Source organism: Sphaerisporangium rufum, from assembly GCF_016863395.1.
Classification (GTDB): Bacteria; Actinomycetota; Actinomycetes; order Streptosporangiales; family Streptosporangiaceae; genus Sphaerisporangium; species Sphaerisporangium rufum.
Genome location: NZ_BOOU01000071.1, coordinates 1 through 57671, shown reverse-complemented (window position 1 = coordinate 57671; position 57671 = coordinate 1). Strand labels below are relative to the sequence as shown.

Below are 57671 nucleotides of genomic sequence, written 5' to 3'. Positions count from 1 at the left end.
GCCCGGAGGAGGCGACCGAGCGGCTGCTGGAGGCGTGCGGGGAGGCCGGCGCCGCCACCCCCCGGATGGACCACGGCACCCTGCTGGCCAGCTACGAGCTGCTCGGCGGGGCGGCCGCCGCGCAGGGCCGGCCCGCCGAGGCCGAGGCCTGGGCCGACCGGGTGGCCGCGCTGGCCGACCCGTTGCTGCCGGCGTTCGCCGGCCTGGTGCCGCTGGCCCGCGCGCACGCGCTGCGCGGCGGCGACCCGGGCGCCGCCGCCGCGCTGGCCGAAGAAGCGGCGGGACTGCTGGCCGCCGCCGAGCGCCGGCTGGACGCCGGCCGGGCGCTGCTGGCCGCCGGGCTGGCGCACGGCGAGGCCGGCGACCGCCGGACGGCCCGCGAGCGGCTGCGCGCGGCGGCCGAGCTGTTCCGGGAGTGCGGGGCGCGGGCGCTGGCCGGCCAGGCCGTCCGCGAGCAGCGCCGGCTCGGCGTGCGGGTCGCCCCTGGCCACGGCGGGCCGGCGGCCGGGCCCGGCACCGGTGCCCACGGGCTGACGCCCCGCGAGGAGGAGATCGCCGCGCTGGTCGCCGCCGGGCTGACCAACGGGCAGATCGCCGACCGGCTGTTCCTGAGCGTGCGCACGGTGGAGACCCATCTTTCGCACGTCTTCGCCAAGCTCGGCGTCTCGTCGCGGGTCGCCGCCGCCACCAAGCTGCACCGGCCCGGCTGAGGCCCGCGGGCCGGAGATGTACGGGTTTTCACTGATGCGAACGGGCCCGGTGACTTGGCATTGTTGGGTCGGGGTTCACGAGCACAGGGACGGTCAGCATGGCGCACCGCATACCGCGTTTCACGCTTGAGGGCGTGTCCGGTGCCGAGGTGTCGGTGCATCCTTTCTCGACCGGGGACGAGCTCGGGCTGACGCTGACGCGCTTCCGCGGAGGGGAGTGCGACGACGTCGTCCTGCTGGTCCACGGGCTGACCTCGTCCAGCGACATGTTCGTCATGCCGGAGCACCGCAACCTGGTGACCCACCTGCTGGAGAACGGTTTCGGCGACGTGTGGGCACTCGATTTCCGGATGAGCAACCGGTTCCCGTACAACATGGAGACCCGGCGGCACACCCTGGACGACATCGCCGCCTTCGATCATCCGGCAGCGGTGGGCGAGCTCCGCCGTCACGTTGGGGCACGGCGGATCCACGTCATCGCGCACTGCCTGGGGTCGGTGTCGTTCCAGATGAGCCTGTTCGGCGGAGCGGTCGGCGGCATCACCAGCATGGTGGCCAACAGCGTCGGGCTGACCCCGCGGGTCCACCCGTGGGCCCGGATGAAGCTCGCCGCCGGCCCGGCGCTGCTGGAGCACGTGCTCGGCCTTTCCTACATCGACCCGCGGTTCGCCGGCGCGCCGCCGCTCACCCGCCGGTGGCTGCTGGCGCGGCTGGTCTCCTTCCTGCATCCGGAGTGCCGCGAGCCGGCCTGCCACATGCAGAGCTTCATGTGGGGCAGCGGCCGCCCGGCGATGTACCGCCACCGCAACCTCGCCCCGGACACGCACGTCCACGAACGGCTCGCCGACCTCAACGGCGCCGCGGACGTCGGCTACTACCGGCACGTGGGCCGGATGGTGCGGGCCGGCCGGGCGGTCAAGTGCGACCCGGGCGAGCCGGCGCACGCCGCGCTGCCGGACGACTACCTGGCCGGCGCGGCCGCGGTGCCCACGCCGGTGCTGTTCCTCACCGGTGACCACAACGACGTGTTCACCGACTCCAACATCGTCTGCCACCGGGAGCTGTCCGCCCGCGCCCCCGGCCGGCACGAGCTGCAGATCCTGCCCGGCTACGGGCACATCGACCCGCTCATCGGCCGCAACGCCCACGTGGACGTCTTCCCCCGCATCCTCGACTTCCTCAAGCGCCACTCGGGCTGAGCGATGTCCTCTCATTACAACGCGGTGGTCGTGGGGTCGGGGTTCGGCGGGGCGGTGGCGGCCTACCGGCTGGCGGAGGCCGGGCTGTCGGTCGTCGTGCTGGAGCGCGGCCGGCCCTACCCGCCGGGCACGTTCCCGCGCAGTCCCGCGGAGATGGGCGGCGCGTTCTGGGATCCGCGGGCCGGCCTCTACGGCCTGTACGACGTGTGGAGCTTCGGCGGCTGCGACTCGGTGGTGAGCAGCGGCCTCGGCGGCGGCTCGCTGATCTACGCCAACGTCCTGCTGCGCAAGGACGAGAAGTGGTTCGTGCACGAGGAGCCGCTGCCCCGCGGCGGGTATGAGACGTGGCCGGTGACGCGAGCCGACCTCGACCCGCACTACGACGCCGTGGAGGAGATGATCGGCGCGACGCCGTACCCGCTGGAGCAGCCGGGCTACGACGCCACGCCGAAGACCCGCGCCATGCAGGACGCCGCCGCCGAGCTGGGCCTTGAGTGGGCGCTGCCGCCGCTCGGCGTCAGCTTCGCCCCCTCGCGCGGGGCGGCGCCGGGCATCGGCCTGCCGCTGGCCGCCGCGCCGTACGGCAACCTGCACGGGGTGCCGCGCCGGACCTGCCGGCTGTGCGGGGAGTGCGACGTGGGGTGTAACGACGGCGCCAAGAACAGCCTGGACCACACCTACCTGTCGGCCGCCCGGCACCACGGCGCCGAGCTGCGCACGCTGCACGAGGCGCGGGCGGTCCGGGCCCGGCCGGCCGGCGGGTACGCCGTCGACTACGTCCGCCACGACCCGGCGGGCGGCTCGCACACCATCACCTGCGACCGGCTGGTGCTGGCGGCCGGCACCTACGGCACGACGTACCTGCTGCTGCGCAGCCGGGCCGGGCTGCCGGGGTTGAGCGGCACGCTCGGCAGCCGGTTCTCCGGCAACGGCGACCTGCTGACCTTCCTGCTGCGGGCCAAGGACCGCAGCCGTACCCGCACCATCGACGCCAGCCGCGGCCCGGTGATCACCAGCACCATCCGGCTGGCCGACGACGCCGACGGCACCCGGGAGAGCGGGCGCGGCGCCTACATCCAGGACGGCGGTTACCCCTCGTTCGTCGACTGGCTGGTCGAGGGGGCGGACGTGCGCCACGAGATCGCCCGCGCGGCGCGGTTCATCGCCGAACGGATCCGGGCGCTGGTCACCCACGACACCAACCTGTCGGCGGAGATCGCCGGCCTGGTCGGGGACGGTGACCTGTCCGGCAGCTCGCTGCCGCTGCTCGGCATGGGGCGCGACGTGCCGGACGGGGTGCTGCGGCTGCGCGACGGCCGGCTGGACGTGCAGTGGAACTCGGCGGCCAGCGAGCCGCACTTCGACCGGCTGCGCGCGACCATGCGCCGGGTCTCCGACGTGCTGGGCGCCGAGCACGCCGGGATGCCCGGCTGGCTCGGCAGGCGCGTCATCACGGTGCACCCGCTCGGCGGGGCACCGATGGGACGGCATCCCGGTGAGGGCGTCTGCGACGCCTTCGGCGAGGTGTTCGACCACCCGGGGCTGTACATCGCCGACGGCGCGGCCCTGCCGGGGCCGGTGGGGGCCAACCCGTCGCTGACGATCGCGGCGCTGGCCGACCGGATGTGCACCCGGCTCCTGGAAAGACCGCCGGCCTGGACCCGGCGTGGGGAAGAAGGACGTGTGCGAATGACGGTAGCGGACGGTGAGGTGGGCCTCGGCCCGGCCACGGCGGCGAGCGGCCCGGTGGCGGAGACGCCCGCCGAGCGGACGTCGCTGTCGTTCACCGAGGAGATGGGCGGGTTCGTCGCGCCGGGGGTCACCGATCCGGCCTCCGGCGACATGACCGGCCGGTCGACCGGTGACCGGCTGTCGTTCCGGCTGACCATCGGCATCGCCGATGTGGACCGGTTCCTGGCCGAGCCGGAGCATCCGGCCCGCGCGGAGGGCTGGCTGGAGTCCGCCCTGGCGGGCGGGCGGCGGCCGGTGGAGCGGGGCTGGTTCAACCTGTTCGCGCCGGGCGGCACGCCGGACCGGCGGGAGATGCGCTACCGCTTGTGGTTCACCGACGCGGCGGGCCGGGCCCGCACGCTGTCGGGCTGGAAGGACGTCCACCACGGGCCGCCCACCCGGCTGTGGCTGGACACCTCGACCCTCTTCGTCACGCTACTGGAGGGTCACGTCCCGGACGGCGGGGACGGCGGGGCGACGGTCGTCGGTGCGGGCACGCTGCACATCCGGCCGACGGATCTCGCCGCGACGTTGAAGAGCCTGCGGACCGAGGGCCCGCACGGCGTCGCGGCGGTCGCCCGGTTCGGCAGGTTCTTCGTCGGACAGCTCTGGGACGTCTACGGACCGGGGTGAGGCGGAACCCCGAGGCGGCCGATCGGTGAGAGGGAGGTGGATCCCCCGCCGATCGGCCGCCGGTCCCGGGGCTCCTCGAAGCGGCGCCGGTCGCGGTCGCCGTGGCACTCGTGAAGCGGTGCCCCGCGCGCCTTTCTCCCCTATTTGGAGGGGTTGGGGGAGGGAGGCGGGGGCGTCGGCAGGGCGGCGTAGTCCACCTTGCCGGTGCTCTCCAGCAGGGTCATGTGCTTCATGACCACGTCGACCGCGACCTGCGCGAAGGCGCGGATCTCGTTGTTCTTGGTGCCGGCCCGCACCAGGGACACGGCGGCGAAGACCTTGCCGTGCGCGGCGCGCAGCCGGTCGGCGAAGGTCTTGTCGTAGTCCTCGCCGGTCTTGGTGGACAGCTCGGCCATCCAGCCCTGCTGGTCGGGGTTGGGGACGTTCGGCAGCCCGACGCCGAGCTTGGCGGCCAGGGCCCGTACCTGCTGGTCGAGCTTGATGTGGTCGGCGACCAGCTGGAGGCCGACCTGCTTGACGCGGGCGCTGCCCGCGCGCTGCTGCGCCTGCCGGCCGCTCGGGATCTCCCACAGGCCGGCCTGGCGCACCTTGACCAGGAAGTCCCGGTCGGCGGGGCCGAGCGGGCCGGACGGGGTCTGGGTGAACTGCCCCGCGTCGCCGCTCGCCGAGGTGATGCCGTTCGGGGCGATGGTCAGGACCGCGATCGTGGCGATCACCAGGAAGGCGAGCGCCGCGAGCACTTCGACCAGACGCATCGGCCTGAGTTGGAGGTTCACCGAATGTCCTCTTCCTTCCGTGTCCCGCAGATCCCCAAGGCGCGCTTGTCAGCAGGGAATACGCCGCCGGTGCGGCAGCGGTTCACCGCACCTGTCGATTTTTCGGTTTTTTACGGAAGTTGCGAGATTTGCTCACGTGACTGGTGATCCGCTGCCACCATGTGCCTGTGCAGCGTCATCGCAGCGTCCGGTCCCTACCGGAGGAGACGCACGAGGACTCCGAAGAGCAGCTCGTAGCGACGCTCTACCGCGAGTACGGCGGACCCCTCCTCCGCAATGTGCGCAGACTGACTGGAGGCGACCAGCAATGGGCAGAAGATGTCGTACAGGAGACGGTGTTCCGCGCCTGGCGGAACGCCGCCAAGCTCAACCGGGAGCCCGGCCTGCTGTGGGCGTGGCTGATGACGGTGGCCCGCCGCATCGTCATCGACACCCACCGGCAGCGTTCGGTGCGCCCGCAGGAGGTAGAGCCTGATCGCCTGGACACCGTCGCCATCCCCGACGGCTCGGAGCCGATGCTGTCGAAGATGGTGGTATCGGAGGCTCTGTACCGCCTCTCGGAGGAACACCGGGAGGCGCTCGTGCAGACCTATCTCCACGACCGTACGATCAATGAGGCGGCCGAGGTGCTGGGAGTACCGCCGGGGACGGTCAAGTCCCGGGTGTACTACGCGCTTCGCGCCCTGAAGAAGACGATGAAGGAGAGGGGGTGACCGGTCTGATGGAAGGATCACCCCCTCACGTCGAGGTGGCGGCGTACATCCTCGGTGTCCTCAACAAGGAGGACTCCGAGGCGTTCGACCGCCATCTGCTCGACTGCCCGAGCTGCCAGCGCGAGCTCATCGAGATGTACGAGCTCCCCGACGAGCTGGACCATCTCAAGCGGGGCGCTGCGGGCACGCCGGGTGCGGTGAACGGAACGGCCCGGGACACGAACGGCTACCGGATGGAGGACGGCCTGTTCGCCGGGCTGTCCGACCGCACCCCGCGGCCGCCTTCCCCGGAGACCAACGGCACCCGCCTCGGTGGCGTGAACGGCGCCCACCTGGGGGACGGCGTGGTGCGCGACCTGTGGTCGGGCGAGCCGATCGGGCCGGCCACGACCGGCCCGCGGCACACGACCGGCCCGCGGCGCGCCACCGGCCCGCGGCCGGGCAGCGGCCACCGGGCGGCCTCGACCGGCCGGCGCCGCGCCGAGCCGGCCACCGGGTCGGAGCAGGTGGTGCGGCTGGACATCGACGAGGTAGCGGTGGCCCGCTACCGCCGCCGGCGCGCCGTGCTGCTTTCGGCCGCCGCGGCGGTGGTCATCGGGGTCACCGGAACGGTCACCGCCCAGCTGTGGCCGCGGACGGCCCAGTCCGCGCCGATCGCCCAGCCCCAGCCGCCCGCGCCGGGCGACATGGACGTGTTCCGCAAGGGCGCCGGCCCGGCGACCGGGGTGAGCGGCTCGGTCGGCCTGGTGAACAAGAGCTGGGGAACCGAGGTGTCCTTCCAGCTCAGCGGGGTGCGCGGGCCGGAGCGCTGCAGCCTGATCGCGGTGTCCAAGAACGGCGCCACCGACGTGGTGTCCGGCTGGCAGGTCGCCGCCGGCAAGGGGTACGGCGTGCCCGGCTTCCCCGAGCCGCTGACGCTGACCGGCGGCACGGCGCTGGTGCTCAAGGACATCAAGCGCTTCGAGGTGCGCCGGGACGACGGCGTCCACCTGCTGGACATCCCCGTGGCCTGAGCGGCGGGCGAGGGGGCGCCGGGCGGCGGGACAGGCCGCCTGGCCGGCGGGTGCGCCCTGGCGTGCCCGCACTCCTTCCCGCCATCGGGCGTCACGGGCCCGGCCGCCGTCGCGGCCGGGCCCGTGGCCCGTCCGGGCTCGGCCCCGCTTCCCGGCAGACCCCGCTTCTCGGGCAGGCTCAGCCCCGTTTCTCGGCCGGGGCCGGCGTCAGGCGCAGGGCCAGGGCCGGGCAGATCTCGATCGCCCGCCGGGCCTCCCCCACCAGGTTGTTCGGCACCGAGGCGGTGCTCACCACCGGGTAGCCGTGCTGGTCGAGGGTGATCAGCTCCGGGACGATGACCGAGCAGAGCCCGTGCCCCTCGCAGCGCGACCAGTCCAGGATGAGCTGGGCCTCGGCGGCCCGGGTCGACGCCTCCACCGGCAGCGGCAGGACGCCCTTGGTGGGCAGCCCGCAGGTGCCGTACGCCGCGTGGGTCATGATGTCCTCGGCGAACACGTCGATCGCCGACAGCACGAACTTCGAGGTGCCGTCCGGGTGCGAGCACGCCCCCCGGCCCTTCATCGTCGCCGCGGCCCGCTGCACCGCCTCGATGTGCCCGTTGCCGTCGGCCAGCGCGCCGAACGCCTGGGCGAGGTCGGGCAGCCCCATGTAGCACGGCCCGCACTGGCCGGCGCTCTGGCCGGCCATGTAGCGGGCCACCCGCGCGGTCTCGCCCAGCGGGCACGACTCCCAGCCGAGCGGCACCACGATGCCCGCGCCGAGCGCGCCGCCGAGCGCCTCGAAGCCGGCCCGGGAGACCTCGGCCCGCTCGACCGCCTCGGCGGACATCCACTTGCCGTGGTAACCGCCGAGCAGCACGCCCTGCCCGATGGTCGCCTCGCACAGGTCGAGCACCTCGCGCAGCCGCACGCCGGTGGGCGTCTCCACCACGGCGGGCCGCTTGGCCGACCCGGTGACGCTCAGCATCACCGTGCCCGGCTCCGACGGCAGCCCCACCGAGGAGTACATGTCCACGCCGAGCATGGCCATCAGCGCGAGCTGGGAGTAGGTCTCGGCGTTGGACAGCATGGTGGGCATGCCGCCCACGCCGCTGTCGCTGGAGCGGACCTTGCGGCCGGGCGGGATGGGCCGCTCGCCGTTGATGCCGCGCACCAGGGCGCCGCCCTCACCGGAGATGAACCGGTCGGGCATCCGGACCACCCGCACGAAGTCGGTCATGCCGCGCTCGTGGATCGCGTTGAGCAGCGAGCGCTCGCCGGGACCGCCGTGCGCGACGCCGACCACGATCTCCCGGGCGTTCAGCGCCCGGGCCACCAGGTCGGCGCCGTCCAGGATCAGGTGCGGCGCCCTGGCGAGGATCATCTTGTCCTTGTGCGCCGCGGGCTCGCCCTCGGTGGCGTTGACCACCACCGTGATGGGCGCGCCGCGGCGGCCGGCCGAGTCGACCACCGCGCGGAGCTTGCGGGCGAACGGGAAGCCCGCGCCGCCGCGTCCGCGCAGGTCGCCGAGCTCGGCCAGCGCGATCAGGTCGTCGATCGGCAGCCGGGGAAGCTGCCCGTGCACCCGGCGGTGGGTGTCGTAGTCCAGCCGCGGGGAGCTGTCCAGGCCCGCCGTGATCCGGCCGGGGCCGATCCGGAAGACCTGCAGCACACCGGCGCTCACCGCCGTACCTCTTTTCGCAACGTGGTCCAGAACTCCTCGTCGAAGACGTCGTCCACCCGGATGGGCTCGGCCTTGCGGCCCAGGTTCACCGCCCGGACGGCCATGCCGGGCGCGCCCTCCTTGGGCGCGACGGTGACGATGAGGCGCATCAGCACGCCGAGGGCCACCACGATCAGCGATGCGATGTAGCTGAGCGTGACCCAGTCGGCGGCGGACCGGCCCGCGGTGAGGCCGTGCACGATGGCCACCGGCCAGGACACGTACGCCGTCACGTGCAGCGCGCGCCACATCCACGGGAACCTGCCGCCGACGAACTTGGCGCGGAAGGCGCCGGTCGCCGCGACCAGGATCATCAGGTCCGCGGCGATCGTGCCGAGGCCCACCGCGAAGCCGGAGCCGGCGAACGGCAGTACGGCGTCCGCGCCGGTCACCCGCTGCCGCATGATCTGCAGCACGACGTGCGTGATGAGGAATCCCACGGCGAAGACCGCCATGGCCCGGTGCAGGGCCTGCATGAAGACGCGGTGGCGTACGGAGAGGATGATGCGATCGGTGGCGGCCAGGCCGATGACCACCACCCCGGTCAGTCCAAGGAGAGCGAACACCCCCGCATAGAAGATCAAAAAGCTTTGTACCGGTATGAGGACCGCCGCTCCGAGGAGAGCGGTCCCGGCGACGAGCGACGTCGTCGTCAGCACTCCGACCACGATCGGTGCACGTGATCGAGAGCGCTTCGGAGCCCGTCGATGTCGCGTTTCTCTCATATCCCGTCCTCCGCCAGATATCGCAGTACCGGGGTGAACCGGTTATCTGCTGCTGGGTGCCTACCGGGATCTATCGGGACATTTGCGCGCGCGATCACACTAGCGCCTCGTCGGCCTCTCTGGTACCAGAACGTTACAGAAATTCGGATCGGTGGAATTGTGCACCAGCAGTGACACTTGGCCAACCGGAGAATCCGACATAGCGCTCATAGCGGGATCAATCTCGCGAAATTCGGTGGCTGATCGCTGACCATCACCCTAACGTTGGGCGGATGGACCCTGTCAGCCGCCGTACGGTGCGGGACGCGGCCGGCCGGCCGGTGCTCAGCTACATCGAGGGCACCCGGTACGGCCGCCCGCTCGCCGAACTCCTCCGCGAGCACTCCCCCGCCGCGGCCGGCACGATCCTGCGCACCATGCCCGGCTGGGCGGTCGTCGTCGATGAGGATCTCGGCCGGCGGCTGCTCCAGGCCGGTGCCCGGCCGCTCCGGCACGCCCATGCCTACAGCCGCGACCTGCGGGCGTCGCCCGCGCCGGCGGAGTGGGCGGAGACGGGGTACGGCGTGGTGTCGTGCGGCGCCGTCCCGGCCGACGAGGTCTTCCCGGCCTGGCGGGCCGCCTACCATCCCGACCATCCCGACTACCACCAGCCGGACGACGGGGCCGCACGGCGCGAGCTGGCCACGCTGCTGGCCGGCGAGTCGGAGGGACCCCTGCTGCCCTGCGGCGGGCTGTTGCTGCGCGACGGCAAGGTGGTGGCCGGCGTGCTGGTCGGCACGGTGCCGGGGGAGCCGCCCAGCGGCGGGCCCTGGGTGATGGACGTCTTCCGCGACCCCGACCCCCGCTACGCCGGCCTCGGCGCCGTGATGCTGCGCCGGGCGCTGGCGCTGGCGACGCTGCACGGGCTGCCCGCGCTCGGCCTGGCGGTCACCGAGGGCAATCCGGCCCGCCGGCTGTACGAGCGCCTGGGGTTCGGCCACGTCCGCTCGGCCGTCACGGTGGGGATACCCGGACCGGACCCCGGCCCGGACGACCCCGGCGCGGACGACCCCGGCCCGGGCGCCGCCGGCCGCGACCAGGCGGATCAGGCGCGCAGGTAGGCCAGCACGGCGCGCACCCGCCGGTGCTGGTCGGCGTCGTCGGCGTACAGGTCGAGCTTGGCGAAGATGCCGCGGATGTGCTTCTCCACCGCGCCGTCGGTGATCACCAGCTGCCGGGCGATCGCCGGGTTCGACCTGCCCTCGGCCATCAGGCCGAGCACCTCGCGCTCGCGCGGCGTCAGCGAGACCAGCGGGTCGTCGCGGCGGCGGCGCACCATGAGCTGGGCCACCACCTGGGGGTCGAACACCGTGCCGCCGCCGGCCACCCGGCGCAGCCCTTCGAAGAACTCGTCGACGTCGGCCACTCGGTCCTTCAGCAGGTAGCCGACCGCGCCGCTGGCGTCGGCCAGCAGGTCGTCGGCGTAGGACACCTCGACGTACTGGGAAAGGATCATCACCGGGGAACCCGGCACCCGCCGCCGGGCCTCGACCGCGGCGCGCAGGCCCTCGTCGGCGAAGCTCGGCGGCATGCGCACGTCGACCACCGACACGTCGGGGCGGTGGGCGGCGATCGCCTCCACCAGCGATCCGCCGTCGCCCACCGCCGCCACGACCTCGTGGCCGAACTCCTCCAGCAGCCGCACCAGGCCTGCCCGGATGAGGACGGCGTCGTCGGCCACGACTACCCGCACGGCACCTCCGCGATGATCAATGTCGGCCCGCCGGCCGGCGACCGGACCAGCAGCTCGCCGTCCACCGCGCGCAGCCGGTCGGCCAGCCCCGCCAGGCCGTGCCCCTTGGCGACGTGGGCGCCGCCGACCCCATCATCCCCGATCGCCAGGGTCAGCGCGTCGCCGACCCGGGTCAGCGAGAGGGTGCACAGCTGGGCCCGGCTGTGTTTGGCGATGTTGGTCAGCGACTCGGCGGCCACGTAGTAGACGGTGTTCTCCACAACGGCCGGGTAGCGCTCGACGGTCTGCACGTCCAGCTCCACCGGGACGGTGCACCGGCCGGCCAGCGCGGCCAGCGCCGGGGCCAGCCCGCGGTCGCTGAGGATGGGCGGCGCGATGCCGCGCGACAGCGCCCGCAGCTCGTCCAGGGTCTCGCGGGTCGCGGTGATCGCCTCGCTCAGCGTGGCGTGCGCGGCCTGCGGGTCGCGCTGGAGCTGGCGCTGCGCCCGGGACAGCTCCATCGCCAGGTGCACCAGCCGCTGCTGCGGGCCGTCGTGGATGTCGCGCTCCAGCCGGCGCAGCGCCCCGGCCTCGGCCGACACCGCGGCGGCCCGGCCCTCGGTCAGGTCCTCGATGCGCTCCTGCAGCGCGGCGACCCCGGTGAGCAGCCCGCGGGCGAGTCCGGCCTGCACCGCGGTCACGCCGGGCACGATCAGCGGGAGGGTCAGCGTGAAGAACAGCCCGATGCCCATGTTGAAGGCGGTGTCCCACAGGTAGCCCTCGCCGACGCCGAGCAGCTCCGGCAGGCCATGATTGCCCGGGATGTTGGACAGGATCCAGCCGTACACCGGGTAGAGCAGGCCCGCCACGGCCACCGACCACCAGGTGACGGTCACCACGAAGCCGATGATGGCGAACGGGAACGTGATGATGCCGTGCAGCAGGTCCAGCCAGGACTGCCCGCCGGTCAGCGGGTTCACCATTCGGCGGAACCGGCCGGCGCCGGCCGGCGGCGGCGCGTACCGGGGTCGGGGCACCGGGTGGCCGGACAGCTCGGCCAGCCGCCGTCGCTCCACGTCGGCGAACCCGCGGGCGACGAGCAGCGTGCCGGCCAGGATGGGCAGGCCCAGGTAGAAGGCCACCGTGGCCAGGCCGGCGGCCAGTCCCGCGATCAGCAGGGCGAAGCTCGGGATCGCCAGGGGGAGCCCGAGGAGCGAGTAGCGGGTGGCGGCGGCCAGACGCCGCAGGACCGAAGGCATGGCCTCAACGTACGGCGCGCACCAGCGGCGGGGCGATCCCGCGCACCGCCCGGCCCGGGGTAGGGCCAGCCCTACCCCGGCGGTCGTCCCGGCGGCGGGCGGGAGGCCCGTCCACCTGACTGTGCCGGGGCGCGCGTCGCGGGAGCCTCGAAGGGCCCCCCAACCCCCGACCTCGCGAGGTGCGCCGTGCCCGCCCTGCTCGACCGACCTTCGCCCTCCCCCCGCGCCGGAGCGGCCGGCGGCGGCCGGCCCCGGCCGGCACCGCCCGCCCCCGGGCGGGACCGGTTCATCGACCTGCTGCGCCTGTTCGGCATCGCCGTGGTGGTGCTGGAGCACTGGAGCATCCCGGTGCTGTCCTACGACGGCGGCCGGATCGCCACCGGGAACGCCTACGCCGCGCCGGGGGCCTTCGCGCTCACCTGGCTCGGCCAGTGCATGCCGCTGGTGTTCTTCGCCGGGGGCGCCGCCAACGCGATCAGCCACCGCGCGCACCTGGAGCGCGGCGGCACCGGGCCGGCGTGGCTGGCGGGCCGGGTGCGCCGGCTGGCCTGGCCGGTGCTGCCGCTGGCCGCGGTCTGGGTGCCGCTCCCCCACCTGCTGCTCGCGCTCGGGCTGCCCGCCCAGCCGGTGCGGACCGCCGCCGGGCTGGCCGGGCAGCTGCTGTGGTTCCTCGCCGTCTACCTGCTCGCGGTCGCGCTCACCCCGTGGCTGCGGCGGCTCGGCGACCGGTACGGCGCCCGGGTGCCGGTGGCGCTGGCGCTGGCCGCGGCGCTCGTCGACGTGGTCCGCTTCACCGGGCCGGAGGCCGCCGGGTACCTCAACGTCGCCTTCGTCTGGCTCGCGGTGCACCAGCTCGGGTTCATGTACGCGGGCGGGCGGCTCGGCGGGCACCGGGCGCTGGCCGCCGGCGGGCTCGGCGCGGCGGTGCTGCTGGTCGCGTTCGGCCCCTACCCGGCCGGCATGATCGGGTTGCCCGGCGAGCCGTCCAACGTGGCGCCGCCCACGCTGGCACTCCTCGCGGTGGCCGCCGGCCAGATCGGCGTGGCGATGCTGCTGCGGCCGCGGCTGGTCCGGCTGGCCGCGACACCGCTCGCCGGCCGGCTGCTGGCCTGGGCCGGTCCGCGGATGATGACGGTGTACCTGTGGCACATGAGCGCGCTGTTCGTGGTGGCCGGGGTGGTGGTCGTCGGCCTGGGCGCCGGCACCCCGGCGCCCGGCTCGGCGGGGTGGCTGGCCGGCTGGCCGCTCTGGCTCGGCGCGCTGGCGCTCGTCGCCCGCCCGCTGGTGCGGTGGTTCGCCCGGTTCGAGGCCCCGCCGCGGGTGGCGCCGGGCGCCGCGCCCGGCCGGGGGCGGGTGCTCGCGGCGACCGGGCTGGCCGGTGCCGGGCTGCTCGCACTGACCGCCTTCGGGTTCGTGCCGGGCGTGGCGCCGGTGCTCGGCGCCGGCGCGGTGCTGGCCGGGACGGCGCTGGCGACCCCGCGGCGCCGGCGCGTCCGGGCAGGGGCTCAGGCGGGGGCTCAGGCGGCGGCTCAGCCGGCCGCCAGCCAGACATAACCGGCGAACCGGCCGGTCAGCCGCTCGCGGCGGTGGGAGTACAGGTCGGGGGTCTCGATCGTGCAGCGCTCGTCGTGGCGGACGTCGCGCACCCCGTGCCGGGCGAGCTGCGCGACGATGCCGGCCCGCAGGTCGAGCGCCGGGTCGCCGGCCGGGGTGGCCGACCAGGCCTCGGGCAGGCCGGCCGCGACCTGCTCGCGCAGCTCGGCCGACACCTGGTAGCAGCGTCCGCAGGCCATCGGGCCGAGCACGGCGACCAGGTCGCCGGCTCCGCGGGCGCGCATGGCCTCGACCAGCGCCGGGACCACGCCGGCCGCGGTGCCGGCCCGGCCGGAGTGCGCGCCGCCGACGATGCCGGCCGCCGGGTCGGCGAGCAGGACCGGCGCGCAGTCGGCGGCCAGTACCGCGATGCCGAGGCCGGGACGGTCGGTGAGGACGCCGTCCAGCGCGGGCGGCTCATCGCCGAAGGGGCCGGTGACGTAGCCGACGTCCCGGCCGTGCACCTGGCGCATGAAGACCACCCGGCCCGGGTCCAGGCCGAGGTCGCGGGCGGTGGCGGCGCGGTTGGCGGCGACGGCCGCCGGATCGTCGCCGACCGAGCCGCCGAGGTTCCTGGTGCCGTAGGGGCCGGCGCTCACCCCGCCGTGCCGGTCGGTGAAGGCCATCCTGACCCGGTCGATCGCGATCACCGTCTCAGCCTACCGACCCGGCCCGGGCGCCCCGGCGGGCCCGCCGACCAAACCGATTCAGATTCGGATTCGGCTCCATGATCGGGCGGGCGGGCGTTACCGTGGCCTTTCCCCCAAGTCCCACAAGCACCACGGACCTGATCGGAGCCCGACCGAAGTGGATGTGCCCCTGCACTTCGCGCTGCTCATCGCCGGCGCGGTCTTCTTCGTCATCTGCCTGATGCTGGGCGTGTTCCAGCGGCACTGACGCCGGGCGGGCCCGCCTTCGATGCGGGCCCGCTCAACCGGTCAGGCTCTGGTAGAGCTTGTGGGTGCGGGCCGCGATGGCCGGCCAGGAGAAGTGCTCGACCGCCCGCCGCCGCCCGGCCCGGCCCAGCTCGGCGGCGGTCGCCGGTTCGGCGAGCAGCGCGCCCACCCGCTCGGCGATGCCGGCCGCGAACCGGTCGGGGTCGCGGGGCTCGCCGTCCGCCGCCTGGTCGATCGGCACCAGCAGGCCGGTCTCCCCGTCGGCGACCACCTCGGGGATGCCGCCGGTCGCGGTGGCCACCACGGCGGTCTCGCAGGCCATCGCCTCCAGGTTCACGATGCCCATCGGCTCGTACACCGACGGGCAGACGAACACGGTCGCGTGGGTGAGGATCTGGATGACCTCCGGCCGCGGCAGCATCGCCGAGATCCACACCACGCCGGACCGGGTGTCGCGCAGCTCGCCGACCAGCGCGGTGACCTCCGCGGCGATCTCCGGGGTGTCCGGCGCGCCCGCGCACAGCACCAGCTGGGCGTCCGGCGGGAACGACCGGGCGGCGCGCAGCAGGTGGGCCAGCCCCTTCTGCCGGGTGATCCGCCCGACGAACACCACATACGGGCGGCCGGGATCGATGCCGTGCCGGGCCAGCACCTCGGTGCCCCGATCGGGGGCGTACTCGTCGGTGTCGATGCCGTTGTGGATCACGCTCACCCGGTCCTCGGGGATCTCGCGGTAGCAGGCCAGCACGTCGCGGCGCATGCCCTCCGAGACGGCGATCACCGCGTCCGCGCCCGCCAGCGCGGTGCGCTCGGCCCAGCTCGACAGGGCGTAGCCGCCGCCGAGCTGCTCGGCCTTCCACGGCCGCAGCGGCTCCAGGCTGTGCGTGGTGACCACGTGCGGCACCCCGTACAGCAGCCCGGCCACGTGACCGGCGAGGTTGGCGTACCAGGTGTGGCTGTGCACCACGTCGGCGCCCGCGCACGCCGCCGCCATCTCCAGGTCGACCCCGAGCACCTGCAGCGCGGCGTTGGCGCCGGCCAGCCCGTCCGGCACGGCGTAGGCGCGCACCCCCGGCTCCGCGCGCGGCGCGCCGAAGCAGCGCACCCGCACGTCGGCCGCGGCGCGCAGCTCCCGGGCGAGGTACTCGACATGGACACCGGCACCGCCGTACACCTCGGGCGGGTACTCGCGGCTGAGCAGATCGACGCGCATGCGGACGACCCTACCGTTCGACCAGGTTCGGGGGGGTTCGCCACGATTCAGCAGGACGAACCCGGGTAACGTGCTGCCTATGACGACCAGAGTCCTCGCGATCGTGCTGGCCGGCGGCGAGGGGAAGCGGCTGATGCCGCTGACGGCCGACCGTGCCAAGCCGGCCGTACCGTTCGGGGGAATCTACCGGCTCATCGACTTCGTCCTGTCCAACCTGGCCAACGGCGGCTATCTGCGGATGGTCGTGCTGACCCAGTACAAGAGCCACAGCCTGGACCGGCACGTCAGCCGGACCTGGCGGATGTCCACCATGCTCGGCAACTACGTGACCCCGGTGCCGGCCCAGCAGCGGCTCGGGCCGCGCTGGTTCTCCGGCTCGGCGGACGCCCTGTTCCAGAACCTCAACCTGATCTACGACGAGATGCCGGAGCACTGCATCGTCTTCGGCGCCGACCACATCTACCGGATGGACCCCGGCCAGATGGTCCGCCAGCACATGGACTCGGGCGCGGACGTGACGGTGGCGGCGATCCGCCAGCCGCTGGAGCTGGCCGACCAGTTCGGGGTGATCGAGACCGACCCGTCCGGCCGCCGCATCTCCGCGTTCCGCGAGAAGCCGACCGACGCGGTCGGCCTGCCGGACGCGCCCGACCAGGTGTACGCCTCGATGGGCAACTACGTCTTCCGTACCCAGGCCATGATCGACGCGCTGCGCGAGGACGCGCTCGACCCGAGCAGCAAGCACGACCTGGGCGGCAACATCATCCCGATGTTCGTCAAGGCCGGCAGCGCGGAGGTCTACGACTTCGCCGACAACGACGTGCCCGGCTCCAGCGAGCGTGACCGCGGCTACTGGCGCGACGTCGGCACGCTGGACGCCTACTACGAGGCCCACATGGACCTGGTGTCGGCGCATCCGGTGTTCAACCTGTACAACTCGCGCTGGCCCATCTACACCGGGCACGACCCGCTGCCGCCCGCCAAGTTCGTGCACAACGACGGCGACCGGGTCGGCCGCGCGCTGGACTCCCTGGTGTCCCCCGGCGTGATCATCTCCGGCGGCACCGCCTGCCGGTCGATCCTGTCCCCCGGCGTGGTGCTGCACTCCCACTCCCAGGTGGAGGACTCGGTGCTGATGGGCAATGTGAAGATCGGCCGGGGCGCGGTGGTCCGCCGGGCCATCATCGACAAGAACGTCGTCATCCCGGACGGGGCCCGGATCGGCCTGGACGTCGAGTACGACCGCTCCCGGTTCGCGGTGACCCGGGAGGGCATCGTGGTGATCGGCAAGAACGAGGTGGTGGAGCACTGAGCCGCCGGCCGGACGGGAGTGCCGGCGAGGTGGCAGAATGTGACCATGCGGCCACCCCGAGCAAGGTACTTCAACACCACCGGTCCCTGCGATCCGCGGCTCCACTACATGCTGCCCCCCACCCCACGGCTTCCCGAGGCGCGGACACTCGTCGAGATGGACCGCTATTTCGTGCTGCACGCCCCCCGGCAGACCGGGAAGACCACCATCCTGGACGCGCTGGCGTCGGAGCTGACCGCCGAGGGCGACATCGCCGCCCTGTCGCTGTCCTGCGAGCGCGCCAAGTCGGCCGTCGATGATGTCGGCTGGGCGGAGGCGCTGCTACTGGATTCCCTCCGCGAGGCCGCCGAGCTGTCCGGATGGCCGGCGGAGTTGCGGCCGCCGGATTCCCCGCCGCAGGTCACCCCGGGCAGCCGGTTCGGTGCGGCGCTGAGCGAGTGGTGCCGCCGCTGCCCGCGCCGGGTGGTGCTGCTCCTCGACGAGATCGACGCACTGCAGGGCAACAGCCTGGTCAGCATCCTCAGCCAGCTCCGCGACGGGCACAACAGGCGATCGAAGGGCTATCCGTTCCCCGCCTCGGTGGTGCTGTGCGGGTTGCGGGACGTGCGCGACTACAAGCTCGCCTCCGGCGGCGACCCCGGCCGGTACAACCCGGCCAGCCCGTTCAACATCATCGCCAGGTCGCTACGCCTGGGCGACTTCACCGCCGACCAGATCGCCGAGCTGTACGGCCAGCACACCCAGGCCACCGGCCAGGAGTTCGCCAAGGACGCGGTGGACCGGGTCTTCGAGCTGACCCAGGGACAGCCCTGGCTGGTCAACGCCCTCGCCGATGAGCTCATCACCCAGATGGGGGTGACCGGCACCATCACCATCGGGCAGGTGGAGGAGGCCAAGGAGCGGCTGATCCGGGCGCGTGCCGTCCACCTGGACTCCCTGGCGGCCCGGCTGCACGAGCCCCGGGTGAAGCGGGTGATGGAACCCATCGTCGCCGGCGGCACTTACATCGACCGCCACAACTCCGGCGACCTGGCCTACGCCCGCGATCTCGGCCTGATCACGCAGAAGCCCCCGCCGCAGGTGGCCAACCCGATCTACCGGGAGGTCATCCTGCGCGTGCTGGGCGAGCTGACCGAGCAGAACATCCACGCCGACCCGCACAGCCTCGTGCTCCCCGACGGCCGGTTCGACCTGCCCCGCCTGCTGGAGGAGTTCGTGGTGTTCTGGCGGGAGCACGGCGAGGTCCTCATCCGGCAGGAGGGCTACCACGAGGCCGCCTGCCAGATCATCCTGATGGCCTTCCTGCACCGCCTGGTCAACGGCGGCGGCTACCTCGACCGGGAGTACGCCGCCGGCACCAAACGCCTGGACGTCCTCGTCCGCTGGCCCTACCCCGGACCCGACGGCGAACGGCTGATGCAACGCGAAGCCATGGAACTGAAGGTGTGGCGAACCGGCGCCGACGACCCGAAACCCGAGGGCCTGGCCCAGCTCGACCGCTACCTCGACCGGCAGACCCTGCCCACCGGCGTCCTGGTCATCTTCGACCGCCGCCCCGAAGCACCACCATGGAAGGAACGCGGCGACTTCGAGCAGGCGACCACCCCGTCCGGCCGCCCGATCACCGTCCTGCGAGCATGACGCTTCCTCGGTCGACCTCGATCTCCACGCCGCCCCCGGCCAAATGCTCGGACGACACCCCTCCCGTACGACTGCCCGGGAGATCTAACCCCGGCATACCGGGCCGGCGTGCCGATATCACCCGAGGCGGGTAAGGGGCGCGTATGAGAGACATGCGGCAGGCCCCGGACGACATGGGGGACGACGAGCAGCAGACCGAGATCGAGGAGTGGACCGACGACCTCGGGCTCGAGCACGAGATCGCCGAGGAACATCCCGAGACGCCCGAGGGCATCTCCCGGCGGGTGTGGCAGGAGGCCCGCGACCGCCGGCACGTGCCCCGGGAGGGGCACCGCCTGGTCGCCCCGGACGAGGGGGCCCACTCCGACGTGGACGCCGAGGAGTACGCGCGGGAGGTCGGCGCGGACGACGGCGACCTGTCGGCCGAGGAGCGGGCGATCCACCTCGAGGAGGACTGACCCGCGACCGGGGCCCGATGCGCGCTAAGGTCCCGGTGTGCGTAGATCACGACCGTTCTGGCGGCTCACTCCGGCGGAGCGCAAGGTCTGGGACGCCTATCCCACCGGTGCCTGGGTCGACCTGCGGACCGGCCGCGACGAGGAGGACGACCCCGCGCGCGGCGCGCGATGGGGGCCGGAGCGGACCGTCCGGGCGCGGGTGCTGACCGCGCTGCTACTGGGCGCCCGGCCGGCCGAGCCGGGGCGGGTGCCGGGCCTGCGGCTGGCCGGCGCCACGGTCGTCGGGACGCTCGACCTGTCCGACGCCACGGTACCCGCCAAGCTGCACCTGCTGAACTGTCACCTCGGCGACCCGGTCACCCTGATCGATTCGGCGACCAAGGGGCTGCGGTTCCGCGGCTGCGACATCCGGCGCATCCGGGCGGCCCGCTGCACGGTGGACGGCCTGTTCGAGCTGGACGGGTGCACGGTGCACGCCGGGTTGCGGCTGGACAACACCCGGATCTCCGGGCAGCTGCGCCTGTCCGGCACGCACCTGGCCGCGCCGGAGCCCACCTCGGCCGCCGACGAGTCCTTCCTGGCCGACCGGCGGCGGCGGTTCGGCGACGTCGAGCGGCAGGAGCGCGGCTGGGACCAGCACCACTGGGCGCTGTGGGCCGGCGGCCTGGCCGTGGCCGGCGGCGCCTTCTGCCGCGGCCTGCGCGCCGAGGGCGGGCTGCGCCTGATCGGCGCCCGGTTCGACAGCGGGCTGTTCATGCAGCAGGCGGTGATCCGGGCCACCGGCCCGCACGCGATCTACGCCGATCACCTGCAGGCGAGCAGCGTGGAGTTCAGCGCGGGATTCACCGCCGAGGGCACCGTGCGGCTGCGCGGCGCCCGGGTGGCCGGCGTGCTGTCCTTCGACCGGGCGGTGCTGGCGGCCGAGGACCGCTGCCTGCACCTGAGCCACATGCAGGTGGACGAGCTGATCCTGCGCCCGGCCTCGGCCCGGGGCGAGGTGAACCTCGGCTACTCGCGGATCGGCGTCCTGCTGGACCATCCGGACGCCTATCCCGGGCACGTCCGGCTGAACGGGCTGCAGTTCGAGTCGCTGCGCGGCCAGCCCCGGACCGCCGACCGGCTGGCCTGGGTGGCCAAGGACCCCGAGGGGTACCGGCCGCAGCCCTACGAGCACCTGGCCGGCTGGTACCGCCGGATCGGGCACGACAAGGACGCCCGCGACGTGCTGCTGGCCAAGCAGCGGGCCCGGCGGGCCACGCTGCGCTGGCCGGGCCGGCTCGCGGGGGTGCTGCTGGACTGGGCCGTCGGCTACGGGTACCGTCCCTGGCTGGCCGCGGTGTGGACGGCGGTGCTGCTGGCCGCCGGGACCGCGGTGTTCGCCACCCACCCGCCGGCCCAGGTGGGCCTGGACGAGCGGCGGACCTTCCACCCGTTCCCCTACACGCTGGACCTGCTGGTCCCGGTGAGCGTGTTCGAGCAGCGCGGCGCCTGGGAGCCGGTGGGCTGGACGCAGTGGCTGGCCAACCTGCTCATCGCGGCGGGCTGGATCCTCGCCACCGCGCTGATCGCCGGCGCCACCCGCGTGCTGCGCCCGCCGAGCAACTGATCCCGCCCGCCGGCCGTCGCCTCCCGGCGCCGCGGCCCGGCCGCGCGGCCGCATCGCGCGGACACGGGGCCGCGGAACCGATGGCCACGAACTCGGCGGACGCGGAGGCGACGGATGCGGGGCGACGGAGCCGGTTCGGTCAGCGCGGGCCGGGCGGCCGGCGGCCGGGCCGGGCGGCGGCGCCGTCGCGGGCGGGTTCGGCACCGTCCCGGCCGGGCAGGCCGCCGGGCTCGCGGCCCGGCTCGGGGTCGGCCACCCGGTCGGGCCGGCCGGTCCGGACGCCGTTGCGGCCGAACGCGCCGCGGCTCTGCGCGTCCTCGACCCGGAAGCGCGGCAGCGCGTCGGGGTGGTTGCGGCGGATGTACCCCACCAGGTGCTCGCGCATATCGCACTTGAGGTCCCACACGCTGGGCGCGTCCGAGGCGCTCATCAGCGCGCGGAGCTGCACCAGGCCGTTGGGCAGCACATCGGTCACCTGCAGGGTCCAGTCCTTCTGGTCCCACAGCGGGTGCTCGCGCAGCGCCCGGTACAGCTCGCCGCGCAGCTCGTCCACCGGCACCGACCAGTCGACGTACAGCATCAGGTGGCCGACGACGCGGCTTTCGTAGCGGGTCCAGTTCTCGAACGGCGTGGCGGTGAAGTAGGAGACCGGCAGGATCAGCCGCCGTTCGTCCCATACCCGCACCACCACGTAGGTGAGGGTGAGCTCCTCGATCCGGCCCCACTCGCCGTCCACCACGACGGCGTCGTCCAGCCGGATCGCGTCGCTGAAGGCCAGCTGCAACCCGGCGATCAGGTTGCTCAGCGTGGACTGGGCGGCGATACCGGCCACCACGCCGGCGATCCCGGCCGAGGCCAGCAGCCCGGCGCCGAGCGCGCGCACCGCCGGGAAGGTGAACAGCATCGCGCCCAGCGCGACGATGATGATGACCGCGGCGGCCACCCGGCGGACCAGGGTGATCTGGGTGCGGATGCGCCGGGCCTTGCGGTTGCCCACGCCCTCGACCCGGTTCAGCCGGGACAGCACCACGTCGGTCACCGCGTAGGCGGCCTGGATGACCAGGGCCGCGACGCACGCGATCAGCAGCAGGGCGACGGTCTGCTCCACCGCGCTGTTGGTCTTGCCCTCCGACATGCCCGGCCGGTACACCGCGTCGAAGGCGACGACTCCCGCCGTCGCGAACGCCGGCCAGGTGCAGCGCTCCACCAGCGGACCGGCCAGCTGGAACCGGCCGTTCACCCGGCGGTTGCTGAGCAGGCGTCGCAGCAGCTCGACCAGCACGACGGCGCCGAGCACGGCGACCACCAGAATGATCCATTGAAGTGCGGATGACACCTGTGGCGCCTCCTTCGTCGTCTCGTTCTCGCTGGTACCGGGGCCGGTAGTTCACCGTACGGCCGGCGCGCACCGTCGCATGACGAAGCATGACAAATATCGGTGTTTCCGACGAGTCGGCCGCGCCGCGGGTTCCCCGGCCGCCGGCCGGGCGGCCCGATCCATCCGCCGGCCGCCCGGCCCCGGCACCCTTGCGCTGCCTCCATAACCCCGCCCCGCGCGGCGAACCCGGCCGGCGCGATCTTCTCAGGGAGACATGCCTCACATTCCACGCCCGCCGCAGGTGCGGACCTTCAGAACTCCTCGTCGAGCCGGACGCCGCCCGGCACCGCGACCTGGTAGGCCGACACCCGGCGCTCGAAGAAGTTCGCCAGCTCCTGCACGTCCTGTAGCTCCATGAACGCGAACGGGTTGGCGGTGCCGTAGCGGACCGGCAGGCCGAGCCGGGCCAGCCGCCGGTCGGCGACGTACTCCAGGTACTCGCGCATCCGCTCCGCGCTCATGCCGGCCAGCCCGTCGCCGCACAGGTCGCGGGCGAAGGCCAACTCGGCCGCCACCGCCTCCTCCACCATCCGGGTCACCCGGGCGCCGAGGGCGTCGTCGAAGAGCTCCGGTTCCTCGACGCGCACGGTGTCCACCACCGCGAAGGCGAACTCCATGTGCAGGGACTCGTCGCGGAACACCCAGTTCGTCCCGGTGGCCAGCCCGCCGAGCAGCCCGCGCGAGCGCAGCCAGTACACGTAGGCGAAGGCGCCGTAGAAGAACAGCCCTTCGATGCAGGCGGCGAAGCAGATCAGGTTGAGCAGGAACGCCCGGCGGTGCTCCGGTGTCTCCAGCCGGGCCAGCTCGTGCACCGAGTCGATCCACCGGAAGCAGAACTCGGCCTTGGCCCGGATCGACGGGATGTGCTCCACCGCGGCGAACGCCCGGGCCCGCTCGTCATGGTCGGGCAGGTAGGTGTCCAGCAGCGTCAGGTAGAACTGGACGTGCACCGCCTCCTCGTACAGCTGCCGGGACAGGTACAGCCGGGCCTCGGGGGCGTTGATGTGCTGGTAGAGGTTGAGCACCAGGTTGTTGGCGACGATCGAGTCGCCGGTGGCGAAGAACGCCACCAGCCGGTTGATCAGGTGCCGCTCCGCCTCGTCCAGCCGGGCCAGGTCGGCCAGGTCGGACTGCAGGTCCACCTCCTCCACCGTCCAGGTGTTGCGGATCGCCGCCCGGAACCGCTCGTAGAACTCCGGGTAGCGCATCGGGCGCAGGGTCAGGTCCATGCCGGGGTCGAGCAGCATCACTGGCACGCCTCGCAGATCTCGGGGTTCTCCAGGGAACAGGCCACCGCGCCGGCGTCCGGCCCGGCGGCGGGTGCGAGGACGGGCCCGGGGGCGGGTACGGCGTCCTCGGCCGCGACGGTGGTCTGCGCGATGCGGGTCGCCGGCCGCGAGCGCAGGTAGTAGGTGGTCTTCAGCCCGGCCCGCCAGGCGTAGGCGTACATCGACGACAGCTTGCCGATCGTCGGGGCGGCCATGAACAGGTTCAGCGACTGCGACTGGTCGATGTACGGCTGCCGGGCGGCGGCCAGGTCGATCAGCGCCTTCTGCGGCAGCTCCCAGGCGGTGCGGTACAGCCGCCGCAGGTCCTCGGGCAGCTCGGCGACGCCCTGCACCGACCCGTCGGCCCGCTTGATCGCGTCCCGCACCCGGGGCGTCCACAGCCCCCGCTCGCGCAGGTCGCGGACCAGATAGCGGTTGACCTGGAGGAACTCCCCCGACAGCGTCTCGCGCTTGAACACGTTGGACACCTGCGGCTCGACGCATTCGTAGCACCCGGCGATCGAGGCGATCGTCGCGGTGGGCGCGATGGCGACCAGCAGCGAGTTGCGCAGCCCGGTCGCCGCGATCCGCTCGCGCAGCGCCGCCCACTCGGCGGGGTGCGCCGGCGCCGCGTCCGGGAAGTGGTCGGGGTGCAGCACCCCGGCGGCGGCCCGGGTGTCGGGATAGGAGGGGTGCGGGCCGGACTCCTCGGCGAGCGTCGCGGACGCGGCGTAGGCGGCCAGCGCGATCTCCTCGGCGATCCGGGTGGACAGCGCGAGCGCCTCGGCCGAGTCGAACGGCAGGCGCAGCGCGAAGAACACGTCGGCCAGCCCCATCACGCCGAGCCCGATCGGCCGCCAGCGCAGGTTGGCCGCCCGGGCCTGCGGCGTCGGGTAGAAGCCGCGGTCGATCGACCGGTCCAGGAAGCGCACCGCGGTGGTCACCGTGGCCCGCAGCCGCGCCCAGTCCAGGCCGTCGCCGGCCAGGTGGGCGGCCAGGTTCACCGAGCCGAGGTTGCACACCGCGGTCTCCGCGTCGCTGGTCACCTCGATGATCTCGGTGCACAGGTTCGACAGGTGGACGACGTTCTCCGGGCGCGCGGTCTGGTTGCAGGCCCGGTTGGCGGCGTCCTTGAAGGTCATCCAGCCGTTGCCGGTCTGCGCGAGCGTGCGCATCATCCGGCCGTACAGCGCCCGGGCCGGGACCTGGCGGACGTAGGTGCCGGCCGCCTCGGCCGCCCGGTACCGCTCGTCGAACGCGGCGCCCCACAGGTCGGCCAGCTCGGGCACCTCCTTGGGGTCGAACAGCGACCACACCCCGTCGGCCTCCACCCGGCGCATGAACTCGTCGGGGATCCAGTTGGCGAGGTTGAGGTTGTGGGTGCGCCGGGCGTCCTCGCCGGTGTTGTCGCGCAGCTCCAGGAACTCCTCCACGTCGGCGTGCCAGGGCTCCAGGTACACGCACGCCGCGCCCTTGCGCCGGCCGCCCTGGTTGACCGCGGCGACGCTGGCGTCCAGGGTGCGCAGCCAGGGCACGATGCCGTTGGACAGCCCGTTGGTGCCCCGGATCAGCGAGCCGCGCGCCCGCACCCGGGTCCAGGAGACGCCGATGCCGCCGGCGTACTTCGACAGCCGGGCGATCTGGCCGTACCGCTCGTAGATCGCCTCCAGCTCGTCGCGCGGCGAGTCGAGCAGGAAGCACGAGGAAAGCTGCGGGCGGCGGGCGCCGGAGTTGAACAGCGTCGGCGAGCTCGGCAGGTAGCACAGGGTGGACATCAGCCGGTACAGCTCGGCGGCCTCGGCCACCGTGCCGGACAGCCCGCAGGCGACCCGCAGGAAGAAGTGCTGCGGCCGTTCCAGCACGCCGCGGGTCACCGGGTGCCGCAGCAGGTAGCGGTCGTAGACGGTGCGCAGGCCGAAGTACTCGAACCGGGCGTCGGCCGCGTGGTCCACCAGCGCGTCCAGCTCGGCGGCGGCGGACCGGACGAAGGCGGCGAGCTCGTCGTGCACCAGGCCGGCCTGGTGCGCGGCGGCCACCGACTCGGCGAACGACCGCACGCCGTGCGCCGCGGCCTCCTCGATGATCTCCTCGGCGAGCAGGCCGGCGGCGATCCGGGAGTTCTCCGGGTCGGTGATCACCCGGGCGGCGGCCTCCTCGATGGCGAGCCGCCGCTCACCACCCCCGGCCGATCCCGGCCCGGCCGGCCGGTCGCTGGTCACGGTCATGCTGTCTCCTCGCTGCGCTCGGACTCCCCGCCGGGAGGAGCGCGCGCCGGAGCCCGACCGCGGCCGGCCGCGCGGTCAACGCGGGCCCGCCGGGTCGCTCCGTCGCGGCGCCCTCCCTCGGGGCATGGACGACGGCGTCACCGGCAGGTCTTCGGGCTCGCGGGCATCCTGCGCATGCCTACCGGCCGTCGCTTCCCAGGCCGCGGGCGGCCCAGTGCTCATGACGGCGGTCGTTCCCGCTCACCGCTGCGGGGCAGCCCCGGAATCGCACCGGGTTCCCTCTTGCCTCGCCCCGAGGGGCGAACCAGCGACGATCAGGATCCTACATCTAGTGGCCCGCGACGCAACAACCCCCACAGATTGTGTTGGCGCTGATCGTCTTTCCGGTCAGGCCCGCGCCCCGAGGTCGTCCAGCACGCGGCCGAGGCGGGCGCACTCCACCCGCAGCCACTGCCGGAAGTCCTCACCGTCGAGATAGATCGGACTCCAGCCGTTGTGCCGGCACATCCGCCGCCAGCGCGCGGAGGAGGTGATCTCCCGGCACATACGGGTCAGCGCGTCCTGGTCGGCGGCCGGCAGCCGGCCGGTGCCGATCAGTGCGCGCCAGTCGGCGTAGTACAGGTGCACGTCGCACTCCAGCAGGGTCGGCGCGTCCACGCCGCCGAGCCGGTGCGGGGCGGACACCGCGAGCACCCGCAGGTCACCGGCGCGCAGCCGGGCCCCGAGGCCGGCCCGGCCGGCCACCACCGCCGCCACCCGGCCGGCCGCGAGCGCGGCGACGGCCTGCCCGGTGCTGGAATGGGGGGCGTAGCGCAGCAGCCGCGGGTCCACGCCGAGGCTCTCGGCCAGCAGCCCGAACAGCATGTGGTCCACCCCGCCCGCGGCCCGCCCGGCCAGCACCAGCCGGGCCGGATCCCGGCGCAGCACGTCGGCGAACGCGTCGAAGCTGCGCAGCCGGGAGCCGGCCGGCACCACCAGCAGTTCCCACTCCCCGCACAGCCGGGCCAGCGGCGTGGTACCGGCGAAGGCACCGGCCCGCCGGCCGCCGGGCATCGTGGCGATCATCGCGGGCTCGGCGATCAGCAGCCGGCCGGGCGGGCGGGGGCCGACGAACTCGCCGAGCGCGGTGCGGTCCGGCCGGTTGACCACGTCCAGGCCGGCGACCAGCGCGGCCTGCTCGGCGTCCCCCTTGATGAAGCGGCCCAGCCGGTCGGCGCCGCCCCCGTACGGCCCGGCGACGACCATCGAGAAGCGGGCCGCGGCCGGCCGGCGGGGGCCGCCCTCGGTTCCGCAGCCGGCGGCCAGCGCGACGAGACCGGCGCCGAGCGCCAGCACCCGACGACGACGCATTTCTACGCCCTTTCCCCCGATATTCGACAAATGCCCGGTTTGACGGGACTTCACACCGTCATCGCGAGACTCCACCGGGTGTCCGGCACCGCCGGGCTCCCCCGGCGGGGGGACCCGGTTCGGCCGCCCGGGGGAACCCCGGCCACTCGCCGGAGACGACGCTGGTGATCGGCGCCACGCGGCGTCGACCACAAGTCCAGGGAGCAGATCGTGATCTCGTCATCCAGCCCGGCCGCCGTCGCGCCGGGCGGAGCGCCCGCCGCCCGGCCCGCCGCGGCGCCCGGCCGGGCCGGGCCGCTGACCGCCCTGTGGGCCGCCACCTACGGCCTGCTCGCGCTGGCCTGGACGGTCACCGGCCGCGGCTACCCCTACGGCCCGAACGACCGGGGCGGCGGCGATCTCGGCCCCGTGCACACCGTGTCACCGGAGGTCGCCGCACCGGTGCTCGCCGCCGTGCTGCTGGCCACCTCCGTCGCCGCGCTCGCCATGTCCGGCCGGCACGCGGTCCGGCTGGCCGGCCCGGCCCGGGTCCTGCTGCTCGGCTTCGGCTGGACGGTCACCGCGATCCTGATCGGGGTCATCCCCTCGCCGCACCTGCTGGCACTGGCCGGCTACGCGCCGATGCTCATCCTCGGGGCGCCGTTCGGCTGGCCGAAGGGCGTCGACTACTCGGTCGTCTTCAACTGGTCGAACGCCGGCCAGGCCTGGACGGTGCTGGGCGGGTTCCTGCTGGCGGCCACCGTCCTGGGCTGGCAGCGGCGCACCAGGGGGGCGTGCGCCGCCTGCGGGCGGGACGGTGACCGGACGGCGGCCGACCGGGCCCGCTGGGCCCGGATCGGCCGCTGGGCGACCGGGATCGCCGTGGTCGTCCCGCTGCTGTACGCGGTGGACCGGTTCGCCTGGCTGCTGCACATCCCGCTCGGGATCAGCGACGCGCAGCTCGCCACACTGTGGGCGACCGGCGGCGTCTGGGCCGGCACCGGGCTGGCCACGTTCGCCACCGCCGGCGCCCTGCTCACCCTGGGCCTGGTCCGGCCGTTCGGCGAGGTCTTCCCCCGCTGGCTGCCCGGGCTGGCCGGCCGGCCGGTCCCGGTCCGGCTCGCGGTCGTGCCGGCCGCCATCGTGTCGGCCATCGTCATGTCCGGCGGTATCGGCATCGTCACCTCCCCGATCATGTGGCGGATGATGCCCGGCCCGGTGGGCCTGGTGATCCACGGCCTGTGGCCGGTGTGGAGCGTCGCCCTGGGGCTGGCGGCCTTCGCCTATTACCTGCGGCGCCGGAGCGCCTGCGGCACCTGCGGCGGGCGGGGATGACCGCCGTGCCGAACATCACCGGCGAGGACCTGGCCGGCTGGCTGCGCGCGGCGCTGGCCGAGGTGGAGGACCTGCTGCAGGACACCGTGGACGACCCCCGCGACCCGCTGTCCGGCATGGTCGCCGGCCACCTGCTGCGGGCCGGGGGAAAGCGGCGGCGCCCCGCGCTGGCGCTGCTGGCCGCCCGGTTCGGCGAGTTCGACCGGCCCGCCGTCCGGAACGCCGCGGCGGCGGTGGAGCTGCTGCACGTGGCGTCGCTGTACCACGACGACGTGATGGACGAGGCGGCCACCCGGCGCGGCGTGCCGAGCGCGAACGCCCGGTGGGGGAACCGGGTCGCCGTGCTGGCCGGCGACCTGCTGGTCGCCCGGGCCGCCGAGCTGGCCGCGCCGCTCGGCGCCGGCGCGCTGCACGAGCAGACCCGCATGGTGACCCGGCTGGTCTCCGGGCAACTGCGCGAGGCGTTCGGGCCGGGCGACGCCGACCCCGAGCGCTTCTACCTGGGCGTCATCGCCGACAAGACGGCGGCGCTGTTCGCGCTGGCCGCCGGCCTGGGCGCCCGGGCGGCCGGGGTCGCCGAACCGGCCCGCGAGGCGCTGACCGCGTTCGGCGAGTCCTACGGCATCGCCTTCCAGCTCGCCGACGACCTACTGGACGCCGCCGCGCCCGCCGCCGACACCGGCAAGCCCGCCTACGCCGACCTGCGGCAGGGCGTGGCCACGCTGCCGGTGCTGCGGGCCACCCGCCGCCGCGGCCGCGGCCCGGCCCGGCTGCGCCGGCTGGTCGCGGGCGGCCCCATCACCGACCCCGGCCGGCTGGCCACCGCCGCCCGGCTGCTGCGCCGCTCCCCCGCCCTGGCCGAGACCCGCCAGGAGGTGATCCGGCACACCGCCCGCGCCACCGGCGCCCTGGACGCGCTGCCGCCCGGCCCGGCCCGCGACGCCCTGCACGCCATGTGCGCCGACCTGGCCGCCGTCACCACCTGAACCCCCCCGGCCGGGTCGAGCATCGGGCCACCCCGGCCGGGGCTCCCACCCGGCCCACCGCCTCAGGCCACCCGCTCGATGGGTGCCGGCCCGCGAGGCTCCGGGCCGCCGCATGGCCCGTGCTGGAACCGCTCCCGGCATGATTCGCGATTCCCTGCGCCACCCAGAGTGTCGGTGCGACCATCATGAGTGATCGGTGCTGGTGGAGTGGGTGAAGCCGGGGCCCGATGGGCTGCCGGTGCGGGCCTGGAAGGGAGTCGTGGTGGGCGAGGAGATGATCGATCCGCACGCTTCGGTGGAGCGGCTGTTCGGGGCGGTGCTGCGGCATTTCCGGCAGAGCCGGTCGAACATGTCGCTGCGGCGGGCGGGCGAGCTGGCGTTCACCGACTTCTCCAACCTGGGCCGCTTCGAGCGCGGCGAGCGGATGCCGGCGGCGGACCTGGTCGCCCGGCTGGACCAGATCTACGGCGCCGGCGGGATGCTGAGCGTGCTGCACGCGGTGATGCTTCGGCTGCAGGCCGCCGAGTCGGTCCGGCCCCATCCGGGTAGATATGGAGAAAACTCCACACTCGGCATGGGAGACGACGAGATGGAACGTCGGACCGCCCTGCACCTCCTGGCCGGCCTCGGCACCCTCAGCACGTTCGGCATCGCCACCGAACCGCTCCGGCGACTGCTCGACACCGACTTCGAACACCCCGGCCGCGACCTGGCCGACTGGGAACAGGCCTGCGCCGACCACCTGTACGCGCTACGCACCCGACCACCCGCTCAGGTGGCCGCCGACCTGGTCATCGACCTGGCCGCCGTCCGGCAGCAGACCCGGACCGCGCCTCCGGCGCAGGCCACCGAACTGCACCGCATCACCGCCATGCTGGCCGCGCTGCACGCCAACGCGCTCACCCGCCTCGCCGACCACGGCGCCGCCGTCCGCTGGTGGGACACCGCCCGCCAGGCCGCCGACACCTCCGGCGACCTCACCGTCCGCCTCCTGGTCCGCGCCGAGGCGGCGGGTCACGGTTTGTACGGCCAGCGTGACCCGGGGACGATCCTGCACATGGTGCACAGCACCCAGCAACTCATCGACAAGCCGTATCCAGAGCTACTGATCACCAAAGCCAAGGCCATGTCCATGCTGGGCCGGCATGACGAAGCGCTTGCCACCCTGACCACCCTGCGCCGATCCGCCGACCACTGCACCGCCGACCAGTACGGCTTCTGGACCTCGAATAAGATCGATTTCGCGGAAAGCTGGGTGTACGCGGCAGCGGGCAAGGAATCCGCAGCGGACACCGCCCGGGAGAACGTACTGAAGTCCGCACGCGACTACCTGTACCTGGTCAACGTCCAACTCCATGGGGCGATGTGCACGGTGACCCGGGGCGGCATCGACGAGGGCGTTCGCCAAGCGGCGGCGGCGATCGACACGCTGGCACCGGCCTATCGCAGCAACCACATCATGGAGACCGGCAACCTGGTGCTTCGAGCCGTCCCTCCCGAGCAGCGTGGCCGCGACTCCGTCATCGAGTTCCGCAAGCTGCTGACCACCCCGCCGCCACAGAGCACCTACGCCTGAGGCACCTCCAGCCGAGCCGCCGGAGCCCACGACCATCTGTCATGCCGGTCTCTGGCGGCTCGCTGGCGCCGGGTGCGCTGATCATCGGCACACCGTAGGCGGAGTCGACTCGTCGCGGTCGGCTACCCGTCGGCGGACCCGGCTCGGGACTGCTGGAGGGCTTCGGCGATGGCAGCGAATTCGCTGGGCGCTGCTTGCAGGTCCTCCAAGATCTCCTGGGCGATCACACGAAGGAAAGGCCGACCAGGTCCTGGCAAACGGTGACCCAGAGTAACACGTGAGCAACGACCCGCAGGCCATCACCGAAGACCAGCGGCGTCAGGCGAAGCTGATCTGGGACTACCACCTGATGCGGCATGAGCTGCGGCCCGTCGACGTGGCGATCGGGCTGGGCAGCCACGACCTCGGCGTCGCGACCCACTCCGCCGGGCTGTATCGCGCCGGGCTTTTCCCGGTGCTGGTGTTCACCGGCGGCAACAGTCCCACCACCGCCAAGGTCTTCCCGCAAGGAGAGGCCGTTCACTTCCGCGCACACGCCATCGACCTTGGTGTTCCCGCCGAGGCGATCCTGCTGGAGCCCAACGCGACCAACACCGGGCAGAACATCACCCTGGCCCTCGAGGTCCTCGCCGCCGCCGGCATCCACCCGGCCACGGTGCTGCTGATCTCCAAGCCCTATATGGAAAGGCGATCGTTCGCGACCGCCCGCAAGCTGTGGCCCGACGTCGAAATCCGCTGCGCGTCGGAGCCGCTGGAGTTCGACGACTACCTGAAGTCCATCGGCGACGAGAAACTCGTCCTGGACATGCTCGCCGGCGACCTCCAGCGGGTGATCGAGTACCCGAAGCTCGGGTTCGCCATCGAGCAGGAGGTTCCGGAGGCCGTGCATGCCGCGTACGAGTCCCTCGTCCGCGATGGCTTCACCAGCCGTCTCATCGACTCCTGACCTGCCCGAGCAGCGGCAGTCCTGGGCGGGAGCGCCATCAGCCGAGGCGGTCGACGAAGTGCTGGACGGCCTCGCGAAGTTTTTCCTGGACGAACTCTTCTATCTCGTCCCAGCGCTCGCTGGGCTGATCGTTGTAAGCGAGCGTGACGGAGTCCGTCGGCGTCAACTCCAGTGCCGGTTCCGGTTCGACGGCCGTCGTGGATTCGTCCGACTCGGGATGCACCATCTCCGCATATGCCGTCACGGCGAGCACCCCGGTCTCCCCGTGCCCGACCTTCTGCACCGCCGACAGGAATCTGAGACGCTCACCGAACGCCTCCATCTGGAGCGTGACCCACCATGCTCCGGAGGCCAGGTTGGTATAGAAGTCAACGCTGCGTGCGGCTTCGATGAGCTGTCTACGCCACCATCGAGCCCGGACATCAGGCGACTCCGCGTGGTTCGTGGTGGCACACGAGCCCGGGTCGAACTCACGTAGTGCTTCCTGCAGGAGCCTTCGTTGAACCTCGATATAGGCGAGAATCCGCGCCGCGACCTCTCCGGCGACGCGCTGAACGGTTTCGGCCTTCTCCTTCGTCGTCGCCTCGTCTATCTCGTGCAGCCTTTTGGCGTAGGCGCGCACGACGCCGACGGCATCCTGTGCCTTGGGCTGGGTGACCGGTTGTGTCAGCGTCGACTGGGTGGCGCTGATCTCCAACTGCGCGACTTCACTCGTGGCGATCGGCTGCCGATGTATGCGGCTACCATCCGTCATAGGCGCAGCGTACCGCCTTGTTCCGTGCCACAAAGGCTCAACGGGGGGGTTACGGAAGCCGGAGGGACGGGGAGAGGGAACGGCCGCCGGACGAGTGGCCGCCGGGCGGCCGCCGGCCCGCGAGAGCATCACGGGCCGGTCCCTGCTCGATGCGCGGAGCGCTTGACCAGCGACGGCACGGCGCCTGGCGGGGCCCGGCTCGGGCGGGCCGGTGTCCGGGGGCGGTTTCGTGGCGCCGGGATCAAGGGCAGGTGGTGCCCCTCGGGGGGAGCCGGCGTTCGGTGACGTACCTGCTGACGTGGTCGATGACACAGGGGTCGGCCATCGCGCCGAAGAGGTTGTGGCCCGGGCCGTCGTGCTCGATCGTGCGGCTGCCGGGGATCTGCTCGACCACCCGGCGGGTGGAGTCGTAGTCCTGCCAGGTGCCCGCGCCGAGCAGCGGCGGCACGGTACGCGGCATCGGCGCGGGCGGGTTGGTCACCGGGGTCGGCCAGCCGGCGCAGGTGAGCGGCAGGTGCCAGGCCAGCGCGAAGGCGGCGCCGGTGTTGGGGGCGATGGCGCGCAGCCGCTTCACCGTGCGCGCGACGTCCCGCTGGGCGGCAGGGCGCGGCAGGTCCAGGCATTCCTTGTACCCGCCGCCCGGAGCGCCGGGGTAGGGTTCGCGGCTCGAGAAGACGAACCCCGAGGCGTCGCCGGCCTCGGCCGCCGTGATGGCCGCCACGAAGTCACCCCAGCCGGCGGGGCCGGGGCGGAGCTTGAGGAACGCGATCGCCTGCAAGTGGGTGCCGTCGAAGCGGGCGCCGGCCTGGGGAGCGGGGATCGGCTCGCGGTCGGCCCTGGCGACCAGCGCCCGCCAGCGCTTCTCCATCCCGGCCGGCGCCCAGGCGAAGAACCGGTCCATGAAGCGCTCGGTCTCGCGGGCCATGGCGTCGAGTTCCCGTTCCCAGTCGCGGAGGCTGTGGTTCCGGGTGCCGTCGATGTACATCGTGCGTACCCGGTGGGGGAACAGCCGGACGTAGGACTGGGCGATCGTTCCTCCGTACGACAGGCCCAGGAAGTTCATCCGGTCGTCGCCGAGCGCCTCGCGGATGGCGTCGGCGTCCCGGGCGTCGGCGGCCGAGTCCATCTGGTCGAAGAGTTCGGGATCGGTCGTGCGGCACCGGTCGCCCCTCGCCCTGTTCGCCGCGGCGAGCCGGTCGAACCCGGCCTGGTCGGCGGGAAACGCCGGGGTCCGGATGAAGCCCCAGTCGCACCGCAGCACCGCATCGCTGAGCCCGGGATAGCCGCGCGGATCCCAGGTCACCACGTCCATCGACGTACGGATCTTGTCGAAGATCCGGGTGCGTGAGGCGAGAGACGCGATCTGGTATCCCTGCGGGCCGCCGAAGTTGACCAGTACGGATCCCTTCCTGGCACCGGTGGCGGGCAGCCGGGCCACCTTCAGGGTGATCTCGCGGTCGCCGCCGGGCGACAGGGCGACCGGCAGGTCCGCGCACTGCAGGTCAGGGGCCGCCGCGATCGGGCAAGGGCCCCACTCCAGGGACGGGGGCGACGCCGGCGCGACCGGTGACGGGAGGAGGGCGAGCGCCAGGAGTTTCGTGAGCATGCGCCGAAGCCTAAGAATCGCGGACCTCGGGGTCTGCTCTCGGAAGTGACCGATCAGTGCTCACCAAAGTTGACGATGGACGCCACCAGGCGCCCGACCGTGGACCACCGGGCCCGGTCCACCGGGCCGGCCGGACGGCCGGCGGGCCCGCGAGCGGATCGCGGGCCCGGCGGCCGTCCGCGCCGGTCAGCCGGCGTAGGTCTCGAACTCGGCGACCTTGGGGGTGCCGGAGGCGCCGGTGATCCGGAAGGTGATCTTCTTCAGCGTGGTCCGGGCGAAGGTGATGGCGCCCGCCCCGCTGCCGGACTTCAGCACGGCACCGGTGTCGCCGTTGAGGACCTGCCAGGAGCCGATGGCGCCCGCCGAGCCGGCCGCCTCGCGGATGACGATCGAGGAAACCGCCTGGGCGGAACCCCACTTGATGGAGATGTCACCGGTCGAGCCGGCGGGCGACCAGTAGGTGCTCAGGTTCCCGTCCCGCACGTTGCCGTAGCTGGTGCCGTCGGCCTTGCTGGAGCCGTCCGAGCCGGCCCCGATGCTCAGGTTCGTCCCGCCGGGGGTGGGGGTGGCGGACGGGGTCGGGGTCGGCGTGACCGGCGGGGTGGGCGTCGGCGTCGGGGTGGGGCTGATCGGCGTCGGGGTCGGGCTCTGCGCCGAGCAGCTGCCGTTGGACACCGGCATGCCCTTGTTCGCGCCCGCCGTCTGGCGGACGATGGCCGGCACGCAGCTCGCCCCGTCCAGGGTGTAGGCGTACGGGATGCTCACGGTGGTGGTGGACTGCAGGTTCGGCCCGGCGGGGTTGGTCTCGCTGCCGGGGGCCGACCAGGTCACGTTGTCGAGGATGTTGCCGCCGACCTGCCAGTAGCCGGCCTCGCTGGTGTAGAAGGTGCCGAGGACGTCCTTGGAGTCCTTGAAGTAGTTGTTCTCCACCTTGGCGCGCGCCCCGGCCCGGGAGTTGATGCCGGACTCGTGCAGGCTGACGTAGGAGTTGTTGTAGATGTGCGCGATGCCGCCGCGCAGCAGCGGCGTGCGGGAGTCGATGTTCTCGTACAGGTTGTGGTGGAAGGTCACGTACCCGTTGGTGCGGTCGCTCTCGCTGGACCCGATGAGCCCGCCGCGACCGGAGTTGCGCAGCACGCTGTAGGACAGGGTCACGTACTGGGTGTTGTCCTTCATGTCGAACAGCCCGTCGAAACCCTCCGCCTCCCCGCCGGAGGCCTCCAGGTTGACGTGGTCGACCCAGACGTTGCGGACGTCGCTCTCCATGCCGATGGCGTCGCCGCCGTTGGAGGTGGGCGAACCGGACTTCTTGACGTTCCGGACGGTCACGTTCTGGATGATGATGTTGCTGGCTTCCCGGATGTGGATGCCCACCTGGTCGAAGACGGCGCCGGCGCCGACCCCGATGATCGTGACGTTGCTGATCTGCTTCAGCTCGATCACGCCGGCGGCGGTGTTGCAGCTCCCGCCGGACACCTTGGCGGTGTTGGCGTGGTTGATGGTCCCCTCCACCTGGATGGTGATCGGGGTGCTGCTGCTGGCCCGGCCGCACAGCGCCGCGTGGATCGCGGTGCCGGTGGTGGCCCGCACCGTCTGGCCGCCCGCGCCTCCGGTGGTCCCGCCGTTGCTGGAGGCGAACCCGGTGGCGCCGCCGGCCGCCGCCGACGCCTGGAACATCGGCACGGCCACCCCGATGGCGCCCGCGACGGCCGTCGCGGCCAGCGCCGCCTGGAATCGCAGCGCGCTCACTCGTCTCATCCTGATCTCACCTTCGTCTTTCCGGTGTTGGTGCGTTCGTCTCCCGGCGCCGGTACGACCGGCGCCGGAGGGGTGCGGGAGAGGGCCGGGATCAGATCCGGGCGCCGACGTCCGCGCCGTTGGCGGGGCGCAGGAACGGCGAGGAGGGGATGGAACCGTCCGCCGCCCGGGGCCCGGTGATGGTGCTCGCGTCGGTACTCGCGAGCGTCCAGCTGCCGCCGAGGTCCCACGAGTTGCCCGAGCCCGACGACGTGCCGAGCGAGACCTGGGTCTGGTTCGCCACCGCCAGGTTCCTGGTGAGGACCGAGCCGGACCGGGCGAAGTTGAAACCGGTGCCGCCGTTGCGCCACGCCGTGTTGTGGTCGACGGCGATCCGGCCGGAGTTGCCGTTGTCGATGAACCCGCCGACCGCGTTGTCGAAGGCGATCGAGTTGTGGATCGCGTGGTCGGTCGGCGGGTCCACCGCGTCGGGGCCGCCGCCGAGCTTGAATCCGTTGCCGTCGCCGACGTAGTCGGGCAGGTTCCACCGGTTGAATCCGTTGCCCCAGGCCACCGACGACTCGATGGTGATCGGCGAGAGGAACATCCACAGGTCCAGGCCGTCGTCGGAGTTGTTCCACAGCCGGGCGCCGCGCACGATGTTGCCGCTGCCGCTGCCCTCCTTGATGGCCAGGCCGTCGGCGCTCTCGCCGTTCTTGCGCGGGTCGCGGTTGCCGTAGGAGTCCAGGTTCACGATCTGGTTGCCGCTCGACGAGCCCTGCAGGTGCAGGCCCGACTCGTAGTTGTCCCTGGTGACCAGCCGGTCGAAGACGTTGTCGTTGGTGTCCACGCCGAAGATCCCGTATGCCCCGTGGATGATCTCCAGCCCGGCCAGCCGCCAGTGGTCGCCTTCGATATGGATGGCGCCCCGATCGGCGCGAGGGATGCTGGAGCCCACCGCGCCCGGGGTGTACGGCATGTTCTCGCCGTCGATGATCACCCGTTCGCCCGGCCGGCTGCGGACGGTGATCGGCCGATCGGCCGTGCCGTCCTTGTTGAGCTTGATGTTGGTGCTCGGCGCGTAGGTACCGCCGCGGATGACGATGGTCTGACCAGGCTGGACCAGGTCCACCGCCCGCTGGATCGTCCGCAACGGGGACGTCACCGTCCCGGGGGCGGCGTCGTCCCCATTGGTCGCCACGTACAACTCGCCGGCCGATGGGGTCGGCGTCGGGGTCGGCGTGGGAGTCGGCGTCGGCGTGGGAGTCGGCGTCGGCGTGGGAGTCGGCGTCGGCGTGGGAGTCGGCGTCGGCGTGGGAGTCGGGGTCGGCGTGGGAGTCGGGGTCGGCGTGGTGCCGGTGGGGGTCACCGTCCACTGCTTGGACGTGGCCGAGTCACAGGAGTTCTGCTGGACGAGGGCGCCGGGCGCGCTGGAGCCGTCCTTGACGTTCAGGCACTTGGCGCTGTTGACGTTGACGATGCGGTACTTCGCACCGGACGCGGTGAACGTCCAGCTCTGCGAGGAAGCGCCGGTGCAGTCCTGCAGTTCCACCGCCTTGCCCGCCGAGGTGCTCGCGCCCCGCACGCCCGCGCACCGGCCACCGCTCCCCGCCATAAGGCTCATGCCGCCTGCGGACGCGGCCAGGGTCCACGCCTGGGCGGCACTGCCGTCGCACGGCCGTTGCACGAGCTGGGTCCCGGCCGAGGTGCCCGGCGCGTCCAGGCACAGGCCACTGGCGCCGTTGACCACCGTGTAGGTGCCCGGCGCCGGCGCCGCGGCCGCCCCCGCCGCACCGGTGACCGCGCCGGCCAGCACCACGGCCACCGCCGCCGTAGCGGCGAGCGCGGCGCCCGTTCGTTTCATTCCCACGCCCACGTCGACCCCTTGTCTGTTCGAAGAACATTCACATATATGTACGACATACATGTAGTTGAACTGAGGGGAAGGTAGGAACGATCGCGGGGCGTGTCAATGGGGAGGTCACCCCGGCCGCGCCCTGGTCCGGCCACCCCGGTGATGAGGCGCCTGCCACCTGTGACATCGGTCGGTCCGGTGGGCGGGAAAGCTTTCACATACATGAACGTCTGAAACGTTCAGCACCGCCGCGCGTCCACCCGGTGAAGGTTTCCCGCTCGCGGTACCCGGCGATCGAGGACTCGCGGTCCTACGCGGTCGGGGAGACGAAGCCGGACTCGTAGGCGACGATCACCGCCTGGGTCCGGTCACGGGCACCGAGCTTGCCAAGGATGTTCCCGACGTGCGTCTTGACCGTCTCCGCGCCCACCACCAGTTCGGCGGCGACCTCCGCGTTCGACAGGCCGGCGGCCATCAGCCGCAGCACCTGCTCCTCGCGCTCGGTCAGCCTGGCCCGGCGCAGCCGGCCGGCCGCCGGGCTCTCCGCGCCGCCGGGGCCGCGGGCGCCGGCCAGCCGGCGGATCGCCGCCGGGAAGACCAGCGACTCGCCGCGGGCCACCACCCGCACCGCCTGGACCACCTCGGCCGGCGGGGTGCGCTTCAGCACGAACCCGCTCGCGCCGGCGCGCAGCGCCTCGTAGACGTAATCGTCGTTCTCGAAGGTGGTGATGACCAGCACCCGGGGCGGCTCGGCGGAGGCGGCCAGCAACCGCCGGGTCGCCTCGATGCCGTCGATGGCCGGCATCCGCACGTCCATGAGCAGCACGTCCGGCCGGGTGCGGGCGACCATCGCCATCACCTCGGCCCCGTCGGCCGCCTCGCCGACCACCTCCAGGTCGGGCTGCGCGTCGATGATGACGCGCAGGCCCACCCGGATCAGCTCCTCGTCGTCCACGATCGCCACCCGGACCGTCACGACCCCTCCCGTCCATCCCGTGCGTCCCGGCCTCCCCGGCCGTCCCGGCGGTCGCCGTCGCCCGGCCCCGCCGGGGCCGGTACCGGGAGCCGGACCGCGACCCGCCACCGGCGGCCGTCCGGGCCGGCCGTCATGGCGCCGCCGAGCAGCGTCACCCGCTCCCGCATCCCGGCCAGCCCGCGCCCGCCTTCCGGCGGCGCGACCCGAGCCAGGCCACCGTCCGCCTCGCCGCCCCCCATCTCGCCATCCACCGCCGCGCCACCGGCCATCCCGCCATCCGCCGCGGCGCTCCTCGCCGGGCTGCCACCGCGCCGGACGATGCGGAGCGGGTTGGCCACGTCGATGACCAGCGCGGCCGGCTCGACGGTGACGCGCACGGTGACCGGGACCGGGCCGGCGTGCCGCAGCGCATTGGTCAGGCTCTCCTGGACGATGCGGTACCCCTCCCGGGAGACCGGCGCCGGCAACCGGGACAGCTCGCCGCGGATCTCGGTGCGCACGTCCATGCCGGTGCCGCGCGAGTGCCCGGCCAGCCCGTCCAGGTCGGCGAGCGTGTGGTGCGACGCCGGCGGGCCGCCCTCGCGGAGCATGCCGAGCACCCGGTCCAGGTCGGCGGCGGCGGCCCGGCCGGTGTCCTCGATGGCGGCCAGTGCCTGGCGGGCGAACGCCGGGTCCCGGTCGAGCACCTGCAGCGCCGCCGCGGCCTGCAGGGTGGTCACCGTCAGCGCGTGCCCGATGGAGTCGTGCAGCTCGCGGGCCAGCCGGTTGCGTTCGGCCAGCTCGGCGGCCCGCGCCTCCAGCGCGGCGATCCGCTCGGCCGGCGACGGCCCGAGCAGCACCGGGGCCATCACCGCCGCCAGCGCGCCGAGCCCGGCCACCGCGTAGATCACCCCGACCACCATGGCGATGCCGAGCAGGGCCAGCCAGGCCGAGTCGTGCTCGTCCAGCGGGCCGAGCCGCAGCCCGGCGAGCGCGTCACCGGTCAGGCCGAACCACTGGACGGCCAGCACGACGCCGAGCACCGCCGGGATGGAGACCAGCGCGCCCACCACCCCGCCGGTCGCCAGGTGCACGGCGAACCACAGCGCCGCCCGCACCCGGGTCTCCCGGGCGGCCCGGCTCCGCTCGGGGACCGGCGGCGGGTCGGGCAGCGGGACGCCGAGCAGCGACCGGGCCGCGGTGATCTCCAGCGCCCGGGTGCCGCGCAGGAACGGCGGCACCGCTCCGACCGCGACCGCCAGGGCCAGCACCAGGGCGAGCAGGCCGTAGGGCGCCCGGGGCACCGCGAACATCCGGGCGAACGCCACCCCGGTCATCAGGTACGGCAGCAGCAGCACCCCGCCGAGCAGCAGGTGAACGCCACGCCGGTACGTCGCGCCGCTCACCAGCGGCACGACGACGACCGGAATCCTCACCCGGCCATTCTGCCCCGGCGTCCGTTCCGGCCGGGCGGCGGGCACCGGCCGGCGCCCCGGCGCGGACCGCGGTACGCGCCGGGGCGGACGTCCATCGGTGCCGGACGTCACGCACGACCGCGGGTGAAACGGCACGTCGGCGGCCGGGGCGCCCGGCGGCCCGCCGGGTACCGGCTCTGGAGGTCACCCCGGCGGCGGACGTCCCGCGACGAGTTCCGGGTCAGGCGGTGCCGTCCGGCGGGAGGGGGTGGAGTTCGACGGCGGAGACGGCGGGCATGGGCAGGTCGAAGGCGACGGTCAGCGTGCCGCCGACGGCCATGACCTCGACCGGCCGGTGCAGCTCGTCCAGGGTGTTGCGCGCGGCGAGCCGCTCCCACTGCTCCTCGTCCGGCCAGTCGCCGCCGCCCATGGACTCCCACACGCTCCGCACGTCCGAGCGGCCGGCCTCGATGCGGTGGTGGGTGACCAGGTACCGGCCGTCGGGCAGGCCGTGCACGGTCAGCGCGACCCGGCGGTCCAGCAGCGGCGCGCCGGCGGCCCGGGTCTGGTCCAGGGTGCCGTTCCACACCAGCGCGCCGATCCGGCCGTCGTCGTGCCGGGCCGCCCACACCTCGACCCCGGCGACGTCGCCGGAGGTCTCGGCGGCCAGCTCGTGCTCGCCGAGCCGCTCGGCCAGCGCGAGCGCGAAGTAGCGCGGCTTGCGCAGGTTGCCCACGGTGAGCAGCCCGAACCCGCCGTGGAACAGCCGCGGCGGCCGGCCGAGCTCCTCGAAGTGGTCGGAGGCCACCCAGTGCGACAGCGCCGCCACCCGGCCGGCGGCCGACTTCATGCCGTGCAGCAGGAACGCCGCGCCGAACGGGCCGTCGCCGATGCCGTGGAAGTGCGTCGGGGTAGGACCCCATTCGGTCCACCAGATCGGCGTGCCGTCCCGGCCGTGCCGGGCGAGCACCGGGCGCCAGTCCAGCGGCGCGTTGCCGTAGGTGTGGGTGGAGACGAAGTCGACCGCGGCGCCGGACCGGCCGGCGTGCGCGAGCAGCTCCTCGACCCAGCCATTGGCCGCGCTGGCCGGGCCGCCGATCCGCAGATCGGGGTGCACGCTCTTGACCGCGGCGGCGGTCACGTCGTACAGCCGGAAGTACTCCTGCGGGGTGCCGGCCCAGAACACCTCCAGGTTGGCCTCGTTCCACACCTCGAACGACCAGTGCCGGACCAGTTCCTCGATGCCGTACCGGCCGGCCAGGTGCTCGACCAGGGCCCGGACCAGGTCGCCCCACCGGTCGTAGTCCTTGGGCGGCGAGATGATCGCCCGGTACTCGAAGACCGTCGCCTCCGGGTCGCGGGCCAGGTCGCGCGGCATGAAGCCCAGCTCGACCACCGGCCGCAGGCCGAGGCCGGTGAGGGTGTCGTAGACCCGGTCCACCCCGGTGAAGTCGTGCACCGGTTCCCCGTCGACCTCGCGGTAGACGCCGAGGTCGTCGCCGAGGATGGCGTGCGCGCGCACCGCCGCCACGCCCAGCTCCTCGCGCATGATGCGCAGCGCTTGGGCCAGCTCGGCGCCGATCGGCCGGCCGCCGGTGCGGTCGGCCGACAGCAGGTGGGACAGGTGCTCGGAGCCGATCATCGGCCGCCACGGCCGGGGCAGCGGCCGGGTCACCCGGCCGGCGTCCACCCGCACCGCCACCGCCCGGGAGCCGCCGGCGAGCGGGGTGCCGGAGACCGGCGGGCCGAACTCGCCGACCGTCTCCATGGTGCCGAGCGAGGCCACCACGTAGTAGGCGGTCTCCCCGGGGCTGCCGGTGGTGTCGACGTACCGGGTGCCGGGCACCGCGGGCACGTCCACGTCGGGCTGCTTGGTGGTGAGGAACGGGCCGTCCGGGCCGGTGCCCCGGTGCACCAGGTAGCCGATGGCGCCGTCCACCGGTTCCCAGGTGAGCGTCACCTGCCCGGCGCCGGCCTCGGCGCGCAGCCCGGACGGCGCCGGCGGCGCGGCAGGCACGGTGCCGGCCGCCCCGGCGTCGCCCGAGCCGCGGTAGATGCGCTCGCGCCAGTCGCTGAGCGCGGACTTCGCGGGCTGGGTCATTCGATCTCCCCGATCGTCGTTGCGGACGTGTCGTCATGGCGGCGGCCCGGCCGTCGGCGGTCAGCCGCGGCGCACCGCCCACTCCTCCAGGCCGAGCACCGGCCGCAGCAGCCGCTGCGGGCCGCCCGGGGTGAAGTAGCGGCGCAGCGCGTCACCGGCCAGCGCGTTGCCGAGGGCGCCCATCACCATCCCCTGGTCCAGCGCCAGGTACTCGCGCGACACCCGGCCGCTGCGCACCGCGACCGCGTCGTAGAAGCCGCCCGGGCCGTAGGAGTCGAACCGGTCGCGCAGCGCGGCGAGGTTGGCGAGCGCGGCGTCCGGCGCGTAGCGCAGCGCCAGGAACGAGGCGTGCGGGGTCACCACCCCGTCGCCGTACCGCTCGGGGTCCGGCTTGCCGGGCCGGCAGTCGCCGAAGCCGGGGTCGGTGGAGGTGCGCTCCTCGTCGGAGGTGTAGCCGTCGGTGTCCATGCCGAGCGGGTCCACGCCGTACTCGCGGTAGCCGCCGGCCGGGTCGTTGGACGGCGAGAAGCCCCAGTAGCCGTACTTGGCCTCGTTCATGCCGTGCTCGATCTGCGCGGCGACGAACACCGGGTGGTTGCGGCCCCAGCTGCGCGCGCCCCAGGTCTCCTCCGGGACGACCAGGTTCACCATCAGCGCCTCGAACATGCTGCCGCCCCAGTTGGGGACGAAGCGCATGCCGCGGTAGCCGTAGGTGCCCTCGAAGACCTTGACGCCGCGGTAGGTGCGCCACTCCCCCTCGGGCTTCTGGTCCGACCAGCTCCAGTCGCAGGTGTCGGGGAAGGTGCGCCACAGCCCGAAGTAGTGCTCGGCGGGCACCTGGCCGAGGGCGATGGCGACGTAGCTGACGATGCGCGTCTCGGACATGGCGCCGTAGCGGTGGCAGGTCGAGTACACGGTGCGGCCGGTGCCGGCGTAGTCGGTCTCCTGCGAGCAGCCGTCCGGCTTGTCCGGCCAGTAGCCGCCGGTCATCAGGCCGGTGCCGGCGTCGGCGCGACCGGCCGGGTCGTAGAAGGCGGTGAGGTCCATCCGGCCGAGCAGCTCGCCGGCCCGCCGGGCCTGCCCGGGCACCGCGTTCTTCACCATCATCAGCCCGGCGGCCAACCAGGCGTTGTCCACGCTGGAGACGAACGGGCGGACCGGGTCACCGGTCTCCGGCCAGGTGCGCACCACCGCCAGGGTGGCCGGGTCGTACCAGTTGTAGTACAGGCCGGTGGCGGTGTCGTGGTCCAGCCGGGCCACCCCGTCCAGCGCGCGCCGCACCCGGTCGGTGGCCTGGCCGCGGGTGATCAGGCCGGTGTCCCGGGCGACCAGGGTGCTCCACAGGTAGGTGCCGATGTTGGTGGGCGAGGTGACCTTGGCCCGGGTGCGCAGGTCGCCGGACACCTTGTCCGACGGCATCCCGGTGCGGGGTTCCACCATGGCGGCGATCGAGCGCCAGGTGTCGGCCGCGTAGCGGCGCAGTGCCGGTGCCTGGGGGACGTGCCCGGGCCGCCCGGCCGCGGCGGCGGGAGGCGGGGCCGCCGTGGCGGGGGGCGGGGCCGCGGCGGCGGCCGGGACGGCGGTGGTCAGGGCGAGGGCCAGGGAGCAGGCCAGGACGGTGGTGCGCATGTGAGTACCTCGGGGGGTTGTCGGGGGCTATTTCAGGCCGGCGGTGGCCACGCCCTGGACGAAGTAGCGCTGGAGCAGCACGAAGAGCAGCAGCACCGGGGTGATGACGACGATGACGCCGGCCAGCAGCACCCCGTAGTGCGCGGTCTCCCGGGTGGACAGGTTGGCCAGCGCGACCGGCAGGGTGTACATGTCCTCGTGCTGGGCGACCACCGCGGGCCAGATGAAGTTGTTCCACGACGCCATGAACGTGATCAGGCCCAGGGTGGCCAGCACGGGCTTGCACAGCGGCAGCACGACGCGGAAGAAGATGCGGAACTCCCCCGCGCCGTCCACCCGGGCGGCGTGCACGATCTCGTCGGGGATCTCGCCCATGAACTGCCGCATCAGGAAGACGCCGAGCGGGGTGACCAGGCCGGGCAGCACGATGCCCGCGTAGGTATCGGCCAGCCCGAGGCTCGCCACCGTGACGAACTGCGGGATGAGCAGCACGATGGCCGGCACCATCATCTGCAGCAGCACCAGGCCGAAGACCAGCCGGCCCGCGCCGAAGTCCAGCTTGGTGAGCGCGTAGGCGACCAGCGAGCAGAACAGCAGGTTGGAGGCCACGACGACGCCCGCCACCACCGCGCTGTTGAACGTCGCGGTGACGACGTCCATCCGCTCCAGCAGGCTGGTGTAGTTGTCGGCGATCCACCGCAGTGGTAGGAAGGTCGGCGGCTCGCGGCGGATCTCCGCGTCGGTCTTGAACGAGCCGAGCAGCGTCCACAGGAACGGGCCGGCCACGATGGCCAGGCCGGCGGTCAGCGCGGCGTACCGGATGGCGGTCCGCAGTCGGGTCATCTCAGGCCTCCCGCCTTTCACCGGTTGGGGCGCAGCCAGCGGAACTGCGCGAAGGAGAAGGCGACGATGACGGTGAACAGGATGGTCGCCGCCGCCGCGCCGTAGCCGTAGTCACCGGCGCCGAACTGGTTGAAGATCGCCAGGGACGCGGACAGGGTGGAGTCGAGCGGCCCGCCGCGGGTCATCACCAGCGGCTCCTCCATGAACTGCATGAAGCCGGCCGCGCTGTAGACGCCGCAGAACAGGATGGCCGGCCGCAGCATCGGCAGGGTGACCGCGCGGAACCTGGCCCAGGCGCCGGCCCCGTCGACGTGCGCCGCCTCGTGCAGCTCGCGCGGCACGCCCTGCAGCGCGGCCAGGAAGACCACCATGTCGAAGCCGAAGTTGCGCCAGGCGGTCATCACCACCAGGGCGGGCAGCGCGGTGCGGTCGTCCAGCAGCCAGGCCGGGCCGTCGACGCCGATCATGCCGAGCAGTTGGTTCAGCAGGCCGGCCTGCGGGTCGAGCAGCAGCCGCCAGGCCACCGCGATGCCGATGATGCTGGTCACGTAGGGCAGGTAGTAGCCGAGCCGGAAGAACGTGCGCAGCCGGCCGATGCCGGAGTTCAGCAGCATGGCCGCGCCGAGCCCGGCGGCCACGGTGAGCGGCGTGGTGGCCACCACGAAGAACAGCGTGTTGGTCGCGGCACGGCGCATCGTGTCGTCCTGGAACAGCCGCTCGAAGTTGGCCAGGCCGACGAAGTTCACCGCGAACGGGTTGCGCACGTCGGTGCTGCGCATGTCGGTGAAGCCCATCAGCAGGCCGGCGACCAGCGGCAGCGCGTACATCAGGGCGAACACCAGCAGGAACGGCGCGCAGAACAGCCAGGCCCGGCCGGTGCGGCGCGGCGGGGCGTCCGGCCGGCGGGCGCCGGACCGGGCGCCGCGCCGGGCCGATGCCCGTTCGGAGGCGACCGCGGCCATCACAGACCGGTGCCGACCGTCTCGGCGCGGGACTGGATCGCCTTGGCGGCCTCGGCCGGGGTGGTCTTGCCGCGGACGACCCGCTCGATCTGCTGCTCGATCGCCTTGGCGACCTGCTCCCAGGTGGGCACCGGCGGCGGGGTCTTGGCGTCCTTGAGCTGCTCGCCGAAGACGGCGACCCGCGGGTCGGCGGTCAGCTCGGGACGCTGCCAGGCGGCCTGGACGCTGGGCAGGGCCTTGACGGTGTCGAACCACGCCGCCTGCGTCTCCGGCTCGGTCAGCCACTTGACGAACTTCCAGGCGGCGTCGCGGGCGCCGGAGTCCTTGAAGACCACCAGGTCGCTGCCGCCGATGAAGCTGGTGCCGCCCGCCGGGCCCTTGGCGTACGGAGCGACGTCGAACTTCTCGGCGAACCCGTCGCCGCCGTCCTTCTCCATGCCGGCGATCATCCACGGGCCGGAGTGGAAGGCACCGACCTCGCCCTTGAAGAAGCTGGCCGGGAAGGACGCCGGGTCGACCTTGCTGGTGCTGAGCCCCTCGTCGAAGTACGACTTGGTCCGCTCCAGCGCCTTGACCATCTCGGGGGTGTCGAAGGTCCAGCCGCCGTCCGGGCCGTTGATCGAGCCGCCCTGTTGCCAGACCAGCGGCAGCAGCTCCTGCCAGGAGCCGACGGTGTAGTTGATCTGCATGCCCTGGCCCGCGCCGGCCTTCTTCAGGCCCTTGACGAAGGTCTTGGACTCCTCCCAGGTGGCGGGCGGTTTCACCCCGGCCTTGGCCGCCAGGTCCTTGCGGTAGTAGAGCACCCGCGTCTCGACGTACCACGGCACGCCCCACGCGGTGCCGTCGACGTCGACGGTGCTCCAGGCACCGGGGAAGAAGGCCGCCTTGTCGATGAGGTTGCCCGGGGTGGGGTCGACGGCGCCGGACTTGGCCAGCTCACCCATCCAGGTGGAGCCGATCATGCTGATGTCCGGGGTGCTGCGCCCGGCCACCGAGGAGATGATCTTGTCGTGCGCCACGTCCCAGCCGATCGGGGTGACGGTGATCTCGATCCCGGGATTGGCGCTCTCGAACTTCTTGGCGAAGGCGTCCAGCGCCTCGCCTTCGGTGCCCATGGCCCAGACGTTCAGCTTGCCGGTCGCCTGGGCGGTGGTGTTGACGTCCTTGGGCTTCTCGGCGGCGCCGTCGGTGCCCCGGCCGCAGCCGGCCAGCACCAGCCCGGTGGCGAGCAGGGCGAGCGCCCTGGTGGTACGTGCTTTCACTTTCGGAGACCTCCTGGGGGATGCGGCCCGCAGCTGCCGCGGACGATCAGCTCGGTGTCGAGGACGCGGTGCGCGCCGGCGGCACCGGTTCCGGAGATGAGGGCGTCCAGGGTGCGCGCGGCGCCGGCGCCGAGCTCGCGCATCGGCTGGCGCACCGTGGTCAGCGCGGGTCGCGCGTGCCGGGCGGCCATGATGTCGTCCCAGCCGGTGACGGCGACGTCACCGGGCACGGCCAGGCCGAGTTCTTCGGCGGCGAGGATGGCGCCGAGCGCCACCTCGTCGTCGGAGCAGATCACCGCGTCCGGCCGGTCGGGACCGGCCAGCAGGCGCAGCGCCGCGGCGTGGCCGCTGTCCACGGTGTACTCGTCGGTGAGCACCGGGCGCACCGCGTCGCCGAGCACCCCGCGCACGCCCTGCCAGCGCTGGTCGACGTCGTCGCCGGTGGCGTACGGAGCGCCGAGGAAGGCGAAGGAGCGGTGCCCGTGGTCGAGCAGGTGGCGGGCCAGCTCGGCGGCCGGCCGGATGTTCTCGCTGCGCAGCGTGCAGGCGCCGGCCCGCTCGGCGTGCGAGATGAGCACCAGCGGCGGCCCGGAGGCGGCCAGCTCGTCGACCAGGTCGGCCGGGACGGTGCTGCCGAAGACGGCCAGGCCGTCCACCCGGCGGGCCAGCTCGCGCACCAGGTCGCGGATCGCGGTGCGTCCCTTGGTGGACAGGATGATCACCGAGCGGCCGAGTTCCGAGGCGACCTCCTCGTAGCCGATGAGCACCTCGGCGAAGTACGGGCCGGACAGGTTGGGGAAGACGATGCCGTTGGCCGCGTGCCGGCCCTCGGCGAGGCTGACGCCGGCCCGGCTCGGCGTGAAGCGCAGCTCCTGGACGGCCCGCAGGACCTTCTCCCGCGTCGGCCCGGCCACCGGCCCGGTGCCGCGCAGCGTGCGCGACACGGTGGCGATCGACACGCCGGCGCGCTGCGCGACCTCGTAGATCGTCACCCCGCCCGGCGCCTCCGCCGCGGCCTCTCGCTCGTCCATCCACCCTCCTGTCGATGTAAGCGCTTACACCTTGATCTGTCACCGGACCCGGCGACTGGAAGCGCTTACAGTGCCCTGAGTATGCCAACCGGATGTCCGAAATGTAAATACTTCGTGGGGAATGGGAGAGAACACCGGTACCGGCCGGGCCAGGTGGCGCCGATTCTGTCGGCGGGGCCGGATATACAGAGCGGACGACCGGCGCGGGCCGGGCCGGCCTTGGGAGGTGGCATGGCGGAGCAGCCGGTCCAGGACGACTTCACTCTGGCGGCGGCGCCCTTCCGCGGCGAGCTGCTGGCGCATTGCTACCGGATGACCGGGTCGATGCACGACGCCGAAGACCTGGTGCAGGAGACCTACCTTCGGGCGTGGCAGGCCTACGACCGGTTCCAGGGCCGGTCGTCGCTGCGCACCTGGCTGTACCGCATCGCCACCAACGCCTGCCTGACCGCGCTGGACGGCCGCCGCCGCCGGCCGCTGCCGGCCGACCTGAGCGCGCCGGGCGACGGGGCGGCGCACCTGCCCGCGGCCCGGCCGGAGATCGGCTGGCTGGAGCCGTTCCCCGACGCCCTGCTGGACGGCGCCCCGGGCGGCGACCCGGCGGCGGTCGTCCTCGCCCGGGAGAGCGTGCGGCTGGCGTTCGTGGCCGCGCTGCAACACCTGCCGCCCCGGCAGCGGGCCGTGCTGCTGCTGCGCGAGGTCATGCAGTGGCGGGCCGCCGAGGTCGCCGAGGTCCTGGACACCACGCCGGTCGCGGTGAACAGCATCCTGCAACGGGCCCGGTCCCAGCTCGACCGGGCGGCCCCGGCCGAGAGGGACACCACCGACGAGCAGGGGTCGGCCGGTGACCGGGAACTGCTCGACCGCTACGTCACCGCCTTCGAGCGTAAGGACATCCCCGCCCTGGTCGAGCTGTTCACCGCGGACGCGGTCTGGGAGATGCCGCCGCACGAAACCTGGTACCAAGGCCCCGAACACATCGGCCGGCACCTGCTCGCCCACTGCCCGGCCGGGCCCGGCGACCAGCGGCTCGTCCCGGTGCGCGCCGGCGGCCGGCCCGCGTTCGCCGGCTACCTGCGCACCGGCGGCTCCCCCTTCCGGGCGTTCAACCTGCAGGTGCTCACCCTGGCCGGCGGCCGGGTCGCCCGCGCCGTCAACTTCCTGGACCCCCGGCTGTTCCGCTGGTTCGGCCTGCCCGAGACGCTGGACGCCCCGGCCGCGGCCGCCCCCGAGCGGCCGCGCCCGGCCGGCTGACGCCGGCCGGTCAGCGCGGCGCGAGGCGGGCCAGGGTCCCGGTCTCCTGGGCGACGGCGAACTCTTCGATCAACATGGCTGCGGTACTCCTTCGTGGGTGCGGTGCAGGCGACCGGCCCGCATCTGCAGCCGGGTGCCGGTGAACCTCGCCGCCAGGGCCCGGTCATGGGAGACGACGACGGCGGCCCCCGGGTAGGCGGCAAGGGCCTGCTCCAGCTCCTCGACCAGGGTGAGGGACAGGTGGTTGGCCGGCTCGTCCAGCAGCAGCAGGTCGTGCTCGCCGGCCAACAGCCGGGCCAGGTCCAGGCGGCGCCGCTGGCCGACCGACAGCCGGCCGACCGGGATGGCCAGGTCCGCGGCGCGGAACAGGCCGGTGCCGAGCAGCCGCTCGCCGTGCTCCTCCAGCGTCCCGGCCCGCCCGGCCGCGTACGCGGCGAGCAGCGGCCGCCCGGGCCTCGAGTACTCGCCCTCCTGGACCAGGTGGCCGATCCGGCCGCACCGCCGCACCTCGCCGCGGTCGGGGCGCAGTTCGCCGGCCAGCACCCGCAGCAGGGTGGACTTGCCGGCCCCGTTGGGTCCCTGGACCAGAATGCGCTCGCCGGGCAGCACCCGGAACCCGGTGACGGCCAGCCGGTCGCCGACCCGGACGTCGCGCAGTTCGGCGAGCGGCCCGCCCGCCGCCCCGCCGTCGAACCGGCCGGCGAAGCGCAGCGGCGGGGGCGGCTGCGGCACCGGGTGCTCGCGGAGCCGGCGCAGCCGCACCTCGGCCTGGCGCACCCGGCTGGCCACCGAGCTCTGCACCCGGCCGGCGTCCCGGTCGTAGGCCGGCTTGTTGCGGTCCTTCATCTCCCGGCCGGGCGCCACCCGGTGGGCGGTGGTGGCGGCGAACCTCTCGACCCGGGCGACCTCCTCGACCCAGGCCTGGTGGGCCTGCTCCCAGCGTTGCCGCGCCGCCGCCTTCTCGGCCAGGTAACCGGCGTACCCGCCGCCGAACCGGGTCACCCCGCCGCCGTCGACCTCCAGGATCGCGCCGGCCACCCGGTCCAGGAACAGCCGGTCGTGCGAGACCGCCACCACCGTCCCGGTGTGGGCACGCAGCCGATCCTCCAGCCAGGCCAGCCCGGCGGCGTCCAGGTGGTTGGTGGGCTCGTCCAGCAGCAGGACCTCCGGCGAGGCCGCCAGCAGGCAGGCCAGCCCGAGCCGGGCCCGCTCGCCGCCGGACAGCCCGCCGAGCGCGCGGTCGCGGCCAAGGTGCCCGACACCGAGGCCGTGCAGGGACTTCGCCACCCGGGCGTCGGCCTCCCAGCCGCCGCGCAGCTCGTAGCCGGCGAGGATCTCGCCGTACTCCTCGAGCCCGGCCGCCGCCACGCCGTCGCCGGCCGCCGCCATCGCGGCCTCCAGTTCGCGCATCCGGCGCTCCATGGCGCGCAGGCCGGCCAGCGCCCGGTCGATCGCCTGCTGGACGGTGTGCTCGAGTGGCAGGTCCAGGGTCTGGCCCAGGTGCCCGACGCCGCCGGCCGCGACGACGGTCACCTCGCCGTCGTCCGGGCGCTCCAGGCCGGCGGCCAGGCGCAGCAGCGTGGACTTTCCCGAGCCGTTCTCGCCGACGACGCCGACCCGCTCGCCCGGCCGGATGGTGAAGGAGACCTCGTCGAGGACCTGCCGGTCTCCGTAGGACTTGCTAACGCCCCGCAGGGCCAGCTGGGTGGACAGGGGGGATCTCCCGGTGCTCGCAGGTTCGGATGGTGATGACGTCCGCCGGGAACTCCATGATCCTTCACCCTCTCCTTAAAGCTACAGAGTTGCGTTAAGCTGACTCTCGCAGATCCGCGGACGGTCCGCAACCCGGATTACGATCGGCACCGGTCCGTGGGACGGCCGGCGGGCCGGAAGGGAGGGTCCGGCATGAGCGGGCACGGCGACGGGGCCGGCGGCTCTGGTGGCACCCATGAGATCGGCACCCCCGGGAGCGACGGCGGCGGGCGGCGGCCAGGGGGGCGTAGCGCCCGGGTGCGCGCGGCGGTGCGCGCGGCGACGCTCGCCGAGCTGGCCGAGGGGGGGTTCGAGGAGATGACGGTGGACGCGGTCGCGGCCCGGGCCGGCGTGCACCGCACCACCGTCTACCGGCGGTGGGGCACGGTGGCCGGGCTGGCGGTCGACGCGCTGGAGGCGGCCGGCGGCGAGCCGTGGCCGGTGCCGGACACCGGCGGGCTGCGCGGCGACCTGCGCGCCCTGTGCCGGCTGGTGGTCAGCCACTTCACCGACCCACAGGACGGGCCGGTGGCCCGCGCGTTCATCGCGGCGGCGGTGCGCGACCCGGCCACCGCCGCCGCGCTGCACCGCTTCCTGGCCGGCCGGAACGCCCAGGCGGCGGTACTGGTGACCCGCGCCACCGAGCGTGGCGAGCTGCCGGCCGGGGTCGACGCGGCCGAGGTGGTCCGGGTGGCCGTCGCCCCCCTGTACTACCGGCTGTTCATCTCCGGCGAGCCGGTGGACGAGACGGTCGCCGACCGCGCCGCCGACGCCGCCCACGCCGCCGCCCACGCCGGCGTACTTCCCCGTCTATCAACGTGATGCACTCCCGTGCCCTGGCGTCGTCGTCGATGCAGGGACGGCACGCGACCCAGGCCGTTGGTTGCGCACGACCAAGCGGCGCGGACCAGCGCACTCCGGACTTGCTCGGGGTCGACACAGCATCTCGACTTGGGCACGGGTGCGAGGGTGGCGCAACTGACACCCATTCTGGGTGCTAGCATTGATAGCAAAGAGGAGGGATTGATGGCGGCTGTCAGCATCAGGAGTTTGGACGAAGAGGTGAAGCGTCGTCTGAGAGTCAGGGCGGCGCGCCATGGCCGGTCGATGGAGTCGGAGATCCGCGCCATCCTCACCGAGGCGGTGAGCGAGCCGTCGGAGTCGGAAGGTCTGATGACGGCACTCCTCGACCGCTTCAGCGCCGTCGGCGGAGTCGACCTGGAGTTGCCCGCGCGGTCCACGCCGGTACGTGCGGCGGACCTCGCCCCATGATCGTCTTCGATACCAACGTGATCTCCGAACTGATGAGATCACAGCCATCGGCGGCGGTGGTGGATTGGGTTCGTTCGCAGCCCGGCCGCGAGTTATACACGACATCTGTGACGCTCGCCGAGGTCACCTTCGGAATCGAGCGTCTACCCGACGGAAACCGCAAGCAGCTATTGAAGACCGTGGCCGATGAGGTGTTCGCCACGTTCGAGGAACAGGTGCTGCCGTTCGACGCGGCCGCGGCCCGGCCATACGCGGTCGTGGTGACCGAACGCGAACGTGCGGGCCTGCCTATCGATGGGTTCGACGCGCAGATCGCCGCCATCTGTCGGACCCACGGTGCCGCGCTGGCCACTCGCAACATCAAGGACTTCCACGGAACGGGAGTCGAGGTCATCGATCCGTGGCACGCCGATTGACCGCGCCCGGCGGAGATCCGAGCGTGCGCCTGCCATCAGATCGCACTTACGGCCATCCCGGCCCGGCGCCGAGCGTCGCGGCCGACGAGCGACCGGCGGCGGTGCGTTCTGGTCCGCCGTGGCCGGTGACGGCCCGGGCGCGGGGTGGGGGCGCGCCCGGGCGCCGGTGTCACTCGACGGTGACGCTCTTGGCGAGGTTGCGGGGCTTGTCGACATCGCGCTCCAGCGCGACGGCGGCGTGGTAGGCGAGCAGCTGCAGCGGGATGCACAGCAGGATCGGGTCCAGCTCCGGCTCGTTCTTCGGCACCACGATCGCGTCCTCGGCCAGGTGCGGGTCCGGCACCCGGTGGCCGACCATGAGCACCTTGCCGCCCCGGGCGCGGATCTCGCCGAGGGTGGTGAGGTTCTTGTCCAGCAGCTCGTCGTCCGGCACGATCGCGACGGTGGGCATCTCCGGCCCGATCAGGGCCAGCGGCCCGTGCTTGAGCTCGCTCGCCGGGTAGGCCTCGGCGTGTACGTAGGAGATCTCCTTGAGCTTCTGGGCGCCCTCACGGGCGACCGGGTAGCCGCGCACCCGGCCGACGAACATCATGCTCGGGTGGGGGGCGTACTTGCGGGCGAGCGCCTCGATCGCCTCGTTCTGCTCGACGATCTCCTGGATCTGGTCGGGCAGCCGGCGCAGCCCTTCGACGATGCGGCGCCCGTCGGCCGGGGAAAGGTCGTGCACCCGCCCGAAGTGCAGGGCGATCAGAGCGAACGCGACGGCCGTCGAGATGAACGCCTTGGTGGAGGCGACCGACACCTCCGGGCCGGCGTGCAGGTAGACGCCGCCGTCGACCTCGCGGGCGATGGCGCTGCCCACCGCGTTGACCACGCCGAGCACCCGGCCGCCCTTGCGCTTGAGCTCCTGCACGGCGGCCAGGGTGTCGTAGGTCTCCCCCGATTGACTCACCGCGACGTAGAGGGTGTCGTGCTCGACGACCGGGCTGCGGTAGCGGAACTCCGACGCCGGCTCGGCGTCGGCGGGGATGCGCGCCAGCTCCTCGATCAGCTGGGCGCCGATCTGGCCGGCGTAGTAGGCCGAGCCACAGCCGATGATCTTCACGCGGCGGAACGCGCGGGTCTCGCGGGCGTCGAGGTTGAGGCCGCCCAGGTGGGCGATGTGGAACCGGTCGTCCAGCCGCCCGCTGAGCGTGCGGGCCACCGACTCGGGCTGGTCGGAGATCTCCTTGAGCAGGTAGTGCTCGTAGCCGCCGGTGTCGTAGTGCCCGGCGTCCCAGTCGACGGTCAGCGGTTCCTTGGAGGTGACCCGGGCGTCCATGGTGAAGGTGCGGAAGCCGTCGGCCTTGAGCACGGCGAGCTCGCCGTCCTCCAGGTGCACGACCTGCCGGGTGTAGCGCACCAGCGCCGCCACGTCGGAGGCGCAGAACATTTCGCGCTCGCCGATGCCGAGCACGATCGGGCTGCCGTTGCGGGCCACCACGATCTCGCCGGGCCGCTCGGCGTCGAGCACGGCGATGCCGTAGGTGCCGACGACGCTCTTGAGCGCGGTGCGGACCGCCTCCTCCAGCGATCCGGCGTCCTGGACGGTGCGGGCGATCAGGTGGGCGAGCACCTCGGTGTCGGTCTCGGAGACGAACTCGGCGCCGTCCGCGGTCAGCCTGGCCCGCAGCTCGCCGGCGTTCTCGATGATGCCGTTGTGCACGACGGCGATCCGCTCCTTGTTGTCCAGGTGCGGATGGGCGTTCACGTCGTTGGGCATGCCGTGGGTGGCCCAGCGGGTGTGCCCGATGCCGCCGCCGCCCTTGAATCGGGCCGGCACCACCGCGGCCAGGTCGGCGACCCGTCCCTTGACCTTGCGGACCTTGAGCCCCTTGTTGTTCACCACCAGGCCGGCCGAGTCGTAGCCGCGGTACTCCAGGCGTTGCAGCCCTTCCAGCAGGATCGGCGCCGCGTCCTTAGGACCGATATAGGCGACAATTCCACACATCTTGCTCTCCTATGGCTGCTAGCCGTACACGATGCGGCGCAGTTGGCGCAGCGAAAGACCGGGTGGCGCGACCGGGCGGGCGGCCAGCTCGGCGGCGATCACCGGGAAGATCTGCTCGTTGGTACGCCCGCGCGCCTTCATCTCCCCGTGCCGCCGGCGCACGTACTCCTCGGCCGACTCCGAGAAGTACGCCACGACCTCGGCGACGACGCGCGCCGCCTCGCCCGGTCCGAGGGAACTGGTCCGGACGAGATGGGTGATCAGATCGTCGAATGGCTGCCGCGCCGTGGCCACAGGCCAGGACTTTACGCAGGAATCTGGAGACACGCCAAGAATCCTGCCCGAAATCGGGCAAGATTACGCGCGAACTCCACCATCCGACCGCCGGCCGGCACCGCTTGCGCTTCTACCCGCCGGTGGCGCCGCCAATCACCATGATCCTGGCCAGGCGACCGGTACCGCCGATGCCGGTGGCCTCGCCCGGCCGGACCGCCTGCGGCCGGCCTCATGGCAGCGCCGCGTACACCTCCGCCAGCGTGGCGGCCAGCCCGTCCCGGAAGCCGGTGAACGGGACGAAGGCCGGCTCGCGCCGCCCCGCCCGGCCGGCGTGCCGCCAGGTGCCGACGACCTGGCCGTCGTCCACCACCGTCGGCTGGAAGATGCCGTTGCCGCCGGGCACGATGCGCCCGGCGAACTCCGCCGGCAGCACGGCGGTGCGGTCGGCGTAGCCCAGCAGCAGCTCATCGAAGCCGGGCAGCAGGAACGTGCCGCGAGCCTGGTCCCGGTGCGCGGCGAGCAGGTCAGGGGTCTCCGGCGCCATCAGATGCTCGACGCCGTCGACCTCCAGGCGGGCCAGCCGGGGCCGGGCGAGCGCCAGCCCGGCGCGGACGTCGGCGGCGAGCAGGCCGGTCCACCGGGCGAAGTCGCGCGCGGTCGCCGGGCCGTGGCCGCGGAAGTAGCGCTCGGCCAGCTCGCCGAGCGCCTCCTCGCGCTCCGGCCGGCGGGGCCGGGGAATCCACTCGGCCACCAGCACCACCAGCTGCTCGCCGCCGGCGGCCGGGCCGAAGCAGACGGTGCCGGTCTGCGCCAGGTGGCCGAGCAGGTGGTAGCCCCGCGAGCCGGACGCCGGCACCCCGGCGGCGGTCCACAGCTCGTACAGCTCGGCCCGCCGCAACCGGCCACCGCCGGACAGCGCGGCGACCGCCACCTCGCGGGCCCGGTCGAGCGCGGCCTCGTCGAGCTCCAGCTCCGCCCGGCGGCGGGCCGCGACGGCGAGCTGCCGGGGGCCGGTGAGCTCCAGCATCCACCGCAGGTCCTCGGCCGGCACCAGATGCAGGGTGCCGCGCATGGGCCAGGAGGTGACCGCCTCGCCCGCGTCCAGCGCGGCCAGCACCGCCTCGCGGGTGCCGCCGGCGGTGCGCAGCGCGACCGAGGTGAGCGCGCCGGGCCGCTCCTGGGCCTGCATCGCGGCCAGCCGGCGCACCGCAGCGGCCGGGGTCGGCTCCCCCGGCCCGGCCAGCCCCTGGGCCGCCAGCCGCAGCAGCGCGATCTCCCGCGGACCGATCATGCCACCGCCCCGGCCGCTCCGGGCAGGTGGGCGCGCAGCCAGGCGGCGGCGAGCCGCTCGACCTCGGCGGCGTGCGGCGTCTGCGGGGCGGGCGCCATGCCCGGCTCCTCGGCGATCGCGTGCCCCATGCCCGCCACGGTGTGCAGGTCGACCCGCGCCGGGTCGGCGTACCGTGCGGCCAGTTCGTCGCGCAGCAGCCGCGCCGGCTCCAGGAAGCCCTCGGCGTCGTCCTCGGTGCCGACCACCAGCCGGATCGCCGGCTGCCCGGCGGCGGCGAGCTCGCCGGCCCGGGCGAGGAAGTCCAGCCGGGCCGCCGCTGCCCGCGCCTCCTCGCTCCAGGTGTAACCGGTGCCGAAGTGCCGGCCCATGGCCGTCACGACGTCGTGCAGCCGGACGACCGGGCTGACCAGCACGGCCGCGGCCACCTCCAGGCCGGCCGACGGACCGGTCTCGATCGCGACCAGCTGGGCCACGGCGGCGCCGAGCGAGCCGCCGACCAGCCCGAGCGGCCCGCCGGCCAGGTCCAGCTCCTTGCGCAGGTGGGCCAGCGCGGCCGGGAACTCCTCGGCCGCCTGGACGGCGATCGGGCTGTGCAGCTTCAGCACGGCGTCGTCGAAGGCGCGCGCCATGACCTCGTCCCAGCCGCCGGGGGGCATCCGGGAGCCGCACATCGGCAGGCCGAGATGGACGCGCCAGGCCGGAAGGCCGGCCATCGGCAGCGCGGCGGCCATGGCGGACTCGGTGCGCGGCGCGTCCAGCAGGTGCCAGGTCACCACCACGGGCGCCTCCCGGGGCGGGACGGCGGACGGCGGGACGGCGACGAACGGGACACCGGCCGCGAGGCCGGACACCTGGGAAGCCGGGACGGTCACCGGGGAACTCCTTCCACGTACTGACGGGCGCCCAATCTACGGCGCGGCGGTGACATTTCCGCCGCGTTCCCATCGGCGTCCGCTCCGGGCGAACCGCGCACCGCACCCGGCCGGCCGGCCACCGCAATCCGCGGCAATATTCCGGCAAAAAGCGCAATCAATGACAGCCCACCCCGTGCTGTGTACGCGGCCGGGCACGGAACGCGCTAGAGTCTGTGCGTGGCCGGGTGAACCGGCACGCGGACGTGGCTCAGCTGGTAGAGCATCACCTTGCCAAGGTGAGGGTCGCGGGTTCGAATCCCGTCGTCCGCTCGGTAACACCTGGTGGAGTGGCCGAGAGGCGAGGCAGCGGCCTGCAAAGCCGCGTACACGGGTTCAAATCCCGTCTCCACCTCGATGCCGATCTCGAGTGCTCTCGGGATCCGGTAAAGTAAGGCACACGTCGCCGGAGCGATCCGGTGACC

General features: G+C 73.4%; 47 protein-coding genes, 2 tRNA genes and 1 riboswitch (1 of these 50 running past the window's edge). Of the genes, 21 read left to right on the top strand and 28 right to left on the bottom strand.

The window, feature by feature from the left end; translation table 11 throughout:
- The 3 genes from Sru01_RS26385 to Sru01_RS26375 form a co-directional block, all read left to right on the top strand.
- Positions 1-710 carry the final stretch of a helix-turn-helix transcriptional regulator gene (locus tag Sru01_RS26385; protein WP_203990884.1) on the top strand. The gene continues 2203 nt to the left of window position 1, outside the view, so the window shows 710 of its 2913 coding nt (coding positions 2204-2913); the start codon falls outside the window, past its left edge; its stop codon occupies positions 708-710.
- A gap of 134 nt (positions 711-844) precedes the next feature.
- Positions 845-1909: an alpha/beta fold hydrolase gene (locus Sru01_RS26380; protein WP_239137754.1), complete on the top strand. Its 1065-nt coding sequence runs from the start codon at positions 845-847 to the stop codon at positions 1907-1909.
- Between the two features lie 3 nt (positions 1910-1912).
- Positions 1913-4273, top strand: coding sequence for a GMC oxidoreductase (locus tag Sru01_RS26375; protein WP_203990878.1), 2361 nt, complete (start codon positions 1913-1915; stop codon positions 4271-4273).
- Positions 4274-4413: 140 nt separating this feature from the next.
- Here Sru01_RS26375 and Sru01_RS26370 read toward each other — a convergent pair whose 3' ends face one another.
- Positions 4414-5028: a DUF4142 domain-containing protein gene (locus Sru01_RS26370; protein WP_203990875.1), complete on the bottom strand. Its 615-nt coding sequence runs from the start codon at positions 5026-5028 to the stop codon at positions 4414-4416.
- Between the two features lie 188 nt (positions 5029-5216).
- On the opposite strand from Sru01_RS26370, the gene Sru01_RS26365 reads away from it, so the two are divergent.
- Together Sru01_RS26365 and Sru01_RS26360 are read left to right on the top strand one after the other, a co-directional pair.
- On the top strand, positions 5217-5762 hold the full coding sequence (locus Sru01_RS26365; protein WP_203990872.1) for a sigma-70 family RNA polymerase sigma factor: 546 nt from the start codon (positions 5217-5219) through the stop codon (positions 5760-5762).
- Positions 5759-6775, top strand: a complete 1017-nt coding sequence (locus tag Sru01_RS26360) for an anti-sigma factor family protein (RefSeq protein WP_203990869.1) — start codon at positions 5759-5761, stop codon at positions 6773-6775. Before Sru01_RS26365 ends, Sru01_RS26360 begins: the two co-directional genes overlap by 4 nt.
- Positions 6776-6953: 178 nt before the next feature.
- On the opposite strand, the gene Sru01_RS26355 is transcribed toward Sru01_RS26360, so the two are convergent.
- Together Sru01_RS26355 and Sru01_RS26350 are read right to left on the bottom strand one after the other, a co-directional pair.
- Complete coding sequence (locus Sru01_RS26355; protein WP_239137753.1) at positions 6954-8438, bottom strand: NADH-quinone oxidoreductase subunit NuoF family protein; 1485 nt, start codon at positions 8436-8438, stop codon at positions 6954-6956.
- Positions 8435-9043, bottom strand: a complete 609-nt coding sequence (locus Sru01_RS26350; RefSeq protein WP_203990866.1) for a hypothetical protein — start codon at positions 9041-9043, stop codon at positions 8435-8437. The genes Sru01_RS26355 and Sru01_RS26350 overlap by 4 nt, the downstream gene beginning before the upstream one ends.
- A gap of 431 nt (positions 9044-9474) precedes the next feature.
- On the opposite strand from Sru01_RS26350, the gene Sru01_RS26345 reads away from it, so the two are divergent.
- Positions 9475-10302, top strand: coding sequence for a GNAT family N-acetyltransferase (locus Sru01_RS26345; RefSeq protein WP_203990863.1), 828 nt, complete (start codon positions 9475-9477; stop codon positions 10300-10302).
- Here the strand turns inward: Sru01_RS26345 and Sru01_RS26340 are convergent.
- Together Sru01_RS26340 and Sru01_RS26335 are read right to left on the bottom strand one after the other, a co-directional pair.
- Positions 10287-10934 (bottom strand): response regulator transcription factor, encoded by a 648-nt coding sequence (locus Sru01_RS26340; RefSeq protein WP_203990860.1) that lies wholly within the window; start codon positions 10932-10934, stop codon positions 10287-10289. The genes Sru01_RS26345 and Sru01_RS26340 overlap by 16 nt on opposite strands.
- A complete protein-coding gene (locus Sru01_RS26335; RefSeq protein ID WP_203990857.1) occupies positions 10925-12172 on the bottom strand; it encodes a sensor histidine kinase in 1248 nt (415 codons plus the stop codon). Before Sru01_RS26335 ends, Sru01_RS26340 begins: the two co-directional genes overlap by 10 nt.
- 186 nt (positions 12173-12358) lie before the next feature.
- Between Sru01_RS26335 and Sru01_RS26330 the strand changes: the two genes are divergently transcribed.
- Positions 12359-13726, top strand: coding sequence for an acyltransferase family protein (locus Sru01_RS26330; protein WP_203990854.1), 1368 nt, complete (start codon positions 12359-12361; stop codon positions 13724-13726).
- Here Sru01_RS26330 and pgeF read toward each other — a convergent pair.
- Positions 13702-14391, bottom strand: a complete 690-nt coding sequence (pgeF, locus tag Sru01_RS26325) for a peptidoglycan editing factor PgeF (protein ID WP_203990961.1) — start codon at positions 14389-14391, stop codon at positions 13702-13704. The two genes, Sru01_RS26330 and pgeF, sit on opposite strands and share 25 nt — an antisense overlap.
- A 304-nt stretch (positions 14392-14695) precedes the next feature.
- The gene (glgA, locus tag Sru01_RS26320; RefSeq protein WP_203990852.1) at positions 14696-15874 is read right to left on the bottom strand and encodes a glycogen synthase; all 1179 of its coding nucleotides are present in this window, start codon (positions 15872-15874) and stop codon (positions 14696-14698) included.
- Positions 15875-15953: 79 nt separating this feature from the next.
- On the opposite strand from glgA, the gene glgC reads away from it, so the two are divergent.
- The 4 genes from glgC (at position 15954) to Sru01_RS26300 (ending at position 20891) form a co-directional block, all read left to right on the top strand.
- Entirely contained in the window at positions 15954-17186 is a 1233-nt protein-coding gene (gene glgC / locus Sru01_RS26315; RefSeq protein WP_203990849.1) for a glucose-1-phosphate adenylyltransferase, read from the top strand.
- Positions 17187-17231: 45 nt separating this feature from the next.
- On the top strand, positions 17232-18827 hold the full coding sequence (locus Sru01_RS26310; RefSeq protein ID WP_203990846.1) for an ATP-binding protein: 1596 nt from the start codon (positions 17232-17234) through the stop codon (positions 18825-18827).
- A 143-nt stretch (positions 18828-18970) separates the two neighbouring features.
- Complete coding sequence (locus Sru01_RS26305; RefSeq protein WP_203990843.1) at positions 18971-19285, top strand: DUF5709 domain-containing protein; 315 nt, start codon at positions 18971-18973, stop codon at positions 19283-19285.
- A gap of 37 nt (positions 19286-19322) precedes the next feature.
- Entirely contained in the window at positions 19323-20891 is a 1569-nt protein-coding gene (locus Sru01_RS26300) for a hypothetical protein (protein ID WP_203990840.1), read from the top strand.
- A gap of 139 nt (positions 20892-21030) precedes the next feature.
- Here the strand turns inward: Sru01_RS26300 and Sru01_RS26295 are convergent, their stop codons facing one another.
- The 4 genes from Sru01_RS26295 to Sru01_RS26280 form a co-directional block, all read right to left on the bottom strand.
- Positions 21031-22227 carry a mechanosensitive ion channel family protein gene (locus Sru01_RS26295; RefSeq protein WP_203990837.1) on the bottom strand — a complete coding sequence of 399 codons (1197 nt, stop codon included), beginning with the start codon at positions 22225-22227 and terminating at the stop codon, positions 21031-21033.
- A 293-nt stretch (positions 22228-22520) separates the two neighbouring features.
- Complete coding sequence (locus Sru01_RS26290; RefSeq protein WP_203990834.1) at positions 22521-23516, bottom strand: ribonucleotide-diphosphate reductase subunit beta; 996 nt, start codon at positions 23514-23516, stop codon at positions 22521-22523.
- A complete protein-coding gene (locus Sru01_RS26285) occupies positions 23516-25762 on the bottom strand; it encodes a ribonucleoside-diphosphate reductase subunit alpha (RefSeq protein ID WP_203990831.1) in 2247 nt (748 codons plus the stop codon). Before Sru01_RS26285 ends, Sru01_RS26290 begins: the two co-directional genes overlap by 1 nt.
- Before the next feature lie 125 nt (positions 25763-25887).
- Positions 25888-26086, bottom strand: a riboswitch (cobalamin riboswitch).
- A 63-nt stretch (positions 26087-26149) separates the two neighbouring features.
- Positions 26150-27112, bottom strand: coding sequence for a Bug family tripartite tricarboxylate transporter substrate binding protein (locus Sru01_RS26280; RefSeq protein WP_203990828.1), 963 nt, complete (start codon positions 27110-27112; stop codon positions 26150-26152).
- A 210-nt stretch (positions 27113-27322) separates the two neighbouring features.
- On the opposite strand from Sru01_RS26280, the gene Sru01_RS26275 reads away from it, so the two are divergent.
- The 4 genes from Sru01_RS26275 to Sru01_RS26260 all read left to right on the top strand — a co-directional run bounded on the left by Sru01_RS26275 (position 27323) and on the right by Sru01_RS26260 (position 31934).
- The gene (locus Sru01_RS26275; RefSeq protein WP_203990825.1) at positions 27323-28426 is read left to right on the top strand and encodes a hypothetical protein; all 1104 of its coding nucleotides are present in this window, start codon (positions 27323-27325) and stop codon (positions 28424-28426) included.
- Between the two features lie 5 nt (positions 28427-28431).
- On the top strand, positions 28432-29412 hold the full coding sequence (locus Sru01_RS26270) for a polyprenyl synthetase family protein (RefSeq protein WP_239137752.1): 981 nt from the start codon (positions 28432-28434) through the stop codon (positions 29410-29412).
- A gap of 196 nt (positions 29413-29608) precedes the next feature.
- A complete protein-coding gene (locus Sru01_RS26265; protein WP_203990819.1) occupies positions 29609-30988 on the top strand; it encodes a helix-turn-helix domain-containing protein in 1380 nt (459 codons plus the stop codon).
- 277 nt (positions 30989-31265) lie between these two features.
- A complete protein-coding gene (locus Sru01_RS26260) occupies positions 31266-31934 on the top strand; it encodes a YdcF family protein (protein WP_239137751.1) in 669 nt (222 codons plus the stop codon).
- A gap of 37 nt (positions 31935-31971) precedes the next feature.
- On the opposite strand, the gene Sru01_RS26255 is transcribed toward Sru01_RS26260, so the two are convergent.
- The 12 genes from Sru01_RS26255 to Sru01_RS26200 all read right to left on the bottom strand — a co-directional run bounded on the left by Sru01_RS26255 (position 31972) and on the right by Sru01_RS26200 (position 48084).
- The gene (locus Sru01_RS26255) at positions 31972-32688 is read right to left on the bottom strand and encodes a hypothetical protein (protein ID WP_203990816.1); all 717 of its coding nucleotides are present in this window, start codon (positions 32686-32688) and stop codon (positions 31972-31974) included.
- Between the two features lie 241 nt (positions 32689-32929).
- Positions 32930-34294, bottom strand: coding sequence for an alpha/beta fold hydrolase (locus Sru01_RS26250; RefSeq protein WP_203990813.1), 1365 nt, complete (start codon positions 34292-34294; stop codon positions 32930-32932).
- A 186-nt stretch (positions 34295-34480) separates the two neighbouring features.
- Complete coding sequence (locus Sru01_RS26245) at positions 34481-36052, bottom strand: pectate lyase family protein (protein WP_203990810.1); 1572 nt, start codon at positions 36050-36052, stop codon at positions 34481-34483.
- Positions 36053-36143: 91 nt separating this feature from the next.
- Positions 36144-37895: a right-handed parallel beta-helix repeat-containing protein gene (locus tag Sru01_RS26240; protein ID WP_203990807.1), complete on the bottom strand. Its 1752-nt coding sequence runs from the start codon at positions 37893-37895 to the stop codon at positions 36144-36146.
- Between the two features lie 301 nt (positions 37896-38196).
- The gene (locus Sru01_RS26235) at positions 38197-38862 is read right to left on the bottom strand and encodes a response regulator transcription factor (RefSeq protein ID WP_203990803.1); all 666 of its coding nucleotides are present in this window, start codon (positions 38860-38862) and stop codon (positions 38197-38199) included.
- Entirely contained in the window at positions 38859-40277 is a 1419-nt protein-coding gene (locus tag Sru01_RS26230; protein ID WP_203990800.1) for a sensor histidine kinase, read from the bottom strand. Before Sru01_RS26230 ends, Sru01_RS26235 begins: the two co-directional genes overlap by 4 nt.
- A 220-nt stretch (positions 40278-40497) precedes the next feature.
- Positions 40498-42357: a GH39 family glycosyl hydrolase gene (locus tag Sru01_RS26225; RefSeq protein WP_203990797.1), complete on the bottom strand. Its 1860-nt coding sequence runs from the start codon at positions 42355-42357 to the stop codon at positions 40498-40500.
- 60 nt (positions 42358-42417) lie between these two features.
- Positions 42418-43986 (bottom strand): glucoamylase family protein, encoded by a 1569-nt coding sequence (locus Sru01_RS26220; RefSeq protein WP_203990794.1) that lies wholly within the window; start codon positions 43984-43986, stop codon positions 42418-42420.
- Positions 43987-44013: 27 nt separating this feature from the next.
- Positions 44014-44829, bottom strand: a complete 816-nt coding sequence (locus Sru01_RS26215; RefSeq protein ID WP_203990791.1) for a carbohydrate ABC transporter permease — start codon at positions 44827-44829, stop codon at positions 44014-44016.
- Between the two features lie 17 nt (positions 44830-44846).
- Positions 44847-45791, bottom strand: coding sequence for a carbohydrate ABC transporter permease (locus Sru01_RS26210; RefSeq protein WP_203990789.1), 945 nt, complete (start codon positions 45789-45791; stop codon positions 44847-44849).
- A complete protein-coding gene (locus Sru01_RS26205; RefSeq protein WP_203990787.1) occupies positions 45791-47053 on the bottom strand; it encodes an extracellular solute-binding protein in 1263 nt (420 codons plus the stop codon). The genes Sru01_RS26210 and Sru01_RS26205 overlap by 1 nt, the downstream gene beginning before the upstream one ends.
- Positions 47050-48084 carry a LacI family DNA-binding transcriptional regulator gene (locus tag Sru01_RS26200; protein WP_203990785.1) on the bottom strand — a complete coding sequence of 345 codons (1035 nt, stop codon included), beginning with the start codon at positions 48082-48084 and terminating at the stop codon, positions 47050-47052. The genes Sru01_RS26205 and Sru01_RS26200 overlap by 4 nt, the downstream gene beginning before the upstream one ends.
- Before the next feature lie 231 nt (positions 48085-48315).
- Between Sru01_RS26200 and Sru01_RS26195 the strand changes: the two genes are divergently transcribed.
- The gene (locus Sru01_RS26195; RefSeq protein WP_203990783.1) at positions 48316-49338 is read left to right on the top strand and encodes a sigma-70 family RNA polymerase sigma factor; all 1023 of its coding nucleotides are present in this window, start codon (positions 48316-48318) and stop codon (positions 49336-49338) included.
- A gap of 69 nt (positions 49339-49407) precedes the next feature.
- Here Sru01_RS26195 and abc-f read toward each other — a convergent pair whose 3' ends face one another.
- Positions 49408-51051, bottom strand: coding sequence for a ribosomal protection-like ABC-F family protein (abc-f, locus tag Sru01_RS26190; protein ID WP_373869547.1), 1644 nt, complete (start codon positions 51049-51051; stop codon positions 49408-49410).
- A 192-nt stretch (positions 51052-51243) separates the two neighbouring features.
- Here abc-f and Sru01_RS26185 point away from each other — a divergent pair, with 192 nt between their 5' ends.
- From Sru01_RS26185 to Sru01_RS26175, 3 genes are all read left to right on the top strand, one after another.
- Positions 51244-51912 (top strand): TetR/AcrR family transcriptional regulator, encoded by a 669-nt coding sequence (locus Sru01_RS26185; RefSeq protein ID WP_203990781.1) that lies wholly within the window; start codon positions 51244-51246, stop codon positions 51910-51912.
- 204 nt (positions 51913-52116) lie between these two features.
- Complete coding sequence (locus tag Sru01_RS26180) at positions 52117-52362, top strand: FitA-like ribbon-helix-helix domain-containing protein (protein WP_203990779.1); 246 nt, start codon at positions 52117-52119, stop codon at positions 52360-52362.
- A complete protein-coding gene (locus Sru01_RS26175; RefSeq protein WP_203990775.1) occupies positions 52359-52778 on the top strand; it encodes a type II toxin-antitoxin system VapC family toxin in 420 nt (139 codons plus the stop codon). Before Sru01_RS26180 ends, Sru01_RS26175 begins: the two co-directional genes overlap by 4 nt.
- Before the next feature lie 169 nt (positions 52779-52947).
- Here the strand turns inward: Sru01_RS26175 and glmS are convergent, their stop codons facing one another.
- The 4 genes from glmS to Sru01_RS26155 all read right to left on the bottom strand — a co-directional run bounded on the left by glmS (position 52948) and on the right by Sru01_RS26155 (position 57207).
- Entirely contained in the window at positions 52948-54768 is a 1821-nt protein-coding gene (gene glmS, locus Sru01_RS26170) for a glutamine--fructose-6-phosphate transaminase (isomerizing) (RefSeq protein ID WP_203990772.1), read from the bottom strand.
- Positions 54769-54786: 18 nt separating this feature from the next.
- Entirely contained in the window at positions 54787-55062 is a 276-nt protein-coding gene (locus Sru01_RS26165; RefSeq protein ID WP_203990769.1) for a hypothetical protein, read from the bottom strand.
- A gap of 211 nt (positions 55063-55273) precedes the next feature.
- Positions 55274-56335 (bottom strand): winged helix DNA-binding domain-containing protein, encoded by a 1062-nt coding sequence (locus Sru01_RS26160; RefSeq protein ID WP_203990766.1) that lies wholly within the window; start codon positions 56333-56335, stop codon positions 55274-55276.
- Complete coding sequence (locus Sru01_RS26155) at positions 56332-57207, bottom strand: alpha/beta hydrolase family protein (protein WP_203990762.1); 876 nt, start codon at positions 57205-57207, stop codon at positions 56332-56334. The genes Sru01_RS26160 and Sru01_RS26155 overlap by 4 nt, the downstream gene beginning before the upstream one ends.
- Positions 57208-57446: 239 nt before the next feature.
- Between Sru01_RS26155 and Sru01_RS26150 the strand changes: the two genes are divergently transcribed.
- Together Sru01_RS26150 and Sru01_RS26145 are read left to right on the top strand one after the other, a co-directional pair.
- Positions 57447-57519: transfer RNA gene (locus Sru01_RS26150), tRNA-Gly, on the top strand.
- Positions 57520-57530: 11 nt separating this feature from the next.
- Positions 57531-57601, top strand: a tRNA-Cys gene (locus Sru01_RS26145).
- Positions 57602-57671: the final 70 nt, after the last annotated feature.

Bases quoted from the DNA above. Each gene is read 5' to 3' on its own strand.
- Sru01_RS26200 (WP_203990785.1), bottom strand. From the start codon at position 48,084: ATGGACGAGCGAGAGGCCGCGGCGGAGGCGCCGGGCGGGGTGACGATC.
- Sru01_RS26305 (WP_203990843.1), top strand. From the start codon at position 18,971: ATGAGAGACATGCGGCAGGCCCCGGACGACATGGGGGACGACGAGCAG.
- Sru01_RS26195 (WP_203990783.1), top strand. From the start codon at position 48,316: ATGGCGGAGCAGCCGGTCCAGGACGACTTCACTCTGGCGGCGGCGCCC.
- Sru01_RS26255 (WP_203990816.1), bottom strand. From the start codon at position 32,688: ATGACGGATGGTAGCCGCATACATCGGCAGCCGATCGCCACGAGTGAA.
- Sru01_RS26285 (WP_203990831.1), bottom strand. From the start codon at position 25,762: ATGACCGTGACCAGCGACCGGCCGGCCGGGCCGGGATCGGCCGGGGGT.
- glgC (WP_203990849.1), top strand. From the start codon at position 15,954: ATGACGACCAGAGTCCTCGCGATCGTGCTGGCCGGCGGCGAGGGGAAG.
- glmS (WP_203990772.1), bottom strand. From the start codon at position 54,768: ATGTGTGGAATTGTCGCCTATATCGGTCCTAAGGACGCGGCGCCGATC.
- Sru01_RS26220 (WP_203990794.1), bottom strand. From the start codon at position 43,986: ATGCGCACCACCGTCCTGGCCTGCTCCCTGGCCCTCGCCCTGACCACC.
- Sru01_RS26160 (WP_203990766.1), bottom strand. From the start codon at position 56,335: ATGATCGGTCCGCGGGAGATCGCGCTGCTGCGGCTGGCGGCCCAGGGG.
- pgeF (WP_203990961.1), bottom strand. From the start codon at position 14,391: ATGGCCTTCACCGACCGGCACGGCGGGGTGAGCGCCGGCCCCTACGGC.
- Sru01_RS26210 (WP_203990789.1), bottom strand. From the start codon at position 45,791: ATGGCCGCGGTCGCCTCCGAACGGGCATCGGCCCGGCGCGGCGCCCGG.
- Sru01_RS26310 (WP_203990846.1), top strand. From the start codon at position 17,232: ATGCGGCCACCCCGAGCAAGGTACTTCAACACCACCGGTCCCTGCGAT.
- Sru01_RS26185 (WP_203990781.1), top strand. From the start codon at position 51,244: ATGAGCGGGCACGGCGACGGGGCCGGCGGCTCTGGTGGCACCCATGAG.
- Sru01_RS26375 (WP_203990878.1), top strand. From the start codon at position 1,913: ATGTCCTCTCATTACAACGCGGTGGTCGTGGGGTCGGGGTTCGGCGGG.
- Sru01_RS26280 (WP_203990828.1), bottom strand. From the start codon at position 27,112: ATGCGTCGTCGTCGGGTGCTGGCGCTCGGCGCCGGTCTCGTCGCGCTG.
- Sru01_RS26175 (WP_203990775.1), top strand. From the start codon at position 52,359: ATGATCGTCTTCGATACCAACGTGATCTCCGAACTGATGAGATCACAG.
- Sru01_RS26290 (WP_203990834.1), bottom strand. From the start codon at position 23,516: ATGCTGCTCGACCCCGGCATGGACCTGACCCTGCGCCCGATGCGCTAC.
- Sru01_RS26250 (WP_203990813.1), bottom strand. From the start codon at position 34,294: ATGCTCACGAAACTCCTGGCGCTCGCCCTCCTCCCGTCACCGGTCGCG.
- Sru01_RS26245 (WP_203990810.1), bottom strand. From the start codon at position 36,052: ATGAGACGAGTGAGCGCGCTGCGATTCCAGGCGGCGCTGGCCGCGACG.
- Sru01_RS26370 (WP_203990875.1), bottom strand. From the start codon at position 5,028: ATGCGTCTGGTCGAAGTGCTCGCGGCGCTCGCCTTCCTGGTGATCGCC.
- Sru01_RS26215 (WP_203990791.1), bottom strand. From the start codon at position 44,829: ATGACCCGACTGCGGACCGCCATCCGGTACGCCGCGCTGACCGCCGGC.
- Sru01_RS26345 (WP_203990863.1), top strand. From the start codon at position 9,475: ATGGACCCTGTCAGCCGCCGTACGGTGCGGGACGCGGCCGGCCGGCCG.
- Sru01_RS26225 (WP_203990797.1), bottom strand. From the start codon at position 42,357: ATGACCCAGCCCGCGAAGTCCGCGCTCAGCGACTGGCGCGAGCGCATC.
- Sru01_RS26180 (WP_203990779.1), top strand. From the start codon at position 52,117: ATGGCGGCTGTCAGCATCAGGAGTTTGGACGAAGAGGTGAAGCGTCGT.
- glgA (WP_203990852.1), bottom strand. From the start codon at position 15,874: ATGCGCGTCGATCTGCTCAGCCGCGAGTACCCGCCCGAGGTGTACGGC.
- Sru01_RS26335 (WP_203990857.1), bottom strand. From the start codon at position 12,172: ATGCCTTCGGTCCTGCGGCGTCTGGCCGCCGCCACCCGCTACTCGCTC.
- Sru01_RS26240 (WP_203990807.1), bottom strand. From the start codon at position 37,895: ATGAAACGAACGGGCGCCGCGCTCGCCGCTACGGCGGCGGTGGCCGTG.